We start from the raw sequence: 57,181 nt of genomic DNA, 5'->3' as shown, positions 1-57,181 counted from the left end.
GCCATGTCGGCTATGAAGAAGTTGAAACCAACGCCCAGGGCCGCGTCCTGCGGGTGCTCAAGCACACCGACCCGATCCCCGGCAAAAACATCGTGCTGAGCCTGGACGTCAAACTCCAGGAAGCCGCCGAAGAAGCCCTCGGCGACCGCCGTGGTTCGGTGGTTGCTCTCGACCCGGCAACCGGCGAAGTGCTGGCGATGGTCAGCAAGCCAAGTTTCGACCCGAACCTGTTTGTCACCGGCATCAGCTTCAAGGAATACGCCGCGCTGCACGACTCCCTCGACCGTCCGCTGTTCAACCGCGTGCTGCGCGGGCTCTACGCGCCGGGTTCGACGATCAAGCCGGAAGTCGCCATCGCTGGCCTCGACAGCGGCGTGGTTACCGCCCAGACCCGGGTGTTCGACCCGGGCTATTACCAACTCCCGGATTTCGACCACAAATACCGCAACTGGAACCACAGCGGCGATGGTTGGGTGGACATGGACGCAGCGATCATGCGCTCCAACGACACCTACTTCTACGACCTGGCCCACAAGCTGGGTATCGACCGCCTGCACGACTACCTGGCCGAGTTCGGCCTTGGCCAGAAAGTCTCCCTCGACATGTTCGAAGAGTCAGCCGGCCTGATGCCGTCCCAAGCCTGGAAGCGCGCTACCCGGCGCCAGCCGTGGTTCCCGGGTGAAACCGTGATCCTCGGCATCGGCCAGGGTTACATGCAGGTCACCCCGTTGCAGCTGGCCCAGGCCACTGCGCTGATCGCCAACAAGGGCGTGTGGAACCGACCGCACCTGGCCAAGACCATCAATGGCGTGCCGCCGGTGGATGAAAACCCGATGCCCAACGTGGTGCTCAAAGACCCGCGCGACTGGGAGCAGGTCAACCACGGCATGCAATTGGTAATGCACGATCCACGCGGTATCGCCCGGGCGGCTGCAGCCGGTGCGCAGTACCGGATTGCTGGCAAGTCTGGTACTGCGCAGGTAGTGGCGATCAAGCAGGGCGAGCGTTACAACCGTCTCAAGACCCTGGAGCGCAACCGCGACAACGCCTTGTTCGTCGGCTTTGCCCCGGCGGAGCACCCGCGGATCGTGATTTCGGTGATGATCGAAAACGGTGAGGCCGGTGGCCGAGTGGCGGGGCCGGTGGTGCGCCAGATTATGGACGCCTGGCTGCTCGATCAGGAAGGTCACTTGAAGCCGCAATACGCGACCCCTGCCAAGGCGCCGGGTGATCCCCACGTCTAAAGCCACAAATACACACAGGTGATTGCCCTTACTCCTACATTCGTCTAAATTGCGATTCGTTCTCATTAGCGCTAATCGCCATCATGCCCGAATCGATCCGCCACGCTCACCAGCCTGTTGCCACGCTTTACGGTGCCCATCACCGCTGGCTGGTGGGTTGGTTGCGTGCGCGGCTGGGGTGTTCGCATCAGGCGGCTGACCTGGCACAGGACACCTTCATTCGCCTGCTATTGGCCGACCGGGCCAAACCTCTGGCCGCCGACCTGAAGGAGCCGCGGCACTTCCTGGTGACCATCGCCAGGCGCGTGATGATTGACAGCTACCGTCGCAAGGCCCTTGAGCAGGCTTATCTCCAGGCTTTGGCCGAACAGCCCTTGGCCTACGCCCTGTCACCCGAAGAGCGCCTGCTGATCATCGAAACCCTGCAGCGCCTCGATGCGATGCTCGACGGTCTCGGGCGCAAGGTGAAACGCGCGTTCCTGCTCTCGCAGTTGCAGGGCATGCCTTACAAGGAAATCGCTGAGCAGCTACAGGTCTCGGTCAGCTCGGTGACCAAATACATCGCCAAGGCCACCGAGCATTGCCTGCTTGAAGCGCTGGACCAATGACCCTTGACCCGCAACGCCAGGCGCTGAGTGCCGCGGCCCAATGGGTTGCACGCCTGGCGGAGGTGCCCGGTGATCGCCAGCTTCAGCAGGACTGGAACACGTGGCGCGAAGAATCCCCGTTGAACCAGTGGGCCTGGCAGCGTGTGGAGATGCTCCAGGGCCAACTCCAGTGCCTGCCGGGATCCCTGGCCGTCAATGTGCTGGACAGGGCCGCCGATCATTCCCGGCACCTGGGGCGACGCGGCTTGCTCAAGGGCCTGGTGATCGGTGCCGGGGTGAGCGCCATGGGCTGGACCGGCTATCGCCAGGCGCCGATATGGATGGCCGATCAGCGCACCACCACCGGCGAACGTCACACTGTCACCCTCGAGGATGGCACCCGGCTGTCGCTCAATACGGCCAGCGCCGTAGATGTGCGCTACGGCCCGGACCAGCGGCTGCTGATCCTGCGCGCCGGTGAGATCCTGATCGAGACCGCCAAGGATGCACGCCCTTTCATGGTACGCAGCGCCCACGGCGAGATGCGCGCGCTGGGCACACGTTTCACCGTGCGCCAGTTCGACGGCTACACCGCCATGAGCGTCCTGCAACACGCCGTGGCCGTGCGCCCGGGCGATGAGCTGGCAGAGACGGTGATCACCACCGGCAACGCCGTGACCTTCGATACCAGCCGCCTGCTGACGCTGCGCGCCATTGAGCCCGGCGAGGGCGAATGGGCGGCGGGGCGCCTGGTGGTGGACAACTGGCGGCTGGATCGCCTGCTCGAAGAGTTGCAGCGCTATCGGCCAGGTTACCTGGGGTGTGCTGCCGAGGTCGGCCACCTGCGGGTCTCCGGCGCCTATTCCCTGGATGACCTGGACCTGACCCTCACCGCACTGACCCGTGCGCTACCGGTACGGCGCATCTCCCGCACCGATTACTGGACCCAAATTGTCACCCGCGGATAAAAACGCAAAATATTTATCCGCCGCCGTTGTCGATTTGCCGCGCCTCGCTCGACTCCTCCTGCAATACCTCTTCATTTCTTTCGGTCACCAGGAGTCAGTAATGCGCGCAGGGCAAACTTCAGTCGCCAATCCACCGCTTCGATCATTTCGCAAAAAGCCCCTGCAGGTGGCGTTGTTCGGCGTGTCGTTGATGGTGCAATACAGCCTTCTGGGCCCGTTGCTGTCCCCAGGCTCCAGCGCTGTGGCGGCCAGCCCGCAAAAGACCTTCAGCATCGCGCCCGGCCCGTTGGGGTCGGTACTGAGCCGCTTTGCCAGTGACGCCGGCGTCGTCTTGTCTTTTGACTCGGGCCTGACCGCGGGCAAGCAGAGCCAGGGCCTCACCGGCACCTACAGTGTCGAGCAGGGTTTCGCGCGTTTGTTGGCGGGCAGCGCCCTGAGCGTGGCGGCCAATGGTGATGGCAGCTACGGCCTGATCCCGCAATCCAGCGGCGCCTTGACCCTGGGCGCCACCAGCATCAATGCCGAAGGGCTGAGCCTGACCACCGAAAACACCGGCTCCTACACCACCGGCGCCACCAGTACCGCGACCAAGCTACCGTTGTCGCTGCGGGAAACGCCGCAATCGGTCAGCGTCGTCACCCGCCAGTTGATGGACGACCAACACCTGTCGACCCTCAACGAAGTGCTGGCCTTCACCCCCGGCATCAGCAGCAACCACCGCGACAGCGAGCGTTACTCGTTCTATTCCCGGGGCTTTGAAATCCAGAATTTCCAGTACGACGGTATTCCGTCGCAGGTGGCCAACGAGTCCCAGCAATACACCGGCGCGATCTCCGACATGGCGATCTACGACCGCGTCGAAGTGGTGCGCGGCGCCACCGGGCTGATGAGCGGCGCCGGCACTCCATCGGCCACCATCAACCTGGTGCGCAAGCGCCCGACCAAGGACTTCCAGGCCTACGTTTCCGGCGAAGCCGGGGCGTGGGACCGTTATCGTTCCGAAGTCGATGTGTCCGGCCCGTTGACCGAAACCGGCAACGTGCGCGGACGTTTCGTCGCGGCTTATCAAAAACAGAATTCGTTCATCGACTGGTATAAGCAGGACAAGCGCGTGATGTATGGCGCCCTGGACATCGACCTGAACGAAAACACCACGCTGCGCGCCAGCCTCGACTACCAGAACAACGACGCCAATGGCAGCACCTACGGCCATATCCCGCTGTTCTACAACAATGGCACCCAGACCCACTTCTCCCGCTCCTTCAACCCGGCCTCGCGCTCCAGCTACATGGACAACACCAGCTACACCTTCACGACGATGCTCGATCACAAGCTGGATGACGACTGGAGCCTCAAGACTGCCTACAGCCATCAGTATTCCTACCGCAAAGGACAGGGCGCGTCGGCCAGTGGCGGCTACCCGGACCCCGTGACAGGGCAGGGCGCGGGTGCCTTCATCTATCGCCTGGACAGCTATCAGACCCAGGACACCGTCGATGTGTATGCCACCGGCCCGTTCCAGCTGGGCGGGCGTGAGCATGAACTGGTGATGGGCGCCAGCAGTTCGCGCACGCACCTGAACTTCCCCGACTACAGCAGCGGTTCGGCCGATAACGACTACGGTCAGGTGGACAACATCTTCACCTGGGATGGCCGGCAGTACAGTCGCCGTTCGTACACCGAAGTCGGTGGCACCGTCACCACTTTGCAACAGACCGGCGTCTACGCCGCCCTGCGCTTGAAACCGATTGATCCGCTGACGATCATCCTGGGGACGCGGGTCAGTTGGTGGAACCAGGAGAACGCCGACCGGGACTACGCAGCAGGCACGAAAACCATCGATAAAACCAGGAAGACCGGCGTGGTCACGCCCTACGCCGGCGTCATCTATGACCTCAACGATACCTACTCGGTCTACGCCAGCTACACCAACATCTTCCTGCCGCAGACTTTCTACAAGACGTCTTCAAAGGGCTCCCTGGCGCCGCAGCAGGGCGACAACTACGAAATCGGTCTCAAGGGCGAATTCTTCAATGGCGCGCTGAACGCCAGCATTGCCCTGTTCGACATCGAGCAGAAGAATACTCCCGAGCAATCCGGCACCGACTCTTCAGGCGCAGCCGTCTACAAGGCCATCGCCGGCACCAGCACTCGTGGCGTCGAAACCGAAATCTCCGGTGAAGTGGGCGAAGGCTGGAACGTATTCGGCGGCTACACCTACCGCGAATCCCACGACAAGGACGGCGCACGCGTGCAGGCCAACCAGCCGATCAACCTGTTCAAACTCGGCACCTCATACCGCCTGCCCGGCAACCTCGACCGCCTGACCATCGGCGCCAACGTCACCTGGCAAAGCGAGATCTATGCGTCCTCCCAAATCAACTACGAAGGCCCGTACTACAAGGCCAAGCAGGACCCGTACGGTGTGGTCGGCCTGCTCGCCAGCTACCAGGTTGATGAACACCTGTCGGTGGGCCTGAACGTCAACAACCTGTTCGACCAGAAGTACTACGACGGCCTGGGCACGTTCAACTCCGGCTCCTACGGCGAACCGCGCAACGCGATGGTCAACGCCAAGTGGCAGTTCTGACTCGCTGAAACCGGGAATGCGCAACCCCAGGGTTGCGCATTGGTCGATGTCGCCTACTGTCAATACAGGAGGTGTCTCATGCACGAATCAAATGAAATCAAACGTAAAGTCCTGCTCAACGCTCCACGCCAACGAGTCTGGGAAGCACTGACCGACGCCGAGCAATTCGGCAGCTGGTTTGGCATCGCCCTCAAGGGCAAACAGTTTGCCCAGGGCCGGGCCATTGAAGCCCCGATCACCTATCCAGGTTACGAGCACGTGGTGTGGAAGGCAAGGATCGAGCGGCTTGAACCACAGACGCGGTTCTCTTTCAGCTGGCATCCCTACGCCGTAGACAAGGATGTGGATTACGACGCGGAAATCCCCACGCTGGTGGAGTTCACCCTTGAGGATCACGCCGAAGGCATCTTGTTGCGCGTGGTGGAGTCAGGTTTTGACGGGATCCCGGACGTTCGCCGCCAGAAGGCCTACAAGAAGAACTCCCGAGGCTGGGATGATCAGATGAACAACATCGAAGACTATCTGGCGAAATCCCATCAGCCGTGAGCTGATGGGGCGCCGCATTCATCAGCCTTCGTGGGCGGTGCTGATTTCCAGGGTATCGGTGTAGGTCACCAACACGCTTTGGCCGACCTTGAGGTCTTTGAGGCCGGCGCGAATTTCCGGTTTCTCCACGGTCAGCACTTTGCTCTGGCCCGCCGGGTTTTCCAGGGTTACCTGGTTTTTCGCCAGGTCAATGTGGGTGATCTTCAACTGCACCTGTACCTGGCGGAAGGCCGCACCGCCCGGGTTCGGGTTATCCGCGGTGGCGCGCAAGACGCCAGTCTTCTCGGTGGCGTCCGGTGCGCTCTTGTCGATGTCGGTGTCCAGCACGGCGGCGACCGAATGGGTCACCAGCACCTTGACCTGATCACCTGCCTTGAGATTGCCCAGGTCCTTGGCCTGGTCGCTGAGCTGCACATGCACCTTGCGGCCTTCGGCACCTTCGAGCACCACCTGATGGTTGGCGGCATCCACCTCCAGCACCTTGGTGGTCACCTCATCGGCTTCCAGCGACTTGGACAGCGGGATATCGGCAGCATGTGCCGTCAGGGCACCAGCAGACAGCAGGGTTGCCAGGGCAATTGCCTGGCGAAGAGGGCGCAATACATTCATTGAGTGGACTTCCATGTGAGAGGAGCCTTGAGTCTAGTGGCGCGTTCGCGATTCGCAAATTCGCCACTGAGACGGAACGGCTACTTGATCACCACCGGATTCACCGGTGCGCCACTGCCCCCGACAATCTTCAGCGGGGCGGCGGTGTAGAGGAATTTCCACTGGCCGTCGTCCGCACAATCGGCGGCCAGTTCCTCCAGCAACACGATTTCGGTGAAGGCGATCCCCAGGTTGCGCATCAGCGCGCAATGCAGCGGAATCTGCACCCCGGACACCGGGTCGGTGATCACTTCGTTGGCGATGGTGTCGGTCACCAGATTGGGGATTTCCATCTCGTGGAACCACTCCACAAGCTCCCGGCTGTAGGTCAGCCCCGGCTCCATCAGGTCCTTGAAGAACTCGGTCTTGCCCAGCTCATAAAACGCCCCCATGGACCCGGTGCGGATGATCAGGATGTCACGTTTTTCAATGGTCACGCCCTGGGCTTTGGCGGCGTCGAGCAGGTCCAGGTGGTTGAAGGTTTCGCCCCGGCCCAGGCACTTCTTGCCGCGATGGAGGGCCATGTCGATCAGCACCGCACGGCCCACCACGCCGCGTTCGGCAATCGCCAGCACGCTGGCCTTGGCCATGCCGCCAACGGTGGTCTCGGCGTCGTAGCCGTTCCACAGTTGATTGTCGTACCAGGCGTGGCCGAGGGCGTCGTATTGGGTCGAGCCTTGCAGCTGCATGAAGATCACGTCGTCGGAATACGCCGCACCACCGGTCATGTGCGGTTGTTTGCCGAAGTGGTAATGGCTGTGGTCGAGGGTATTGAAGCGCATCGACGGGTTGCGCGCCGGCCACATCGGGTCGCCGTCAGGGTGGCCGATCTGCACTTGCAGGGTAAAGGTCTTGCCCTGGCGCACCGAGGCCACGCCCCGCAGTACTTCGGCTTCAGTCAGGTAATTGAGGGCGCCGACTTCGTCGTCCGGGCCCCATTTACCCCAGTTCTTTGGCAGGCCTTCAAGCAATTCGCGGGTGTTCGGCTCGTTCTTATTATGAAGATCACACATAGCAATTCCGGTCCCTGTGAGAGTGAGTTACACGCAGCGCCCGCCATCGACTTCAAGGCAAGTGCCGGTGATGAACGCCGCTTCGTCCGACGCCAGGTACAGGCAGGCGTTGGCCACATCTTGCGGGGTGGAAAAGCGCCCCAGGGGAATGGTCGCCATGAATTTCTGGCGGTTTTCCGGGGTGTCCGGTACGCCCATGAATTCGCTGAGCAACGCCGTGGCACCCACTACCGGGTTCACGCAGTTGACGCGGATATTGTCCGGCCCCAGCTCCGCCGCCATGGTCTTGCTCATGACCACCACTGCGCCCTTGCTGCCGTTATACCAGACCAGTCCCGGACGCGGGCGGATCGCCGCCGTCGAGGCAATATTGACGAACACGCCGCCGCCCTGGCCGCGAAAATGCGGCACAAAATGCTTGGCGCTCAAGAAGATGCTTTTGACGTTGACCGCAAACACCCGGTCGAATTCGGCTTCGTCGACTTCCAGCATCGGCCGGTTGCGGTGGGTGGTACCGGCGTTGTTGATGACGATATCGAGGCCGCCGAACTGCTCCAAAGTGCCACGCAGCAGGGCGCCCATGCTTTCATCGTTGGCCACGTTGACCTCGATGAAATGCGCATGGCCGCCGCTTTCGGCGATTTCATTGACCACCCGCTGACCGCCGACGGCGTTCATGTCGGCGACGATGACCTTGGCGCCCTGGCGCGCGAAAGTCTTGGCGATGCCCTCGCCAAACCCCGAACCGGCGCCGGTGACGATCGCGACTTTATTGGCTAAACGCATGGTGTGTTCTCCGTTCTTGTTGTTGTGAGGAATCAACCGTGTTTGATCGCAATGGTCTTCAAGGTGGTAAAGCCCAGCAGCGCCTCGAAGCCTTTTTCCCGTCCATACCCGCTGGCCTTCACGCCGCCGAATGGCAATTCAACGCCGCCACCGGCGCCATAGTTATTGATGAACACCTGGCCACAACGCAGGGTGCGCGCCAGGCGCATTTGCCGTGCGCCATCGCGGGTCCACACGCCGGCCACCAGGCCGAACTCGGTGCCGTTGGCCAGGCGAATCGCTTCGGCTTCATCATCGAAGGGCATCACGGCCAGCACCGGGCCGAACACTTCCTGTTGCGCCAGGCGACTGTCAGGCGGCACATCGCGAAACAGCACCGCCTCCTGGAAATACCCGCCGCTGCCGGCCTCGGCAACCACCGTTCCGCGCGCGGCGACGGTGATCCCTTCCTGTTCGGCTTGACGAATAAACTCGCGCACCAGGCGCAGCTGCTTCTGATTGATCAGCGGGCCCATGTCCAGGTCCAGCGCCGAAGGCCCGGCGCGCAGTTCGCTGAAACGTTGGCTGAGGCGTGCGAGCAGGGTTTCGTAAATGCTGCGTTCCACCAGCAAACGGCTGCCGGCGGAGCAGGTTTGCCCGCAGTTCTGAATGATGGCGTTGACCAGCACCGGCAACGCTTCATCCAGGTCGGCATCGGCGAACACCAGTTGCGGCGACTTGCCGCCCAACTCCAGGGTGACCGGGCAGTGGCGTTCGGCAGCGGCTTTCGACACGGCAGTACCGGTGGCGGTGGAGCCGGTGAACGAAATGTGATCGATGCCCGGGTGTGCACACAACGCCGCGCCGGCTTCGTAGCCGTAACCGGTGACTACGTTGATCGCGCCGGCTGGAAAACCAACCTCGGCAGCGATTTCCGCCAGGCGCAGCAACGACAGGCTGGCATCTTCCGCCGGCTTGACCACGCACGCATTGCCCGCCGCCAACGAGGCGCCGACGCTGCGCCCGAAAATCTGCATCGGGTAATTCCACGGGATGATATGCCCGGTCACCCCGTGGGGTTCGCGCACCGTCAACACCGTGTAGCCGGCCTGGTACGGCAGGGTTTCGCCGTGCAGTTTGTCGGCGGCACCCGCGTAGTATTCGAAATAGCGGGCAAGGGCGGTGGCATCGGCGCGGGCGACTTTCAGCGCCTTGCCGGTGTCCCGCGCCTCGATCTGCGCCAGCTCTTCATGATGTTCCAGCACCGCCACGCCAAGCTTGGCCAGCAAACGGCTGCGCTCCACGGCAGACAACCGGCCCCACGGGCCGTCGAAGGTTTCGCCGAGTGCCAGGCGCGCCGCGCTGATCGCCGCCTCGATATCGGCGGCCGTGCCACGGGCGATGCTCGAATAGGTTTCGCCGGTGCTGGGGTCGATCACCGGAATGTCTTCCAGCGAGGTCGACGCCAGCCATTGGTTGGCGATGTAATGTGCGTTGGTCATGTTCAGCTCCTGTTCCCTGCGACGCATTCGGCGATGGCGCGACCCACTTCGACAGTGCTGGCGCTGCCGCCCATTTCCCGGGTGCGCGGGCCTTCGGCAAGCACCGTTTCGATGGCGGACACGATGGCTGCCGCCGCTTCCTGGTAAAGCGGGTCACCGTCGCCCAGGTGCTCGATCATCAGCGCGGCCGACCAGATCTGCCCGATGGGATTGGCGACACCGAGCCCGGCAATATCCGGCGCGGAACCGTGCACCGGCTCGAACAGCGACGGGTAGCGCCGCTCGGGATTGAGGTTGGCCGACGGCGCGATGCCGATGGTGCCGGTGCACGCCGGGCCGAGGTCGGAAAGGATGTCGCCGAACAGGTTGGAGGCCACCACCACATCGAACCAGTCGGGATGCTGCACGAAGTGCGCGCACAGAATGTCGATGTGGAACTTGGCGGTCTTCACGTCCGGGTAGCGCCGGGCAATTTCGTTGACCCGCTCGTCCCAGAACGGCATGGTGATCGAGATACCATTGGATTTGGTCGCCGCCACCAGGTTTTTCCGCGGCCGCTGTTGCGCCAGTTTGAAGGCGTAGTCCACCACGCGGTCCACGCCTTCGCGGGAGAAGATCGACTCCTGCACCGCGATTTCCCGCGCCGTGCCTTCCCACATGCGGCCGCCAACGCTGGAGTATTCGCCCTCGGTATTTTCCCGCACCACGATAAAGTCGATGTCCCCGGGCACGCGGCCGGCCAGCGGGCAGGGCACGCCGGGCATCAGGCGCACCGGGCGGATATTCACGTATTGATCGAACTGGCGGCGGATCTTCAGCAGCGACTCCCACACCGCAGTGTGGTCGGCAATGATGTCGGGCGCACCCACCGCGCCGAAGAAGATCGCGTCATGGCTGCCGATCTGTTCGGCCCAGTCGTCGGGCATCATCGTGCCGTGGGCCAGGTAGTGTTCGCTGCACCAGGCAAAGTGGTCGAAGTGAAAGTGAATACCGAAGCGCCGGCTGACAGCGTCCAGTACCCGCAGGCCTTCGGGCACCACTTCGCGGCCGATGCCGTCGCCGGGAATCACGGCGATGCGGTGGGTGGGGCGGGTGTGGGATTGGGACACGCCGTGTCTCCTGTCTTGTTTTTATAGGAAGGTCTGGCGGGGGCATTCTTGGCACAGCTGTGACAACAGGGGAATTGCTAATTGTGGAATCGGCCTTCGCAAAATTCGAAGGCCAAAGGTTTACGCAGGGTTGGCGCTCAGGTAGTCGAACAGTGCCAGGCTCGTCAGTGACGGCTGTTCCTTGCGCATGCACAGGTACATCTGCCGGTCGGCCCAGCTGTCGTCGATTTCGATAAAGCGCAAGGCCATCTCCTTGCGGAAGATCTGCACCGCGCCCTGTGGCAACACGCCCACACCCTGGCCGGCGGCGATCAAGCGGCACACTGCTTCGAAACTGCGCACCTGCACCCGCAGCCGCAACGGCATGCCGATCGCCGCGGCGGCTTCGGTAATCAACGGGGTGATGGCGGCGTTGTCTTCCAGGCCGACGAAGTCGTAGCCGAGCAAATCCTCGAAGCGCGCATGGCGCATTTTCAGTGGGTGGTCATTGGGCACGAGCAGGCACAGGCGGTCCTGGCAGTAGGGCTCGAACCGCAGCTCTTCGCTGGGGCGGGTGGTGACGATACCGACATCCGCCACGCCCTCGCGCACGGCCTGGAGGATCTCCCGGCTGCGCTCCTCGCGAATATCCAGGCGGATGCCCGGGTGCAAGGTGTTCCACTGGGTCAGTTGGCGCGGCAGTTCCTGGCTCATCGCCGAACTGTTGGCGTACAGGCAAACCCGGCCGGTGGCGCCCTTGGCGTAATCGGCGAGATCGGCGTGCATGCCGTCCACCGCCCGCAGGATCGATTGTGCATGCTGGGCCAATACTTCCCCGGCTGCCGTCGGTGAAACGCCGGTGGAGGTGCGGGTCAGCAGGGCGACCTTGAAGTGCTGCTCCAGCAGCGACAGGCGTCGGCTGGCGGCAGAGAGGGAGAGATGGGATTGCTCGGCCGCCCGGGACAGGTTGCCCAGCTTGACCGCCTTGAGGAACAGCTCGATGGAAGTGAGGTCGGGGGACATGCCGGGGTCCTTGTGCGCAGTGGTTGGGAAACTACGCAGTTGGCGTTCGGCTGTCCAATGTCCGGCAAACAACCCGGGTGAAAGCAGATCTGCTTTCTGTAGGAGCTGGCTTGCCTGCGATAGCATCACCGGGATGCATCTGATACACCCCGGTGCTTCCATCGCAAGCAAGCCAGCTCCCCGATTGACTGGGTTAGAAGTCGATACTGGCCGACAGCTTGGCCACGCGCGGGTCACCTTGGGTCAGGTAGCCGCCGAGTGCCGATTCCCAGTACTTGGTATTGGCGACGTTCTCCACAGTGGCGCCGAGGGTGACGTCTCGCTGTTCCACCTTGAAGGTGTAGCGGGCGCCCACGTCGAAGCGGTTCCAGGCGGGCAGGCTGAGGTTGTTGGCCGCGTCGGCATATTGGCCGCCGGTGCGCAGCATTCGTCCGTTGACTGTCACGCCTTGCAGGCCTGGTACATCCCAGTCCACGCCGGCATTCAGTTGGAAGGTCGGTACGCCGATGGCGCGGTTGCCGTCGTTGGCGCCGTTCTGGGTGCCGTGGACTTCGGTGTGGATGATGGTTGCGCCGCCCAGCAGGCGCAGGCCGGCGATCGGTTCACCGAACACGTTGAGCTCAACGCCTTTGTTGACTTGCTCGCCCTGGCGAACATAGGTGGCGCTCAAGCCGTCGGCGCTGAGTTGTGAGTAACCGTCGGTTGGTTGCTCGATGCGATACACACCCAGGGTTGCGCCATAGGTACCCATGTCAAGCTTGACCCCGGCTTCGGTCTGTTTCGAGCGCGCCGGGGCATAGGCCTGGCCGGCGTTGGTAATGGGTGCGGTGCCGGCGTTCTGAGGTGCGGTCGGGCCCTGGGCCAAGCCTTCGATATGGTTGGCATAGAACGACACGTGGTCCCACGGCTTGAACACCAGGCCGTACACCGGTGTGGTGATCGACTTGTCGTAATTGGCGTTACGTGGGCCCGACCCGTAGGCATACCCTTGGACCACCAGTTCCTGGCGGCGCAACCCGGCGGTCACCAGCAAGCGATCATCCATAAAGCCCAGGGTGTCCGAGACCGCTGCACTGCGGGCGAAGGTCTTGGCGGTGATGCCCGGATCGTTCAGGTCGCCGCCGACGAAACTGCCCTTGACCGGTTCGGCAACGTCCACCGGGTTATAGATATTGCTGGCGTGGCCGTTGAGGTCGAAGTCATAGGCGTTGCGCGTCTGGGCCCAGATCCCGGTCAACCCGAAGTTCAGTTTGTGGCTGACAGCGCCGGTCTGGAACTTGCCATTCAAGCCCGCCATCAGGCTGGTGTTGTCTTCCTGGTGGGCGATGCGCGAGCCGCTGACGGTGGCATTGCCCAGGGTGTCATTCAACGTGACCGAGGAGTAACGGCCAATCTCGTTGGTGTGCTTGGCGCCGCCTGCGATGTAGGCGGTCCAGTTGTCATTCAGATCGTACTCGGCGCGCAACATGCCGAAAGTGTCTTCCAGGCTGCTGGTGCCCCAGCTCGGCGCGTAGTTGGTGTCGGCCGAAGGCGCGTTGGGGATATGGGTCAGGTTCTGGCCGAGCAACACGGTGTTGCGCCCGCCATTGATCTGCTGTTTCGAGTAGACAAAGTCTCCCGACAAACGCAGCGCATCACCGCGATAGTCCAGGCCAACCGCAAACAGCTTCGAACGCTGGCTCTCGTCATCGATCCCGGTGTCGCCTTCGCGCTGGGAAATATTCACCCGTGCGCCAAAACGATTGTCCTCGCCAAAACGTTGCCCGATATCCAGGTGCTCGCCGACCCGGCCATCGCTGCTGATGTCGGTGCTGAAACGCCGCAACGGCACATCATCGGCGCGCTTGGGTTGCAGGTTCACGCCGCCGCCAATCCCGGAACCGCCGGGCGTCACGCCATTGATAAAGGCGTTGGGGCCCTTGAACACTTCAACCCGCTCCAGGGCGTCGGTGGACATGATCTGGCGCGGCAGGATGCCGTACAGACCGTTGAACGAAATGTCATCGCCGTTCAGCGGCAGGCCACGGATCACAAAGGCCTGGGCCTGGTTCGCGTACCCCGACGCCTGGCGCACGGACGAATCGTTGAGCAGCACATCGCCGACGTTCTCGGCCTGCTGGTCACGGATCAATTTTTCGGTGTAGGAAGACATGCTGAAGGGCACGTCCATGATGTCCTGGTTGCCCAGCACCCCCAGTTGCCCGCCGCGGGCGACCTGGCCGCCGGCGTACACCGGGGGCAGGGCGTTGGGCGTGGCCGCGTCGGCGCTGATGGTGGTAGCGCCCAGTTCCAGAGCCTTGCCGTCCTGACTGTTGTTCGCATCCTGCGGGGTTTCTGGAGTGGCGGCGTGAGCGGCGAGGCTCAGGGAGCAGCAAAGGGCGAGCAGGGTAGGGCGAAACGGCACAGCCAAACGGGTGGAAGTGGGCATGGTCGATCCTGACGGCGAACCGTCAATGTGAGGAAAAGGGCAACAACGTTGCGCGTCCTCGCTGCGCGGATACGACTCCGGTGCGAATGATAGTAATTGTCATTAATGTTCTGCAACAAGTTTGTGAGATTACTCTCTCCGTATACGTAGGCCATTTCGGTTAAATCGCCGCGCCGTGGCACAGGCCGAGTAGAATCACGCCCTGAAAGTGATTCTTGAGGTGTGGCAAGGTGGATTTACAGCAGGGGTTTGTCCTGACCCGGCATTGGCGCGACACCCCGGCGGGCACGGAGGTCAGCTTTTGGCTGGCTACCGATCAAGGCCCCAGGTTCGTGCGCTTGCCGGTGCAGACCTCCGTGATGTTCATCCCGCAAGCCCATCGCAAGCCGGCCGAGCTGCAGCTCAAGGGCGAGCGCGGTATCGAGTTGCGTGACCTGGCGCTCTGCGACTTCCACCATCGCCCGGTGCTGGGCCTCTACACCAAACAGCATCGCCAATTGATGGACCTGGAAAAGCGCCTGCGTCGAGCCGGCATCGACGTCTACGAAGGCGATGTGCGCCCGCCCGATCGCTACATGATGGAGCGCTTCATCACCGCGCCGGTGTTGTTCGGCGGCAAAGCGGGCGAGGGCGGCATGCTGGTGGAGGCGCAGATGAAACCCGCGCCGGATTATCGCCCGCCCCTCAAGCTGGTGTCGCTGGACATCGAGACCACCGCCCAGGGCGACCTGTATTCCATCGCCCTGGAAGGTTGCGGCGAGCGCCAGGTGTACATGCTCGGCCCGCCCAACAACACCGATGCGGTGGACTTCAAGCTCGACTATTGCGACACCCGCGCCGAACTCCTCGAACGCCTGAATGTGTGGCTCGCCACCCATGACCCCGACGCGATCATCGGCTGGAACCTGGTGCAGTTCGACCTGCGCGTGCTGCACGAACATGCGCAACGCCTGAACGTGCCGCTGCTGCTGGGCCGTGGCGGCGATGCCATGGGCTGGCGCGAGCACGGCAGCCGCAATCACTACTTCGCGGCAGCGGCCGGGCGGTTGATCATCGATGGCATCGAAGCCTTGCGCTCGGCCACCTGGAGTTTCGAATCCTTCAGCCTGGAAAACGTCGCCCAGACCTTGCTCGGTGAAGGTAAATCGATCTCCACGCCGTACCAGCGCATGGACGAAATCAACCGCATGTTCGCCGAGGACAAGCCCGCGCTGGCACGCTACAACCTCAAGGACTGCGAGCTGGTCACGCGGATTTTCGAGAAGACCGAGCTGCTGAAATTCCTCCTCGAACGAGCCAGCGTCACCGGCTTGCCGGCAGACCGCAACGGCGGTTCGGTGGCAGCGTTCACGCACCTGTACATGCCGCTGATGCACCGCCAGGGTTTCGTCGCGCCGAACCTGGGAGACAAACCACCCCAGGCCAGCCCCGGCGGGTTTGTCATGGATTCGCGCCCGGGCCTCTACGAGTCGGTGCTGGTGCTTGACTACAAAAGCCTCTACCCGTCGATCATCCGCAGCTTTCTGATCGACCCGGTGGGCCTGATCGAAGGCCTGCGCCACCCCGAAGACAGCGAGTCGGTGGAAGGCTTTCGCGGTGCGCGGTTTTCCCGCACCCGGCATTGCCTGCCGTCGATTGTCGCGCGGGTTTCCGAGGGCCGCGAAGTGGCCAAGCGCGAACACAACGCGCCGCTGTCACAGGCGCTGAAGATCATCATGAACGCCTTCTATGGCGTACTCGGTTCCAGTGGTTGCCGCTTTTTCGACACGCGACTGGCATCGTCCATCACCCTGCGCGGCCACCAGATCATGCGCCAGACCCGCGAGCTGGTCGAAGCCCGGGGTTATGAGGTGATCTACGGCGATACCGACTCGACTTTTGTCTGGCTCGGCAGCCCCCATTCCCAGGAAGACGCGACGCGCATCGGCCTGGACCTGGTGCAGCACGTCAACACCTGGTGGCGCGAGCGGCTGCAGAATGAGTTCGGCCTGCAAAGCGCCCTGGAACTGCAATACGAAACCCACTTCAGCCGCTTCCTGATGCCGACCATTCGTGGTGCGGAAGAGGGCAGCAAAAAGCGCTACGCCGGGCTGGTCACCCGTGCCGACGGCAGCGAAGAAATGGTCTACAAGGGCCTGGAAACCGTACGCAGCGACTGGTCGCCCCTGGCCCGGCAATTCCAGCAGGAACTCTACCAGCGCATCTTCCACCGCCAGCCCCACCAGGATTATGTGCGCGACTACGTACGTCGCACCTTGAGCGGCGAGCTCGACGACCTGCTGATCTACCGCAAGCGCCTGCGCCGGCAACTGGGTGACTACGAGCGCAACGTACCGCCCCACGTGCGCGCCGCGCGGCTGGCCGACGAATACAACGACCGCCAGGGCCGCCCGCGCCAGTACCAGAACGGTGGCTGGATCAGCTACGTGATCAGCGTCAACGGCCCCGAGCCGCTGGAAGTGCGCCAGGCACCGATCGACTACGACCACTACGTCACCCGGCAACTGCAACCGGTGGCGGACGCGATCCTGCCGTTTGTAAACGATGACTTCGGCACCCTGGTGGGCGGCCAGATGGGCTTGTTCTGAAACGGCTTGCCTTGAGGTGGCGAGAGCCTGCAATCTTGGCCACTGACGACCACCATACAGCGCAGCCCTCCCATGACTGAAATCACCCTGACCGGCACCACGGTCGAACTCCGGCCCCTGCAACGCGAACACGCCACCGCCCTGGTACAGGCTGCTGCCGACGGGCAGTTGTGGAACCTCAAGGTGACCAACGTGCCGGGGCCCGACACCGTCGAAAAGTACGTGGACATTGCCCTGGCCGGGCGTGAGGCGGGCACCGTGATGCCGTTTGTCATCGTGCGCCGCGACACCGGTGAAGTAGTGGGCAGCACCCGGTTCTGGAAGGTCGACCGGGTCAACCGCAAGCTGGAGATCGGCCACACGTTTATCAGCCAGTCGGTGCAGAAGTCCGGGGTCAACACCGAGGCCAAGCTGTTGCTGCTGACCCACGCGTTTGAAGTGATGGAGTGTGTGCGGGTGCAGTTCACCACCGATGAACTCAACGAAAAATCCCGGGCCGCGATCCTGCGCCTCGGCGCGGTACAGGAAGGGATCGTGCGCCACGAGCGCATCATGCCCGATGGCCGCAAGCGCAACTCGGTGCGCTTCAGCATCATTGATCCGGAATGGCCACAGGTGAAGGCGGCGTTGCAAGCCAGGCTGGCTCGCTAGGGCTTATGGCTCAGCTCTTCCACCAACTCATCCATCCGGTCGGCAATTTTCGGCGTGGTCGACAGCACAAAGCCTTTTTGCGTGCCCACATAGGTCTCGACGATGTACAGCGTGTCGCCCACATCCAGCCCCAGTTCCTGCAAGGCTTCGTCTGGCAGGCGAATGGCGCCGTCGCCGTCCCAGTCTTCGATCGTGACGCGTTTGCTGTGCATGATGGCTTCCCGTTGAACGAATGAACGGCCTAGCCTAACACCTCAATCCACTGCCAGGAGGCTTGGCACTGTGTACACCCTTTACGGAACCCCCGGCACCGGCTCGTGCATCATCGAAATTGCCCTGCAGCGTTGCGGTGTCGAGTGGTGCCAGGTCGACGCCTGCTCCTGGGAAGACCGCGTGGGCAACGAGGCGTTGGCGCGGATCAACCCGCTCAAGCAAATCCCTACCCTGCAACTGCCCAATGGCAGCGTGTTGACGGAAAGCGCGGCGATCCTGATTCACCTGGGCCTGCAGTTTCCCGCCTCAGGGCTGCTGCCCGAGGAGCCCGCCCAAGTCATTCGCGGCCTGGTGTACATCGCCGCCAACTGTTACTCGGCGATTGGCATCATCGACTATCCGGAACGCTGGACCGACAGCCCCGATGCGCAGCAGCATGAACAGCTGATCAGCGGCACCCGTCGCCGCCTGCATGGGGCCTGGGAAGTGTTTGCCGATCAATTTGCCGAGCAACTGTTCACCCCGGCGCAGGTTCCGAATGCACTGGCGATCATGGCTGCGGCGGTGTCGCGTTGGGCAGGCGGGCGGGACGCGCTGCACCAGTCGCGGCCTGAGTTTGCCCGGGTGCTGGCGCAGGTGGATGCCCACCCAAACGTAGCGCCGGTATTTGCCCGGCATTGGCCGTCGTGAGCATCCGCAATCAAAAGAAACAATGAGGCGTAAGGTGGCTAAACGCCTTGCGTCGCGGGCGTCCTGACCTACGCTTTCTGAAGTTGTTGTAGGAATCATCCTTGAATTTGACTGTCGCAGACATGAAACTCAAGAACCCTGCATGGAATTCAAAGGAGGTGTGCATGCTCATCCGGTCGCTGACCCTGGCTACCCTGATGGCTTTTACGGGGCCGCTGTTGGCCGCGGATGATCTCAATCCGCTCAAGCAGGACCTGGGCAAGTCCCGTCCGTTGGTGGTGGTGGAGCTCGACTCCGGCAACCCGACGTTGGCCACCCTCAAGAAACAGCTGGACGAGCCTGCCAACAAGCAGTCCTTTGAAGAGCGCAACATGGTGCTGTACACCGTGTCCTTTGGCAGCATCGGCGCTGAAGGCGAGAAGTTCGCCAAGGACGCGAAGGACAACAAGAAGCTCGCACCGCCGGAAACCAACGCGCTGATCCGCGCACTCAAGCTGGGCGCCGGCAGTGGTACCAAGGTGATTCTGGTGGGCAAGGACGGCGAGAAAAAACTCGAGAAGACCGTGCCACCCGACACCCTCAACCTGGCGGATTTCTTCAGCGCAATTGATCAGATGCCCCAGGCTGAAAAGGACCTTGCCGCGCCGACCGAACCTGAGCCCGCTGCCCCTGCAGCAGGCAAGCCTGGAGCCAAGGCGGGCAAAAACACCAAGCATCCAGCGCCACAACCGGCACTGGATGATTGAGCGTTTTTCTGTAGGAGCTGGCTTGCCTGCGATAGCATCACCTCGGTAATTCAGGCACACCGCGGTGATGCCATCGCAGCCTCGCTAAAGCTCGACAGCTCCCACACACGCCTCAAGCTCCAGGCTTTTCACCGGCCACCGCTGGTGCCTTGCGCACCGGGAACGGGAAGTAGAAAAACCGCAGGAAGGCCACCCGCTTGATCACCTCGCCGATCATCAACGGCACCACCACCGCCACCACCAGCCCGATAAACGCCGCCGCCACATCCGGCAGGCCCAGGTGCTGCAGCAGGGCGATGGTCTTGTGCTGGATCTCGCCATGGAAAATCAACAGGATCAGTGTCGACTGGCCGATGTAGGTCATGGCGCGGGTCAGCACCGCAGACGTCATCATCAACCCGGCCAGCGCCCAGCAGATGTACACACCGATCACCGCCAGTGCACTGGTCCACAGCCAATGGTCATAGCGCCGTTGAGCCAGGTCCATGGTGTCCCAGGTCGGGATGAAAATCGCGAAGTACACCACCAGTGCTACCACCATGCTCAGCAGTGAGCTCTGGTGTTTGCGCAGCACGTCCCGCAGCAGATAACCGAGGATGAAATAGGTACTGCTGATCAACGTGACATCCAGGCTGAAGGGCAGCCCCGGCATCGTCCAGGTCTGGCCGCCGACGGTGATCGGTACCTGCCAGAACCAGTCCAGGGTCCAGACCCCCAGCAGCAACTGCACGCCCACCACCACACAACTCCACACCAGGGACAGGCCCAGGCGTTGCATCAGCCGCAGCATCACCCAGGCAAACAGTATCGCCGCCCAGAAGTGTGGCAAGAACCACAAGGCCTGCCAGGGCAGGGTATCCACCGAGGCGTACAGCACGCCGCCAATGTCGGGCAGCAGCGGTTGGCCGCGCAGGATGTCGCGCACCAGTACGTACACCAGCATCGTGGTGAAGAACGGCTTGAGCAGGGCATCGGCCTTGCGCACCGCCATTTCAACGAACGGCTGCTCGGGCTTGAAGAACACCCCGGAGAGGAAAAAGAACAGCGGCAGGATGAAGACCGCGAGTATCGGGTACAGCAGGTTCGGGGAATGCTCCACGAACCAGCCATGCCCGAACACGATGATCAGGATGCCAATGCCCTTGGCAATATCCATTTGAATCCAGCGTTTTTTCACCTGACTGCTCCCACTCTATAAATCTGCCTTGCGCCACGGCTTGAGCCACAGGCCCATGCCCAGCAACACCACGGCCCCCGCCAGGGTGCTCAACCCCAGCTGAAGCCAAATACCTTGAACCCGAAACAACACCAACGCCGCCAAGCCCATCACCAGCCCACTCAGCAACCAGTGCCCCTTCCAGGGCAGGGCGCCGAGCAAGGCCTGGCGTTGCATCAGCAGCAACGCCGTGCACAGCACGCCGGCGAGGGCGGCCAGCGGGATACCCGCCAGGCCAAACACAAACGGCAGCACACCCAGCAGCAACACGTTCACCAGGCTGCCCAGCAACTCGCAACGCAGCGGCTGGCGGGTGTCGCCGGCGGCATAGGCATAACGCGCCAGCAGGGCGTTCCAGGCGCCGAACACCAGCGGCACGGCAAACCAGGCCAGCAGCAGCGGCAACGGCGAATCCACCGACTGCTTCGGCAGCAGCAACGCCACCAGGCTCGGCGCCGCCGCCACCAGGCCGACGCCTGCGGGCAGGGTCAGCAGGCTGGCGGTTTCCAGGCCGCGCTTGAGCAGGGCCTGGCGCTCGTCGCCCTGGCGCCGGCTCATCATGCCCAGCAGCACCTGGTTGAGGCTCATCAGGGCAATCAACGGCAAGTTCATCAGCTTGCGGGCCAGGTTGACCCAGGTCACCGCACCTTCACCCAGCAAGGACGCCACCAGCCGTTCAATCAGCGCCAAACCCTGGCTGGCACCGTTGCTTAAAAGCAGCGGGCCTATGCGAGCGCCCAGCTCGCGCAATTCCAATGTCGAAGCCCGCAGCCGCCACGGCCGCCAGCCCAGGCGCAGCATCGACGGCAACAGCGCCAGGGGCATCAGCAGGCTGCCGGTGAGGCAGGCCAACGCCAGCGAGTGCGGTTGCGTGGCGGTGCCGGCGAGGGCGAGGTAGGTCACCGGCGGCAGGTTGAACAGCAACGAACCGAGCCCCGCGACCACAAAGCGCTCGCTGGCCTGCAGCGGAATACTGAACAGCGCATGCAGCATCAGCCCCGGCACACTCCAGGCGAGAATCTGCAAGTTGCTGCTGGCGAGGCTGGTGGCCGTCGCCGCCAGCCCCGGGCCGAGCAGCTGCACCAGCCATGGCGCCAGCAACGTCAGCAGCAGGCTGGTCACCAGGGCGATCAGCAACAGCGCCGGGAACAACACCGCCAGCCAGTCCAGGCGCTCGCCGTCCTTGCGTTGCAGGTACAGCGGCAGGGCGGCGGCACTCAGCACACCCCCGGCCAGGGACATGCGCAACGCTTCGGGCAAGAACAGCGCGATCAGGAACGCATCGCTGCGCTCGCCCGCACCCCACGCCGCCACCAGCAACCACTCACGGGCAAACCCGAGGCACAGCCCCAGCAAGGTTGCCAGGGTCAACCAGAACGCCGATCCGAGCATGCCTAGGGCCCGACGCTATCGAGCACAGGCTTGCGATGCGCCACGGTCTTGACCTTTGGCAGACGCGCCGGAAACAGCCGCCGCGCCTCCAGCACGTTGATCCCCACCATCAGCCAGAACAGCGCAATCATCACCAGGGCGAAGCTGAAGTAGTGGTCAAAAAAGCCGCTGACCAGCGCCGACAGAATCCCCGCCGTGCTGCCCAGCCAGATCGCATTGTCCTTGGTCAGGCGGATCGGGCCGATTTCCGGACGGGACTCGCGCCACCAGCGCCAGGTCACCGCGATAAACAGCAGCATGCTGATCACCCCGGTCTTGTAGACGAAATTCAGCCACAGGTTGGAAATCCCCAGCAGGTGCGTACCCGGCACCGGAGGGTCAACCTTGAAGCCAATGCCCAGCGGGTAACTGGCCACGGCCTGGGGGAACATGCGGTATTCGTCAAAGCGCACTTCCGTACTCGCGTTCTGCGCCGAAAAGATCGTCGCCAGGCGTTCCTGCAGCGGTGGATACGACACTACCAGCGCCGCCGCCAACGCCACGCCGATCATCAGCAAACGCCCGGTGTACGGCACCCGCCGCGACGCCATCCAGATCAGCACCAGCGCCAGGCTGACCATCGCCCCCCGGCTGCTGGCCAACAGCAGGGCCGCCGCACCCAGGCAGGCAACGCCCAGGCCGAGACCGCGTTTCCAGCCGGTGTTGGTGATGCCGTAGCAGAACGCCAATGGCAGCAGCAGCGCCATGATCCCGCCGGTGGCATTCGGGTGCATCCATGGCGAACCCATCCGCGAGGCCATGGCACCCAGGCCCAGGGACAGGGTGTCGAGGCTGCCGTAGTTCATCAGGGTCAGGATCGGCAACATGCCCGAGGCCGAGCGCGAGCGGATAAATACACCGATGGACATCACCAGCATCGCCAGTGTGCCAAGCAACAAGGCGATCACCAGGGCTTCGCGGTTCTTCTGTTCAACCAGCAGCTTGGCGGCGAGGAACAGCACCGACAGGTTCAGCAGCCAACGCAACCAGTTCGCCACGCCGCTGGCCTCGGCGGTGATGCTGACCTGGCCGACGATAAACGGCACCACTGTGAAGATCATCAGCCACATCAACATGCGGTCGGTAGGGCGCCGCGACAGCGGTGGGGCGGCCGGCAGGCGCGAGAGGAAACCGTGCCAGATCACCGCCGCCCAGGTCAGGGCGATCAGCGCCTCACTGACCGTACTGCGAATCCCCAGGTTGAGGGTGGAGTAGGGCATGAACGTCGCCACCAGGGCGAACAGCAGCAGTCCCCAGAACGGGAACCGCAGAATCGTCACGGCAGCGGCCAGGCCGATCACTGCCAGCACGGCCTTGACCGGGGAAAGAAACAGGATCAACCCACCAAACAGCAGGCCGAAGACGATGGCGACGAGGCTACCCAGTGAGATTCTCAATTCAATTCCTCGATCAGTTCGGCCAGGCGCCGACGGTAGGCCTGGTGGTTGAAGCGTTCGGCCCAGCTGCGTAACTGTTCAGGTGGTTGTTCGACGGGTTGGTCGGCCAGGTGCAGCATCAATTGCACCAGCGCCGCGCCGTCCGTGGGTGAAAACCGCGGTGCCAGCGGCGGGGTGATTTCGTCCAGCGAGGTACCGCTGGCCACCGCCACCGGAGTGCCGACGCTCAGGGCTTCGATCACCGGCAAGCCAAAGCCTTCCGCGTAGGAAGGCTGCCACAGGCGCAAGGCCTTGCGGTAGAGCCCGTGCAATTCAGCGTCGGATACGCCGCTCAAGGCGCGTATCCCCGGGTAGTTGCGTTGTGCTTCGGGCAAATGCTCCAGGCTGCCCACCAGCACCAGTTCCGGCACGCTCGGCGACTGGCTGCGCGCTTGCTGCCAGGCGTCCACCAGGAACGGCACGTTCTTGCGCAATTCCCGGGTACCCACCAGCAGCCAGTAGCGCTCGGGCAGTTGCCGGGCCGAGAGGTCCGCCGGCAGTCCGACAAAACCGACCACCTGGTTGGGCAACACGCGAATCTTTCCTGCCGCCTTGGGAAACAGCCGCGCGGTTTCGTCGGCACTGTACTGCGAAGGCGTCCACACCCGGTCTGCCGTGTGCACCGCATAGGTGATCGACAGCCGATCACTGGCCTTGTAGATCAGCGCCTTCAGGCGGTTGGCGTGATAGTTGTCCAGGGTGATCTGAAACAGGTCATGCAGCAGCACCGCGGTGCGCAGGCCCTGGGGTTTGGGCGGCAGCGGCAGGCCCATATTGAAGGTGCTGATGTACACATCGATATGCTCATTGCGCAGCGCCTTGGGCAGGTAGCCCGCCTCGAAACGCAGGCGCTGGTGCGGCTGGTGCATGGCGGTCTTGGCGCAGCCCCAGTCCGGGCAATGCACGTTCAGGCGCAGCTCATCCCCCAGCGGCGCGACGCTGAAGCGTTCGAGCTCGATGCCGGGCAGGGTGCGCAGGGCATCTTCCAGGGCGTACACCTGGCGACTGATGCCTGATTGCGGCGAGGTGCCGACGGTGCGGTAATCGAGGCCTATGCGCATGCCGGCTCCTTTTGGCTCTGGGGCGACAGTTGCGCGTACACCTGCTCCAGCTGGCTGGCGGCGACGCTCCAGTCATGGGCACGGCGCACATAAGCGCGACCGGCTTCGCCCATGGGAGCAGCGACTTCAGGCTGTTGCAACAGGCGCACCACGGCGTCGGCCAGGCTTTCAGCGGTCTGGCCGCCGAGGTAATCCAGGCCTTCCACCAGGTCCAGGCCGGACACGCCCTGGTCGGTACTCGCCAGCGGCAGGCCGGCGGCCAGGGCTTCAAGCACCTTGAGCTTGGAGCCGCCGCCATGGCGCAACGGTGCCAGAAACACCGAGCAACTCGATTGCAGGGCCAGCAGGTTGGGGACAAAGCCCTGCCATTCGATGCGTCCGTCCTGCCAGCGTTCGCGCCAGCTTTCCGGCATGCCGAAACCGCAGACGCTCATGCGTGCGTCGGGGCAGCGGGCCCACACTTTCGGCAGGATCTCATCCAGTGCCCACTCGATGGCATCGACGTTGGGCGCGTATTCGTAGTTGCCCAGAAACAGCACGCGGCGGGTCGTCGGGTCGGGTCGGGCAGCAGCGAAGTGCGCGCAATCCACCCCGTTGACCACCACCGGTACCGGCTTGCCGGCAATCTGCGCCAGGGTCTGGGCGTCGGCGTCGGTCACGGCGACCACTTGCGCGGCCTGGCGCATCACCCGGTGTTCCCAGCGGCCGTAGCGCCATTGATCGTAGCGTATGAACGGCAACGCCCAGCCGGGCAGGCGGTCGTAAGTCGCGGCGCCGAGGGACGATTCGACATTGTGTTCGGTCAGCACAAACGGCTGGGAGCGACGGGCCAATGCATCTTCGTAAGGCTGGAAGGTGTAGGTATGTTCGATCTGCACCACGTCCCAATGCTCGGTCAGCAAGCGCTCGAAGGTGTCCTGCAGTTCACCCGACAGGCCATTCACACTGGCCAGCAACGGGTACGGCGCAAACAGCCCGGCCAGCAGGGTCTTCAGGCTGCGCAGCGGGCGGCGGGGGAGGATGATCACCTGTTCCAGAAAGGCTTCCAGCACCTGGCGATCCGTCAGCGATACCGCATGTTTGTCATGCAGCAGCAAGGTGATCCGGTGCCCGCGCGCAGCCAGGCTGCGCAGCAAATGAAACTGGCGCGTCTTGCCGCCGCTGGTAGCGGGCCAAGGCGAGTAGGGCAGGATCCAGAGGATGCGCATGGGTGGCTTCAATCCCATAACAGAATTTGCAGGTTCGGCTTGACCGGTACGTCCAGTCCATTGGTGCCACTCAACGGTGTTTCGGTGCCGCGCAACGGGTCATACAAGGTGGCGGTGGTCATGCCCGGCAAGTGCGCGCTGCCGCCACGGGCCGACCAGAAAAACCACACCTTGCGCCCGTCGGCACGGGACCAGCCGATGCTGAACAGGCCATCGGGCAACTGATCGGCGGTGGGTGGGTCGCCGGGGGTCAATTTGGGCCCGCTCACCTGCAGGAAATTCTGCAGCGCGGTGTACGACGGCTTGGGGTTGGCGTCGATGTCGAGCAAGCCATAACTCTGGTCGCGCACGCTGGCGCGCTGGTCCAGGTCGCTCAGGGTGAACAGGAAGATCTTGTCGAAATCCAGCGCGCTCATCAGCGCGACGCGGCGCACGATGTAGTCGGCCTGGCCCTGGGTGGTGATGAAGTCCTGCACCTCTTTCGGGCCTTTGTAGGTCGACCAGCCCCACTCGGTGCTCCACAGGGTATTCACCCCGGCCGCCCGCAGTTTCTGGTTGAGGGCGCTGGTTTTTTCGACAAAGTCGAGGTTCGACGGCGTGTTGCCTTCGGGCAATTGGGTGTAGGGGTGATAGGACATGACGGTATTCAGGCTCGGCACGCCCAGTTGCAGCAGCCCGTCGAGCATGTTCTGGCCGTTGGGCATTTCGCTGAAGAATGCCATGCCGGCGGCCACCACCGGTTTGTTCGGGTTCACCACCCGCAACGCGGCGGCGGTGACTTGCAACAGGTTCGCATAGCCGGCCGGGTCGGCGGCGGGGCGCCAGAACCCCAGCAGGTTCGGTTCGTTCCACACCTGCCACGCATCTACGCTGGGGTAACGCTGTTCCAGCAATGCCATGCGGTTGGCGAAGATATTCGGGTCCTTGGGCGGGAACTGGTCCTGGTACGGCGAGGAGGCGGGCGCGGTGGTGGCGAACTTCGCCGAGCCCACCAGGTAGAACACCGACTTGATCTGGTTCTGCTGCAGCTTGTTCACCAGTTCGTCGAGGGTCGCGACGTTGTACTGGTTCTCGGCGGTTTCCAGCTGGTCCCAGTGCAGGTCCAGGCGCACCCACTCCAGGCCCAGGGCCTTGAGGCGGTCGATCTGCTTCTGATAACGCTCGGGGCTGAACCACAGGAACTGCGCGTTCACCCCCAGGAAGTCCTTCCACACGACCTCTTTGCTGCCCTTGAGCACATGGCTCTCGGCATCGGCCGGGCGGCCCCAAAGAAAGGCGGTCAAACCCAGCGCAGCGACGACTGCGAGGGTAGCGAGGTAAGTCCGTTTACGCGCCATGGTTGCCTCCTGCAACGGTTTGCTCAAACAGGCTCGCGAACTTCTGCGCGGTCACTGGCCACAACCGTTCGCGGCCTATGGCGGCGGCGCGTGCGGCCCAGTCCGTGGCCATGTGCGGGTTGCGTGCGAGCCGCAGCAGTTGTTCGCTCAAGGCGGCTACATCGCCTTGTGGATAGATGGCGCCATTGCCGCTGGCGACTTCCTCGGCAAACGCCCTGGCATCGGAGGTGATCGCGCCGCGCCCGCAGGCGGCAGCCCAGGACAATGCGCCGCTGGTGCCGCGCTGGCGGCCCAGCAGGCCGAGCTTTTTCGATTCGCGATACGGCAGCACCATCACATGGTGCGCCTGGATCGTCTGCGGGATCTCGCTGGCCGGCAAATTCAGCCGCCAGTCGATGGAGCCTGCCAGGCCGAGTTCGGCAATCTGGCTGTTCAACTGCTCCAGGTAATTGCCGCCTGTGCCAAACGCCATTTCGGCGGCAGTGCCACCGGCCAGGGTCAGGCGCACACGGTCACGCAATTCGGGGGCTTTTTCGAAGGCGGCGGCCAGGGCCTGCAACAGGTCTTCGATGCCTTTGCCACGGTAGATAAAACCGAAATACAACAGGTGCAGCGTATCCAGCGGCGGCAAGGCCACCGGCGGGATATCCAGGTTGGCGTGGTTGATCACCGCCACCTTGCCGGCGGGCAATTGCATGCGCGCCGTCAGGCAGTCGGCGCCCAGGCGGGTGAGGGTCACCAGCTGGGTCAGGCCCTGGGCGACGTGACGTTCTTCGCGCAGGGTCAAGGGATCGGCCAGCACCACTGCCGCCTGGGGCAATGGGCTGGGCAAGGATTCCAGCAGGTTCAGCGGAAAGGGCAATTGCTCGCGCCGCCAGACCATGCGTTCCGGGTCATGCACCGTGGCGGTCAACGGCAGGGCGGGGTAGGCCTTGCGCAATTCGCGCAGGGCCAGGAACTCCCCCAGCCGCCCACCGCCCAGCTCGGCGTGGACCAGGTCAACACCCTGCCAGTCGAAACCGGCAATGGCTTGCTTGATCGCCGCCGTGCTGCCGACCACGCCCGTCAAGGGCGTAGCCACCTCGACGCCCAGTTGCTCCAGTGCCGTCTTGAAGTGGTTCGCGTAGTCGGCGATCCCGTTCTTTTCCGGCGGCAGGGGAGCGAGCAGGGCGATGCGCATCAGAACGAACCCCGGTATTTGGCGATGGTTTTCAGCACCTTGACCGGTACCTCGAACTTGCGGCGGTTGATGATAATGCCATCGACCTTGCCGAACGCCGTGGTGAGGATCGACAGTGCGTGTTCCACCACCGGTACCGTGCTTTTTTGCGCTTCCACTACCAGCGCAATCAGGTCGGCACGGCGCAGGTTGATGAACGCATCACGATTGTCCAGCAGCGCCGAAGCATCCAGCAGTACCACCTGGCCCGGAATCGCCGGCTCAACCCCGCCGATCCGCACCCGCACGCCGTTCTCTTCCAGCAACTGGCGCAACTGCTCGACGATAAAGCTCACGCCTTCACCGTGCCGTGCCGAGGTCAGCCCCAGGGTCAGGCCCTGTTCGGCAATACGCTCCAGCGGCAGCAACCCATACAGGCGATAGATGCTCGCGTTGAAGGCGTTGGTGCTTTGCGCGGTGCTGGTGTCCAACTCCGGCAGCGTGGTCCACAGTGGCAGGCCGAATTTGCCTTCCACCAGGCCGCCGTCGTGGATCCGTTGATCCAGCAGGTAGCACAGGTAGATCACCAGCAGGCCGACCACGATGGAGAACGGGATCGCCAGCAACAGCATCAGCAGGGTTTTCGGGAAGACGCGCCCAGGGTTCAGGGTGGCTTCTTCGATCACCGCGATGTTACTGATCTGGCTCTTGTCCAGTTCGCGGTCGATCCGCGATTTTTCCAGGCTGTCGACATACAGCGCGTAGTTTTTCTCGGTGCCGTTCAACTCACGGGCCAGGCGCGCCAGTTCCGGCTCGATGGCCAGGGCGTCCTTGCGCTGGGCTTCCAGTTCAGTCAGTTGCTTCTGCTGTTGCACCAACTGTGTACGCAGCGACTGGTTGCGGCTGGTCTCATCCAGCAGTACCCGTTGCAGGTGGATTTCCAGGGTGTTCGGCGCGCGGTTCTCGGAGCTTTGCACCGTGTCGCTTTCACCGGCGACCTGGGCCTGCATGGCACGGATCGAAGCGTCCAGGGCTTTGACCGGCGGCGCGTTATCCGTATAGGTACGCATCATGTCGGCTTTTTCCAGGAGCTTCTGGTTCAGCAGGCGACGCAAGTCTTGTTGCTGCGGGTTCAACGCGATCTGGCGAACCGTGGTCACCTCTTTGGGCTGGCCCTTGAGTTGGTCACGGGTGCTCTGCAACGCCACGTCGGAGGAAGCGATCAGCCGAGTGGAGTTGAACACCTCGCCACGCAGCACGTTGATCCGCTCGGACAAGTCTTCCAGGCGATCGGTGATGCTCGAGGCGCCGATGTCGTTCAAGTGCGCGAGGATCTGCTCCTTGTAGCTCTTGATCTGCGCAGCGCTGGAAGACACCTGGCCTTCATAGAACGCATACAGGCTCTTGCGGCCCAACGCCTGGGTGCGCTCGTCGATGTAGGTCTCGACCCAATCCTTGACCACCGCCTGGGCGATTTGCGGGTCATCCCAGCGGAAGCTGATGTCCATCACCGTAGAGCCGATGGCGTGGGTCACTTCGAAGTTTTTCTCCAGGCTTTTCGCCAGGCGTTCCACCGGGGTGGTTTCTTCGACGATGCCAACGGTTTCCAGCACCACTCGCACACCGTCAAATACGGCACTGATGCCTTTCTTGACGTACCACTTGGTGCGCTTCCACACGCCTTCCGGCGGCTGCATCTTGTCCATCACGTCGAGGTAATGCTCGGCCACTGCACGCACGATAGGGCGGCCGGTCAGCAGGCGCTCTTCGTCGACAATCGGGTCGCGCTGGGTGCTCGGCATGACGATTGGCTGACGGTTGTCGACCTCGATCGGCATCGTCGAGTCACGCCCTGGTTTTACCAGCAATCGCGCGGTGGATTCATACTTGGCCGGCAGCAGGAACGCCCCCAGCAAAATGATCACCAGCGCGGCAATCGCCGCCAGTTTGAACTCGTGCTTGAAGATGAAGAACAGACGCAGAAGATCACGAAAAGAACGGATCTCGATCATGGGATGTCGCTCCTTTAGTGGTTCGTGGTGTAGCTGTAGCCCACACCAATGGATTTGGTGAAGGGAATCAGCTGGTTCAGGTAAGTGTCCACGCCTTGGATCCGTTCGCCGACGTTGGACTTGGGTACAAACACCACGTCACCGCGTTGCAGCGCCACGGGCTTGCGGCCCAGTGCGCCGTTCTTCAGGTACTGGCTGAAATCGAGGAAGTAGGCGTGATAGACGCCTTGGCCATCTTCACGCAGCAGGGCGACCATGCTCGCGTTGCCCACCGAGCTCACGCCGCCGGCACCGAGAATCGCCTGCTCCATGGTCGGGGCCGTGGCGATGGAGACAGCCGACGGGTTTAATACCGCGCCGCCGACGATCACCGTGTTGCCCGGCGCCTGGTTGATGTTCACCGTCACCCGAGGCTCGCGATACACCGGCGCGAGTTTCTGGCTCAGCTCGGCGGCGACTTCCGCCGGCGTGGGCCGCGCCACCTGGATCGGCCCCAGGAAGGGATAGTTGATCTTGCCGTCGTTCTGCACGGTGTACAGCGTCAGCTCGTAAATCGTGCTGACGTTGAACGCCGACAGGGTTGGCATTTCCCCGGCATCGCGGACAATCCGCAACTGGTCGCCGATGCGGATCCGCTCCACCGCCGGTGGCAGTTGGGCCATGCGATCGAGGGCCTGCTTGCCCTCGTCCACCGTCTTGCCATCGGGCGCGACGATCCGCGCGGGCGTATTGCAGGCGGCCAATGCCATCATGGCCAGGACGAGCAAGGTTCGTTTCATCAAAGGGGTCTTCCTGTAGGTCATGATGCTCACCTCCAATAACCGGGGAACATGCTGATGCGCCGCTTGAGGGCGAGGGGGAGCTGGCGCTCCAGATGGCCCAGCCGGTAGCCGAGCAATTTGAACGCGCTGCGCACCAGTACTTCGGGTACGCGGTGCAATGCACCGGCTTCGCGTAACGCTCGAAGCTCGGCCAGTACATAGCGTTTACCTTCACCGCCGGCATCGCCAAAAGCCTGGCGGATCCACGGCTCGCGGCCGTAGAAAACGCCAATGTCGAAGTAGCGGTGAAACTCATCCATGAGACGGTAATCGTGGGAGTGATAGACCAGGGCGGTGGCGGCGTAGCGCACCTTGTAGCCTTCCAGCAGCATGCGGGCGGCGACGTAGGCGTCCTCGCTGCCGATCACATCCGCGGGGAAGCCACCGACGGCTTGCAGGGCGCTGCGCCGGTACACCGAAAACGAATCCGAGCTGAAGCAGGTCTTGATCCCCAGCTCCGGCGCATCAGCCAGGCTTTTGCTGCGGCTTTGCGGCGGGTAATTGAAGTGGCGTGACTGGGCGCCCAGCACGCCGGCATCCGGGTGCGGCAACTGGCGGCCGTAAGCGACGCCGTTGAGCGGGTCCAGTTCCAGTTCGCCCACCAGGTTGGCGAACGTCTCGGGTTCGGCGGGGATCGCGTCCTGGGTCATCACGATCAGCGCGTCGCCGTCGACTTGCTCGCTGGCCCAGCGGCGGGTGCCGCCATGGTTGAAGTCCTTGGCATCGATCACTTCGACCCGTACGCCGAACTCGCGAAAACGCGCCACGGTGTCATCGCTGGAAGCGCTGTCGACCACCAGGGTTTCGTCCGGTTGCAGGGTTTGCATGCGCAGCGCCGGCAGCAGCCGGTCGAGGTGGCTGGAAGCGTTGCGGGTCGGGATGATCAGGGCGGTACGCATCACTTCTTCACTTCGGCCGGAGCCCGGCCGTAGATGTCGTCAAAACGCACAATGTCGTCTTCGCCCAGGTACTCGCCGCTCTGCACCTCGATCATCACCAGGTCGATGATGCCGGGGTTGGTCAGGCGGTGCTTGTGCCCGGCCGGAATGTAGGTGGACTCGTTGGCGTTGATCAGGAATTCACGGTCGCCGTTGGTAATCATCGCCGCGCCGCTGACCACCACCCAGTGCTCGCTGCGGTGATGGTGCATTTGCAGGGACAGCGAGGCCTGGGGCTTGACCACGATGCGCTTGATCTTGAAGCGGCTGCTTTCTTCCAGCACGGTGTAGGTGCCCCACGGCCGGGTGACGGTGCGGTGCAGGCTGAATGCCGGATGGTCCTGGCGCTTGAGCTCGGCGACGATGTAGCGCACGTCCTGGCTGCGTTTGGCGTCGGCAATCAGGATCGCATCCGGGGTGTCGACGACGATCAGGTCGCGCACGCCCACTGCGCCCAACACGCGCTTGGGCGAGTCGATGTAGCAGTTGTGCACGTCATGCAGGATCGCCTGGCCATTGACCTGGTTGCCGTTGGCGTCGCTGGGGGTGAGTTGGCGCACCGCGTCCCAGGAACCGATATCACTCCAGCCGATGTCGCAGGGCACCACCGCCACTTGCGCGGATTTTTCCATCAGCGCCACGTCGATCGAGATGTCGGGCGCCGCGCCGAAACCTTCAGCGTTCAGCTCGCGCTGACGGCAACTGTTGTTGTTCAGGCTGTGGCCGTGCTCGAGGGCGGCCTTGGCGGCGTCCAGCACGGCGGGGGCGTGCAGCGCCAGTTCCTCCAGCAATGTACCGGCCTTGAAGCAGAACATCCCGGCATTCCACAGGTGCTTGCCGCCGTCCAGATAGCCCTGGGCGGTGGCCAGGTCGGGCTTCTCGACGAAGCGCTTGACCCGGAACCCCTGGCCCAGCGCCTCGCCTTGTTCGATATAGCCGAAGCCGGTTTCCGGGTGGTCGGGCTGGATGCCGAACGTCACCAGGTAGCCGGCCTCCGCCAGTTCGCGGGCCTGGGTGACGGCATCGGCGAAGGCGCTTTCATCAAGAATCAGATGGTCGGCGGGCAGGATCAGCAACTGCGCCTCGCTGCCGAAGTTTTCCTGTACATGCAGGGCGGCCACGGCGATGGCGGCGGCGGTGTTGCGCCCGAACGGCTCCAGCAACAGGTCAAGGGCCAGATGGGCCTTGTTGACCACGCGGTAGTCATCGAGGGTGCGAAACAGCAGGTCGCGGTTGGTCACCGTCAGCACGCTTTCCACACCCGGCAGGTGACTGGCCCGCAGGAACGTCTTCTGCAGCAGGCTCTGGTCATCACGCATGCGCATGAAAGGCTTGGGCATGTTTTGCCGCGACACCGGCCACAGCCGGGTGCCCGAACCACCGGAAATGATGCAGGGAATCAAGCCGTTGAGGGTGTTCATCAATAGACTTCCTTGGTCGAAAGGACGGCCGGGACCGTCATGAAAACGATGTACAAGTCGAACCACACCGACCACTTCGAGATGTACTCCAGGTCGTACTCAACGCGTTTCTGGATCTTGAACAGGGTGTCGGTTTCACCACGATAGCCGTTGATTTGCGCCCAGCCAGTGATGCCCGGTTTTACCCGGTGGCGCGAGCTGTACTCGCTCACGGCAACTTCGTAGGGCACGCCGGCGGCCTTGGTCGCGGTGGCATGGGGCCGCGGGCCGACCATCGACATGTTGCCCAGCAGCACGTTGAACAGCTGCGGCAGCTCATCGATGCTGGTCTTGCGAATGATCCGGCCCACGCGGGTGATGCGCGGGTCGCCGCGGGTGGTCTGGCGGTCGGCGTTGAAGTCGCTCATCTCGGCGTACATCGAGCGGAACTTGAACACCCGGATCACGTTGTCGTTGTAGCCAAACCGGTTCTGGCGAAACAGCACCGGGCCCTTGGAGTCGAGCTTGATGGCAATCGCCGTGATCAGCATGATCGGCGACAGTGCCACCAGGCCCAAGGTTGCCAGGATCAGGTCTTCACAGCGCTTGATAAACGGCGACCAGCCCCGCAGCGGCACATGGGAGGTGTTGAACATCAGGATGCCGCCCACATCGGTGATGCGGCTGTGGCCATAACGCAGGGCGGCCATGTCAGGCACCAGCATGACGTTGACCGACATCTGCCGCAGGCGCTTCACCAGCCCGTTGATCCGCTGTTCGGCGGCCCAGGGCAGGGTGATCATCACCTGGTTGACCTGCTCGGAGCGGATCAGCTTTTCCAGGTCGCGCGTGTTGCCCAGCAGCGGCAGGTTGCTCAGTTCCTTGGGGATGCGCTCGGTGCGGTCGTCGATAAAACCGATCAGTCCGGAACGGATATCGCCGTTGCGTTGCAGATGGTCGGCCACGTGCACGGCGGTGTCGGTGAAGCCGAGGATCACCGTGCGTTGCAGGTATTTGCCGCTGGCCATCAGGTTGCGGAACAGGCGCAGCATCACGATCCGCTCCAGCCCGAACAACGCAAGGCTAGTGATAAACCAGAACGCCAGGTTGCGCGGGCTCAACTGCGGGAACATCAACAGAATCTGGTACATGAACAGCAGGATGCAAAAGGCCGCGGACCAGGCCACCAGCATGGTGCGAAACCGCAGGCGATTGCTGAACAGCTCCTCGGAGTAAACCCCCATGGCCTGGAACAGAATGATCGTCAGGATCGCGAAAAACAGCAGCAAGCCGAGAAAGTGCGCGCGCAGTTCGGGGGCCATCGGGTCTGGATAAAACAGCAGGATCAGTGCTGGAAAAACGGCGGTGAGGCCGTGCATCAATTTTACGAAAACAACAAAGAACTCAATGAAACCGGCCCGGGTCAAAAACAGGCTGTCGACTGACGACTTCTCGCGCATAAAAACATCCCTCATTGCACACCAGGGCTTCCTTGTTCGGCTGCTCATCCATAAAGGCAGGGCTTGCTTTATAAGTGGCGCCAGACGAACGGTTACTTCGCTGGGTAATACGCAATTACCTATCTATCTGCAGGGAATTTGCGGGGTAATGGCTAAATGATGGTTCCCTTTTCGTCGCTCGTCAAGGTTTTGACTTTTTTATAAGACCTTCGGTCTAGACACGTCAGGTGCTCTTCCGTGTGACAGTTTGTTGACTGTCTTGGTCGGATTTCCGGGTTTTCCCGGAACAAAATGCTGGCGTTTTGGAGTGTAGGAACAAATTTGGGAAATTTCCTGCGGCTGAGGAAAACCTTTTTTTGACGGAGGTCGGATGCGGGGTTTTTCGGGGACAAGCGATGAGTGGTGAGGACGTGAGTCCGTCACCACATTGAGGCGGTACTAACCTTAAAAATTGCCTTTCAAACTGACGGTAAAGTTGCGCGGTTCGCCGTAGAAATTACCCCAGTCGGCCGTTCCCACCGTCTGATAGTAATTTTTGTCGAAGAGATTGTTACCGTTCAGCGCCACCGTCCATGTGTCATCAACCCGGTACGCCAACCGCGCATTCCATACCGCATAACCGGCTTGTTCCAGTTTGATGCCTTGAATTCGGTAGTTGCTGCTCTGGGCGTTGACGCCGGTGCCGACGCTCCATTTCGACAGTGTGCCGTCCAACTGATAATCGCCCCACAAGCGCAGCATGTGTCGCGGCACGTAGCTGTTTGCGACCGCGCCAATGGCGGCGCTGTTGATGTTGTTGAGATTCTTGGTCTGGGTGTAGGTGTAGCCGCCCGCCACTTGCAAGCGTTCCAGCAACTCGCCACTCAACTCGGCTTCGACACCTTGTGCGCGAACCTTGCCAGTGTCGGTGTAGCAATAGCCGTCTGCCGAGGTACCGCATTGGGTGGTGTAGTCGGTTTCGGCGGCGTTTTTCTCGATAGCGCGGAACAATGCCAGCGAGCTGTTGAGGCGCCCCTCAAACCATTCGCCCTTGATGCCCAGCTCGTAGTTTTCGCCGATTTTGGGCTTGAGGGCAGCCCCGGTCACCGTGGCGTTGGAGCTTTGTGGCTGGAAGATATCGGCGTAGCTGGCGTACACCGAAAGGTTGTCGTCGAGGTCATAGATCACCGCGGCGAACGGCGTGACTTCACCGGTTTCCTTGGTGCGTGCATCCTGCAGGGCCCATTCGCCCCAGGCGAGGTTATTCGACTGGCGGCGGTTTTCGAACCAACTGACGCGACTGCCGAGCACCACCATCAATGGCTCGGCCAGCCTCAGGCGCAAAGTGGCGTAGGTACCGTACTGGGTGGCGGTTTCCTTGACGGTGCCGCCCCGGTACATGTTGGGCCAGAAGGTATCGTTGGCGGGCTGCGGGAAGTGGTGGTTGGGCAGGAAGATACTTTGCCGGTCGGGCAGGCTCCGGATCGCGTAGACATCGTCCTGGGTGCCACGGCTGCCATTGGCGCCGATGATGAGTTCATGCTGCAAACCGAACGCTTCGAACTTACCGTCCAGGTAGGCATCCAGTCCGAAATCCCGGTGGTCGTAGTCAAACAGCGCGGCGTACATCTCGGCGGTTGGCGCCGGATCACCGTACTTCACGGTGCCTTGGCTGGCGGCGTATTTGATGTCTTGCAGGTTGCGGCTGTTCACCGCCGTGACCTTGAGTTGCCAGTCGTCGTTGAAGTGGTGGGTGAGGTCGGCAAACAGCGTAGTGCGTTGGCTCTGCCAGTCGTTCCAGGCCTGGCCCAGGCAGGTGGATCGGCTCAGGCCGATGCTCTTGCCGTCGCTGTAGCGCGGCACACCGCCCCAGCAGGGCGTTGCATCGACATCTTCGTAGCTGGCACCGATGCCCAGGGTGGTGTCGGGCGAGAGGTCAACATCCAGTGCGAGGTAAACAGCTTGGTCCTGGCGCTTGGAGACGTCCATGTACGAGCCACGATTCTGTTGGCTGACCACGGCGCGCCCGCGTACGGTGCCGCTGTCATTGAGCGGGCCGCCGGTATCGACGTCGGCGCGGTAGTTGTCCCAGGTGCCGGCAGACAGCGACAGGCTGGTGGTGGGTTTGTCTTGTGGCCGCTTGCGCACGAAGTTCACCGCACCACTGGCGGTGCCGGCGCCCTTGAGCATGCCGGCCGCGCCCTTGAGCACTTCCACCCGGTCATAGATCGCCATGTTGGCGGTGAAGCTGTCGGCCTGTACGTAGTCTTTGCCGATGTCCAACGGCACACCGTCGAACTGGTATTGGCCGAGCATCTTGAAACCACGGGAATAGAAATACTTGCCACCCATAGGTGAGTCGTAGGTGGTGATACCCGGGGTGTGTTCCAGTAATTGATCGATGGTGGTGATGTTCTGGTCGTCGATCAGCTTGCGGGTCATGACGCTGACCGATTGCGGTGTTTCCCGCAGGCTGTGGGCGCCCTTGCCGATGGTCACCGCGCCGGTGGTGTAGGAACCGCTGCCGTCAGTGGTGACGCCGAGGTGTTCGCCGGTCACGGTGGTGGCGCCCAGGTTCAGCGCGCCGGTGTCCGCGACTTGCGGCAACAGCAGCCAGGTGTTGTTGCTCTGGCGTTGGGCTTGCAAACCCTGGCCCTGGATTAATTGGCTCAAGGCCTGTTGGCTGTCCAGTGCGCCGTTGAGGCCGGGGCTGGTCTTGCCGGCGACGCTGGTGGCGTCATAGGACAGGCTGATACTCGCCTGGCGCGCAAACTGGTCGAGCACCGTGGCCAATGGGCCGGGTGCAATGTTCCAGTCACGGGCCTGGGTGTCGCTGACAGGCGTTTGCGCCATGACCGCCAGGGGCAGGGCGCTGCCGTTCAGGCAGGCACCGAGCAGGGCGGCGTGCACCGCATGCTTGAGGGGAGAACGCTTGGAGGGGAACGCTTGCATGACCGCGGAATGCTCCTGAAGGAAGTGGACAGAATCGGCCTGTTGATCGGCCTTTCCTTACAGGTCGAGCGAAGATGAGAATTCACCTCATTTATTTTCGGAAGGTCATGCACGAGCTGCGACGGTCACCCAATAACGGCTGCGATAGGTGATGTTCACCGACAGTGCCTGTGCCACCAGGGTCAGGACCTGATCGGTATCGTCCAACTGGTAAGTCCCGGACACACGCAGGCCGGCGACCGCTTCGCTGCAGCGCACCAGCCCAGTGCGGTAACGGCTCAGCTCCGCGAGGAAATCGTCCAGACGCATGTTGTGAGCGCTGATCACACCGTCGCTCCAGGCCCAGGGATCCAGGCCCGTGGTGGCGGGTGGACGCAAGCCGTTTCGATCAAACAGCATCTGCTCGCCGGGCTGTATCACCCCACGTGCGCTGGCCTGATGGCTGTCGGCGAATACCGCGACGGTGCCTTTTTGCACGGCGAGCAAGGTGCCGTGGGGCTCCTCGCGCACCATGAACCGGGTGCCCAAGGCGCGCAGATAACCGTCGCGGGTTTGCACCCAGAAGGGCCGTGGCGCGCTACCGTCGGCGCCCATGTCGATCAGGATTTCACCCTGGCGCAACTGCACCAGACGCCTTTCGGTGTTGAAGACTGTGTCGATGGCGCTGGCACTGTTGAGCTGGATACGGCTGCCATCGTCGAGGGCGACCCAACGCCGCTCTCCGGTGGCGGTGCGGTAATCAGCCAGCAGGCCGGGCAATGGCGTGTAGTCGCGGCCGAACCATGTCAGCCCTGCGGCACCGGCGAACAGCCCGAGTAACTTCAACCCTTCACGGCGGCTGATGCGTTGGCGGGCACCTTGCAAGGCATGGCGGCCGACCTGTGCCGGCAACTGCGCAAACTCGTCACTCATCGACGAGACCCGTTGCCAGGCCTGCTGGTGGTCGCTACTGGTTTCAAGCCAGCGTTCGAAGGCTGCGGTGGTGGCGTCATCGGCAATATTGAACCGCAGCTTGATCATCCACTGGATCGCCTGGTCCACCAATGGCGGATTAGCCTTCGGCATAACGCAACCGATAACAGGCATGCAGTGCCTTGGCCAGGTCGCGCTCCACGGTGGCCTTGGACACCCCCAGGCGCTGGGCGATCTGTTGGCAGGTCAAGCCGTCCAGTTGCGCCAGCAAAAACGCTTCGCGCACCCGTGGCTTGAGTTGGTCCAGCAGGCGGTCGATGCGCTCCAGGCTGTCGAGGATCAGCAGGCGGGTTTCTTCCGACGGCACCTCGACTTGCGGGAAATGCGCGAGACTCTCCAGATAGGCACGCTCCAGTTCGCGGCGGCGATACTGGTCGATCATCAGGCTGCGGGCGATGCTGCTCAGGTAGGCCCGGGGTTGCAGCAAGGCTTGCTGCTTGCGCGCATTGAGCAGGCGCACGAAGGTTTCCTGCGCCAGGTCGGCGGCGTGCTCACGGCAGCCCGTACGCCGGCTCAACCAGCCGCGCAGCCAGGAATGATGGGCATGGTAGAGCTGGCCGATGGCGGCATGATCCAGTGGGTGGTCGCTCGACATGGGCATCCTGGCGCGGGCGTCTTAATTGATAACGGTTCGCATTCTATGCGTTGGCCAGAGGATTGGGCAATCGTTGCCGTGTGGATTTGGCCGGATGCACAAACCCACACAGGCTTGACGGGGTTGCGGCTAAGCCTTGCGCAGGTGCAAACACTCAATCGAGCGGTCGACGGTGGTCTTGGCAATTTCCAGCAAATGCCACACCGCCAGCAACTTTGCCCGCTCGGGGCTTTGCAGCAGTTCGCCGCAGTCGAGAGCGGTGGCCGAGGCGCTGCTGAGCAGGCTGGCGGTGTAGAGCAGGGAGTCTTCGAAGCTCAGGTCTTCGTTGACGGTATGGAAGCCCTGGGAAGGCAGGTAGTGTTCGAGGGCGCGATTGAAGGCCGCGCGGTTTTTGAGCAGGTCGATGGGTGGGTCGGGGACGGGTTTATTCATGGTGTAACTCCATATGTTTTAGGAGCTGACACCCGTCGCGACTAAACGAGGGTGGCGGCTATGCGCAGGTTAGTCGACCGGCCACATGGAAAACCGGCGCACCCGAAGGCGCCCTACGCATAGCCACCATAAAACTTCATGAGAACCATGCGCCATGTAAGACCCGGGCGACTAAACCCGATCACTGATGAGCAGTGACGGGGCGAAGACTAGCCACAGGTTCCAATGGGCACAAGGCCGAAAGATTGTCTCGGAAATGTCCCGCAAATCAAAGGGATTTACCCTGCTGGCCCTTTATTCATATCCGAATTGCCTCGCGAATTTTCCCCAAGGCTATTCTCAACGTCGCCAAATCAATCGACCCCAGCGCCACCCGCAACGCATGCGGCACATGGGCCGTACAGGCAAACGGCTCGGCACTGGTGACCCGCACACCCTGGCCCTCAAGCGCAGCCACCACTGCATCCGCCCGCAGACCTTCCGGCAACACCAGCCACAGGTAATACGACGCCGGATGCGCAATCACCTCACACCCTCGCAAGACCTCCCGGGCCAGCGCCTGGCGTTGGCGTGCATCCTGGCGCTTGTGCTCTTCCAGTGCATCCACTGCACCGGATTCTATCCAGCGGCACGCCAGGTTCACCGTGAGCGTCGGCGTGCTCCAGGTCGAGACACGGATCGCTTGCTCCAGCGCCGGCACCCACGCCTTGGGCGCGACGATAAACCCCACCCGCAACCCCGACGCCACACTCTTCGAAAGGCCAGACACATACACCGTGCGCAGCGGCGCATAAGTAAACAACGGCTTCGGTGCGGGCTCGGCGAGAAAGGCGTAGGCGCCGTCTTCGATCAATAGAAAATCGTAGCGTTCAGCCAACGCTGCAAGGCGCTCGCGGTCGGCTTCACCCATCACTGTGCCCAGCGGATTGTGCAACGTGGGCATGCAATAAAAAGCCCGCACCGGGCGCCGTTTGCACAAAGCCTCCAGCGCATCCAGATCCGTATGCCCAGCCGGTTGCGGCAGCGGCTCCAGGTCGATGCGCTGGGACTGGGCCAGGGTTTTCAACCCGGGATACGTCAGCGCATCCACCGCCAATACATCCCCCGGTTGCAGCAGCGCCATCAGGCTGACGGCGAGGCCTTGTTGCGCACCGTTGACGATCAGCACTTGCTCGCCACTCACGCGAATCTGCCGATTGCGCAGGTGCCGCGCGGCGGTCTGTCGTTCATGGGCGCGGCCACCCTGCGGGGCGGAATGCAGCAGCGCATCGAGGTCGCCCGAGGCGGCAATGGCACGCAAACCGTCGCGCAGCATCTCGGCCTGGCCCGGCAACGAGGGGTAGTTGAGGCTCAGGTCCACGGTGCCCGGTTGGAGCGGTTGTTGCACCAGGCCCATGCCCCGCAGCAACGTGGTGTCGCGCACAAACGTCCCGCGTCCCGGTTCACCCACCACCAGGCCGCTGGCCTCCAGTTCGCTGTACACCCGCAAGGCAGTGGCGAGGGCGATGCGATGGCTGTTCATCAGGCTACGCAGGGTCGGCAACTGGGTGCCCGGCGGCAACTGGCCGGCGCGAATCCGCGTGGCCAGTTCATCGACGATCAGTTTGTAGCGGACCTGAGCCATGGTGCGTCCCTGTGCAAAGTGTATCTAGATCAATTTTTTGTTTGTATCAGGTGGGCTGATTAATCTACAGGCTTTCCCGGCGGATGGCTTGAGCATGATCGACCTCGCAACCCTGGCTGTGTTCTCTGGCGCAGTCCTGCTGCTGTTGTTATCCCCGGGTCCGAACATGGCCTTCGTCATCAGCCACGGTGTGACCTATGGCTGGCGTGGCGGGGTGGCATCCGGGTTGGGCATCAGCGTGGCGGACCTGCTGCTCACGGCACTGACCGCGACCGGCGTGACCGCTCTGGTCGCCAGCTGGCCGCCGGCCTTCGACCTGATTCGCTACGCCGGGGTGTTGTACCTGCTGTGGCTGGTGTTCAAGACCCTGCAGAAAACGCCCGCCCTGGACACGGCCCACGTCAGCCGCGTGCCGCTGGGCCGAGTGTTTGTGCGGGCCATGCTCAACAGTTTGCTCAACCCCAAGGCGCTGCTGTTTTTCATGGTGTTCCTGCCGCAATTCGTCAGCCCCGAGGCGGGCCCCATCGCGCTGCAACTGGTGCAACTGGGGATCATCCTGACGCTGATCAGCGGTGTGTTTCATGCCGTGCTGGGGATTTTTGGCGGGGCGGTGAGCCGGTTTTTTGCCGGCAAACCGGGGAGCGCAGGCTTACAGAAATGGGGCCTGGCAACCGTGCTGATGGTGCTGGCCGTGCGCTTGGCATTGATGTCTCGCCCGACGTGAAACATCACTCATAAAAGGACGTTACCCATGTACATCGCAGCCTTTATCTACAAGCCCGGCGAACGGGATGACGAGTTCCAGCGCCTCACGAATCTGATCGACGCACTGGCAGCAAGGCTGCCGGGATACGTGGGGGCCGAGTCGTGGCGTTCGGCGGATGGCGGGTTGATCAACGCCAGTTATTACTGGCGTGACGAGGCCTCCATTCGCGCCTTTGCCAGCCACCCGACCCACCTGGAAGCCAAGCGTCTATACCGCCGCTGGTACGGCGGTTATCACGTGGTGATTTCCAAAGTGGAGCGGGCGTATGGGGACGGCACCATCGGGCATTTGGTGCCCGCCGACCGCCACGGGCGGGCGAACGCTTAACCCAACCTGGCCGCCGCCCGTGCCGCGATTTCACCCCGGGTCTTGCGCGACTCGGCGGTGCGCTTGCGGGCTTCTTCCAGTACATGTGGCGGTGCGGTTTCCGGCCGGCCAGCATTGAACGGCGGCGCCGGGGCGTACTCAATCTGCAACTGCACCAGTTGCGCCGCCGCCTCGCTGTACAGCTCGGCGGCCAGGGTCAGGGCAAAGTCGATCCCGGCGGTAATCCCGCCACCGGTCAACAGGTTGCCGTCACGCACCACGCGCTCCTGCACCGGGATCGCACCGAGCGGTGCGAGCAGGTCGTGGTAGGCCCAGTGAGTGGTCGCGCGACGCCCGCGCAGCAAGCCCGCGGCACCCAGCACCAGGGAGCCGGTGCACACCGATGTCACGTAGCGCGCGGTCTGGGCCTGTGTCTTGAGAAACGCCAGGGTCTGCTCATCCTCCATCAATGCCCCGACGCCAGAACCGCCGGGCACGCAAATCACATCCAGCGTCGGGCACTCGTCATAAGTGGTGCTGGGGGTAAACACCAAGCCGGTGCTGGAGGTGACCGGCGCGAGGTCCTTCCACACCAGATGCAGCTTCACATCCGGCAGCGATCCCAACACGTCGTAGGGCCCGGTGAGGTCCAGTTGCTGGATGCCGGGGAACAACAAAAAGCCGATCTGCAAGGTCATTGGGACTGCTCCTGATAAAGGGATGGACGGCTTCACTCTAGTCACCTAGGCTTTGGCGCATACGCCATTGAGCCCACGAATTACGCCAACATGCCCAGAATCATCAACGTACTCGCCTTTCCCAATGTGCAGGTGCTCGACGTCACCGGGCCCTTGCAAGTATTTGCCTCGGCCAATGACCTGGCGCGCCAGCAGGGCTTGCCGTTGCCCTATGCGGTCAGTGTGATTGCCGCGCAGGCCGAGCCGGTGATGACCTCGGCGGGCCTGGCCCTGGTGGCCGAGCCACTGCCGCCTGCCGATGCTCCGTGCGACACACTGGTGATTGCCGGCGGCTGGGGGGTGTACGGCGCCGCCGAAGACCCGGCGCTGGTGGACTGGGTTCGGCAAAAAGCTACCCAGGCCCGGCGCATGACTTCGGTGTGTACCGGCGCCTTTTTGCTGGCCGCCAGCGGTTTGCTCGACGGCCGCCGCGTGGTGACCCACTGGACGCGCTGCGAAGAACTCGCGCGCAAGTACCCACAGCTGACGGTGGAGGCCAATCCGATTTTCATCCAGCAGGGCAACCTGTGGACCTCCGCCGGCGTGACCGCCGGTATCGACTTGTGCCTGGCGCTGGTGGAGGAGGACCTGGGTCGCGCCGTGGCCCTGGAAGTGGCGCGGCACCTGGTGGTGTTTCTCAAGCGCCCCGGTGGGCAATCGCAGTTCAGCGTGACGTTGTCCCTGCAAAAGGGCGGTAGCCGTTTTGCGGAGTTGCACGCCTGGATCGCCGAACACCTGACCCTCGATTTGAACGTTGCCACACTGGCCGCCCAGGCGGGCATGAGCGAGCGCAGCTTCGTGCGCCACTACCGCGCCGAAACCGGCCAGACGCCGGCGAGGGCCGTCGAATTGATCCGTGTGGAAACCGCCCGCCGGCAATTGGCGGACAGCAGCGCGTCGATCAAGCGCATCGCCGTGCACTGCGGCTTTGGCTGCGAAGAAACCATGCGCCGCAGCTTCCTGCGAGCGGTATCGATCACGCCCCAGGCCTATCGTGAACGGTTTTCCTCACCCGGTTGAAGCGAAGCCTGTTTGAACGAATAGGTACGTTTTTGTATCAAGGTGCTATGTTACTCACAGTCCATTGCGCAGTGTCTTGATCCCAGGCCTCTACGTCGCGGTTTTGAACCTTCCCGGCGTGCGCACAGCTCATGAATTCACTACCTCCTGTCCTTGTCGAACTACGTGCGGCGACCGCTGCGCTGCACCGACGCCTCGATACCCGTCTGCCGTTTTCCCGCATGGACCTGGCGTTGTACCGCGAGTTGATGAGCGCCTACTACGGCTTCTATCAGCCGCTGGAGCGCGCCCTGGCGCCGTGGGGCGAGATCATCCCGGACCTGGAGTGGGGGCGGCGCAGCAAAACTCCGTACTTGCAGGCGGATTTGCGGGCGCTGGGCCTGGAAAACCTGCAGATCGATGCCTTGCCGATATGCCCCGAACTGCCCGCCATCACCAACGTGGCCCAGGCCTTGGGCGCCCTCTATGTGGTGGAAGGCGCCACCCTCGGCGGCCAGGTGTTGCGCGACCTGATCGAGATCAAGATTGGCGTGGGCTCCACCAATGGCGGCGCGTTCATGAATGTGTACGGGGCCGAGACCAGCGCCCTGTGGCAGCGCTTTATGGCGTGCCTTTACCCGCTGCGAACCGCGTACGAGCGCGTGGAGGCGGTGAAGGTCGCCGAGTCGACCTTCCTGTGTTTCGAGCAGTGGCTGGACCGCTGCGGAGTGCTGCGATGACCACGGTCGATACGCTGATCGACGATTGCGCCAGCGAACCCATCCATATCCCCGGCTCGATCCAGCCTCACGGGTTGTTGTTGACGCTGAGCGAACCGGCGCTTGAGGTGCTGCAAGCCAGCAGCAACCTGAGCGTCGCGCTGGGCCTGGACGCGCAACGCCTGTCGGGCCAGGCGCTGGCCAGTGTGCTGGGCAGCGAAGCGGCAGTACAGGTGAGTCGTGCCCTGGCAGACCTGGACGCCTTTGAGGAGGACGTGCATCAACTGACGCTGGATGGCTACGCCTACGACATCCTGCTGCATCGTCATCAAGGCCTGCTGTTTCTCGAACTGGAGCGGAGCCTCACGCTTGAGCACAGCGCTGTGAAGCAGCTGTCCCGAACGCTGCGCCGCTTGCAGTCGGCGAAGACGCTCGACAGCTTGTACCAGATCAGCGTGACCGAGATTCGTAGCCTCACCGGTTATGACCGGGTCACCTTGTACCGCTTCGAGCAGGAAGGCCACGGCAAAGTGATTGGCGAGGCCCTCAGCGACGGCATGCAGCCGTACCTGGGATTATGTTTTCCCGCGTCGGACATCCCGCCCCAGGCCCGCGAGCTGTACCGGCTGAACTGGATCCGCGCGATTCCCGACGCCGAGTACCAGCCGGTGCCGATCCTGCCGGCCCTGCGCCCCGACAACGGCCAGCCCCTGGACCTCAGCTTCGCCGTGTTGCGCAGCGTGTCCCCGGTGCACTGCCATTATTTGAAGAACATGGGCGTGCGTTCCTCCATGAGCATTTCGCTGCTCAAGGACGACCAGCTCTGGGGCCTGATCACCTGTGGTCACCGTGAGCCGTTGCGCGTGCCCCATGAACTGCGCACGGCGTGCACCAGCATCGGCCAGTTGTTGTCGATGCAGATCACGTTGCTCCAGGAGCAGCAGGAGCGCCGCCAACAACGTGACAAGGCCGCCATGGTCGAAGAGTTGGTCGCCGCCATGACCGCGGACCAGTGCGATGTGATGGAAAGCCTGTTGCCCTATGCGCAAACGCTGCTGAACCTGACCGCCGCCGGTGGCCTGGCGATACGGGTGGAAGAGCGCCTGCATGTGTTCGGCGTCTGCCCCAAACGGGCTGAAATCCACGCCTTGTACCAGTGGGTGCGTGGGCAGGGCAAAGGCGTGGTGCACAGCCATCAATTGTCGGTGGACTTTCCCCCGGCGGCGGCCTACCAGGCCCATGCCAGCGGCCTGTTGGCGTTCTGCCTGCCCAAGCCGGTGGACAACGCGGTGATGTGGTTTCGCCCGGAGGTCCAGTCCTCGGTGGAGTGGAGCGGCCAGCCGGTCAAACATCAGGAACCGGGCAGCACGACCTTGAGCCCGCGCCTGTCGTTTGAGTTGTGGAAGCAGCAGGTCGATGGCAAGGCGCTGTATTGGTCGCTGTCGGAGCTACAGGCGGCGGAGAGCCTGCGGCGCAATGCCCTGGAGCATGACCTGGCGCGCCAGGTGCAACGCGAACATGCTGCGGTGCGGGCGCGTGACGAGTTGGTGGCAGTGGTCTCCCATGACCTGCGCAGCCCGCTGACCATCCTGCTGATGCAATGCGGCATGATGCGCAGCATGGTGCCCGCCGAGGACAACAAGGCGAACCGGCGCCTCTCCACCGCGATTGAAACCATGCAAAACGCCACCGCCCGCATGAACACGCTGCTGGAAGACCTGATCGATATTTCGCGCATGGAGGCCGGGCGCTACAGCGTTTCGCTGCAACGACTCGATGTGGCGGCAACCCTGGACCAGATCTGTTCGATGTGGCAACCGCTGGCGGCGGCCAAGGGTTTGGACCTGACTTGGCGCTCAGTGGACGGGCTGAGTGCCCAGGCCGACCCTGAGCGACTGTTCCAGGTGTTTTCCAACCTGCTGGGCAACGCCCTGAAATTCACCCCGGTGGGCGGTGTGATCGAGGTGATTGCCGAGGCCGCGGGCGATGAGGTGCTGTTCCGGGTGTGCGACAACGGTGTCGGCATCGACCCGGCGCAGTTGCCGTATATCTTCGAACGCTACTGGACCTCCCGCGTGGGCAACCCCACCGGCAGCGGGCTGGGGTTGTACATTTCCCACGGCATCATCGAGGCCCACGGCGGCACCCTGTGGGCTGAAAGCGTGGTGGGGCAGGGCAGCGTGTTCAGCTTCAGGATTTCGGCTGGGGGCTGAGGCTCAGCAGCTCGAATATCGCCTCAAGGGTCGCTTGGGGCGCTTCCTGGGGAATGTTGTGGCCCACGCCGGCCAACACTTCGCGCCGATAAAACCCGCTGAAATTTTCCAGGTCGTCATCTTCAACCGGAGCCGGACCTACGCCGTCATCAGCGCCGCACAACGAGATGCTCGGTACTGAAATCGGCGGTGGCTGTACCAGCGCCTGCTCGATGCTTTCCAGCGCCGGATCACCCGGCGCGTACATGAAGCGGTGCCGGTAGGAATGGACCACCACCTCGACAAAATCCGGGTTATCAAACGAGGGCGCTGTCTTGCCATACAGGCTCGGCCCTTCGGCCCAGGACGGCGACCAGAGCGCCCACAGCAACTGGCAGAACTCACGCCGGTTGGCGGTCAGTCCGTCGACACCCCGTTGGGTATGAAGGTAAAACTGATACCACAGCCGATGCTCTGTTTCCGGCGCCCGAGGCTTGGTCGACGCAGCGATATCCTGAATGTTGTAGCCATCGCCCGTCACCAGGCCGCGCACCCGTTCAGGCCAAAGCGCCGCAACGATACACGCCGCGCGTCCGCCCCAGTCATAGCCCACCAGCGTGGCTTTTTCGATGGACAGGGCATCCATGAAATCCAGCAAATCCTTGGCCAGCGCTGCTTGTTGGCCGGAGCGCATCACCTGATCGTTGATAAAGCGCGTCGGGCCATAGCCGCGCAGGTATGGCACCAATACCCGGTAGCCACGTGCGGCGACCACCGGGGCGATCTCGTCATAGCCACGAGGGTCGTAGGGGAAGCCATGCAGCAGGATCACCACCTCACCGCCTTCCGGGCCATGGGTTTCGTAAGCGATATCGAGCATGGGCGTGCGGATGTGAAGGGTAGGCATGGAGGCTCCGAGGGTGGAGGGAAAGTGTTGGAACTGTAGACCAAGCGGGTTACCGAGTGTGGTTCGAAAGGCTGCAATTGCTTGACTTGTCTAGACCGGCCTGGCGCAAGCCGATGCAATTACCCCAAGGGTCGCGCACCTGGCACATCCACTCGCCGCCCTCGACTTCCATTGGCCCGCGATACAACGTGGCGCCTAACGTGACTGATGTTTCCGTCGGCGACCAGGCTGGCAGTGACGCCGAGTAATGCGTCGGCAGAGCGCCGATCAATACGAGCCTTGTGTCAACGATGGTGTTTGCCAAACAACCTGTGGCGAGGGAGCTTGCTCCCGTTGGGCTGCGCAGCAGCCCCAGGTTTTGTTGAATGTGTTCTTTGAGTTAGATGGCGTTGAGCTTCTTGGGGCCGCTTCGCGACCCAGCGGGAGCAAGCTCCCTCGCCACAGTGAGGGGCTGACTTAAATCTCTGCGTGGGTGATGACGTGTTTGAAGTGGTGTCGCCACAAATCCGCGCCCAGTTTCCCCGAGCGATCCAGCGACGAACCCACGGTCAAATCGCTGATCAGCGTGGGCTGTAATCCGGCATCAAACAACGCAAACCCGGCCGCCAGCACACAGGTATCAGTCTGGATGCCACACACCAGCACTCGGTCCGGCGCGAGGCTTTTCAGGTGGCTGATGGTCTCGGGCGTGGGCGCGTAGCCGTGTTTGATGAAGATATGGTCGGCGGCGATCAGGCTATCGTCGTCGGGCGCCGGCTGCCAGCCGAGTTGGCGGGCGAACGGGGTGATGCTTTCGTCGTGGCGCTCTACGGTGGCCACTGACGGCATGCGACCCAGCAAGGCGTTGATACCGATTACCAGCCAGTCGGGCGGGGCGAAGGAGGGTTGTACATCGATGATCAGTAGGACTTGGCGCATTGGCATCCTGGTATAGATCGAAGGACCACGCATTGTGCACCGGGTACACCTCGTCTCCAAGTCTGGCGCGGTCATGTGGGAGCAGGCAAGCCAGCTCCCACAAGGTTACTCAATTGCCTTCAGATTGTGCTCGGGCTCAAGGCTGCCAAACCGTCTTCACCCCACTCAACTTCCGGTCCAGGAACGTTGCCGCGCTGATCAGCGCCAAATGGCTCAACGCCTGCGGTGTATTGCCCAAATGCCGTGCCTGGTTATCAAATTCTTCGGCATACAACCCCAGCGGGTTGGCATAGCGCAGCAACTGTTCAAACTCCAGATGCGCCTTCTCCACTTGCCCGGCCCGGGCCAGGCATTCCACGTACCAGAACGAGCACGCTGCAAACGCGCCCTCGGTGCCTTGTAGCCCATCAATCTGGCTGTCGTCGTTGCGATAGCGATAAACCATCCCATCGCGCACCAGGCTTTTCTGGATCGCCTCCAGTGTCGACAACCAGCGCGGGTCTGTCGCCGCAACGAAGCGCACCAGAGGCATCAACAGCATCGAGCCATCCAGCGCGGTGCTGCCGATATGCTGCACGAAGTGGCCGCGTTCTTCGTTCCAGAAGTTGCTCCAGATATCGGCATAAATCGCCTGGCGAGTCTGGTCCCAACGGGCAAACGGCGCCGGTAGCGAGCGCTTGGACGCCAGTCGAATCGCCCGGTCCAGGGCCACCCAGCACATCAGCCTTGAGTGCAGGAAGTGATGCTGCTCACCGCGCATTTCCCAGATGCCGACGTCTTTGTGGTTCCAGGTTTCGCAGACCTGGTCGGCTACTTCCACCGTGTGTTTCCAGCCCTCGTGGGAGATGGCCTCACCGTATTTGTTGACCAGGTATACCGCGTCCATCAACTCGCCGTAGATATCCAGTTGCACCTGGTCGTACGCCTCGTTGCCGATGCGCACCGGTTGCGCGCCGCCGTGGCCGCTGAGGTGGCTCAGCTCGGTTTCCGGCAGTTCCTGGCGGCCGTCGATGCCGTACAGGATGTTGATTTTCATCGGCTGATCGCAGCAGTCACCCACCCGGCCTTTCAACCAGCGCATGTAGCCGTTGGCTTCCTCGATAAACCCCAGGCGCATGAACGCGTAGACGGTGAACGAGGCGTCGCGGATCCAGGTGTAGCGGTAGTCCCAGTTGCGCTCGCCGCCGGGTGTTTCCGGCAGGCCGAAGGTGGCGGCAGCGAGGATTGCACCGTGTTTGCGCGAGGTCAAAAGCTTCAAGGCCAGGGCCGAACGATTGACCATCTCGCGCCAGCGCCCACGGTAGTTGGATTGGGAAATCCAGCCGCGCCAGAACTTCAGGGTGCGCTCCAGGCACAGGTCGGTGCAGTCGTTTTTGACTCGGGCATCGTCCAGCCCGCCGAGGACAAACTCGGCGCCTTCTTCCTGGCCGAGTTCAAAGGATGCTACGGCAGCGTCGCCATCCAACTGCAGGGTGTGGCTGCTGGTCAGGCGCAGGCCGGGTTGGTCTGCGGCCTCAAACAATACGTCGCCGTCATCTTGAGAGGCCCGGGTCTGGGCGCGGGCGTAGTCATGACGCACTGCGCAGCGCATATGGATGCTCGCTTTGCCGCTGACCACCCGCACCCGGCGAATCAGGATCGGCAGGTCGTCAACTTCTTCACTGACGGTCAAGAAATCGGTAATTTCCACCACCGCGTCATTACTCAACCAGCGGGTTTGCAGCACGTTGGTGTCGGGCAGGTAGATCTGCTCGCGGCGGGCGTCGGGCAGGTCCGGCGTGAGCTGGAAGATGCCGGCGGCGGGGGAGTCCAGCAATGAGCAAAAGATGGAGGGGCTGTCGAACTCCGGCCAGCAGAAAAAATCGATGCTGCCTTTGTCGTTCACCAGCGCTGCACTGCGCATGTCGCCGATGATGCCGTGGGCATCAATGGCACTTTGTGGTTCGTTTTTCAGATCAACCATTGCCACGAAACTCCGGATAAAGGCTCATGCCGCCATCAATGAACAGGGTGCTGCCCACCACGTAGTCGGAGGCATCACTGGCCAGCCACACCACCGCGTTGGCCACGTCTTCGACGTCACCCACGCGGCCATAGGGAATCAACTTGAGCAGTTCCACTTCGGCCGCGCCTTCGGTGGCGGCGCGGTTGATGGCCGTGCGGATCGCTCCCGGCGCAACGCCGTTGATGCGGATGCGCTGCTGGCTGACTTCCTGGGCCAGGGTGCGCATCAGCATTTCCACGCCGCCCTTGGACGCGGCGTAGTTCACGTGCCCGGCCCAGGGAATCACCTGGTGCACCGAACTCATATGGATAATCTTCCCGGCGGCCCGGGAAACACCTTCGCGGATGCCCTGGCGGTTGAAGATGCGCAACGCGGCGCGGGCGCAGAGGAACTGGCCGGTGAGGTTGACGCCGATCACGGTGTTCCAGTCGTCGAGGGTCATGTCGACGGCAGCGGCGTCTTTCTGCATGCCCGAGTTGGCCACCAGGATGTCCAGGTGCCCGAAGGCATCAAGGGTCTGGGCAAACAGGCGCTCCACATCGGCCTCTTTCGACACGTCGGCGCCAATCGCAATGGCCCGGCCGCCGTTGGCGTTGATCTGCGCCGCCAGTGCTTCAGCCGGCGCCGCCTGGGCGTTGTAGTTCAGTACCACGGCGGCTCCGGCCTCGGCCAGGGCCTTGGCGGCCCCCGCGCCGATTCCGGAACTGGCGCCAGTCACCAGCGCCACTTGTTGCTCCAACGAAATGCGCATTGCCCACCCAACCTTTTTCAGAGTGCCCAACTAGCTGACTGACGGGGCGGCCCACAAGTTCACCGGCTGTCTGGAATGCGACGATGGCTGTCTATATCTATCGTTTTTGCCACAGGACTTTTCGCTAGAATCGACGCTTGATTGATGCGAGACCTCAGCCGATGAACTGCCCACCCCGCCCGTGGCTTGAAGCCTACGCCGACAACTACCGCAACGATGACGTGGTGCATCCCCATTGCCACGCCCAGGCGCAATTGATCCACGGTGTGTCCGGGGTGATGGTGGTCAGCACCGCCCAGGGCAGTTGGCTGGTGCCGTCCGGGCATGCGCTGTGGGTGCCGGCCGGAACCCCGCACGAGATCCGTATGGCCGGCGAAGTGCATATGCGCACGCTGTTCCTCATGCCCGAGGCCGAGCCGGGGCTGGGGCGCACCTGCCAGGTGATTGAAGTGTCGGCATTGCTGCGGGAGCTGATCGTCGCCGCCACGCAGATTGCCGGGCACCACAGCCCGCGTCTGCAGGCCATGATCGAGTTGATCCGCATGGAACTGCTCGCCGCGCCGGTTGTGGCGATGCACGTGCCGGTGCCCGGCGAAGCACGGCTGGCCAGGCTGTGCACGCATTTCATCCGCAACCCTTCTGACGACAGCAGCCTGGAATCCTGGGCCGACAGCCTGAACATGAGCGCCCGCACCCTGAGCCGGGTATTCCAGCGGGAGTTGGGCATGAGTTTCGGTGAATGGCGCAAGCGTGCGCGGTTGGCCCTGAGCTTGAAGTTGCTGGCCCAGGGCGTGTCGATCCTGGAGGTGGCGCTGGAGCATGGTTACCAGAGCCCGAGTGCGTTCAGCGCGATGTTTCGCAAGTCGCTGGGTTATCCGCCAAGTCATTTTCGGCCCGGAGTTTAGTGTTGCGTCAGGTAACGCTATTGTCCGTTTAGCGACGATACATGGCCCTGACGCGGGCGAATCGGACAGGCCATCTGCCTAATCTGCAAGGCTCCTTCTTGAGCGAGCCTTGTGATGCACAGCCCTTCTTTTCACCCATGGATGCCCATCGCCCTGTTGAGTGTGCTGGCCGGGTGCACTGGTGTGCCCGGTCAACCGTCGACCGTCACGGCGCAGCCTGCACCGCGGCTCTCCGCCGAGTCGGCCGAGGCGTTGCCCGCCCGTTGGTGGCAGCTGTACCGCGACCCGCAACTGGACGCCCTGGTGGCGCGGGCCCTGCACCAGAACAAAGACCTCGAAGCCGCCGCCGCCCATGTCGATGCGTTGCTGGCGCAGCTGGAACAGGCAGACGGCGAGCGCCTGCCGTCGACTTCCCTGGACTATGGCCTGGCCTACGGTCGCAGCCGCGATGACCAGACGCTGGCCCAGGCGACTAACCGTCATGCCGGTGCCGAATGGAGCCACACCCCTGAGTTTTCCCTGAGCTACACCCTCGATTTGTGGGGCGAGGTGCGTTATCGCATCGCTGCGGCACGGGCGGATGCCCAGGTGGCGCGGGCGCTGGAGGATGAGCTGCGGGTGACGGTGGCCGCGCAGACGGCCCGCGCCTATGCCCAGGCCTGCGTCTATGGTGTGCGCGAACAGGTGCAGGCGCACTCGGTGCAGCTGCTGGAGCAGAGCGTCGCGGTCACGCAGAAGCTGCAAAAGGCCGGCGCGGCCACGCAACTCGACCTGGCGCGCCTGCAAGGGTTGCTCGAAGAAACCCGGGCACCGTTGCCGATGTTCACGGCCCGGCGCAGCAGCGCGCTGTATGAGTTGGCCGTGCTCAGCGGGTTGCCGCCGGAGCAGGTCACGCCACGCAGCTGTACCCAGGCCCCGCAGTTGCAGGCGCCTTTGCCGGTGGGCGAGGGTTGGGCACTGCTGCAACGGCGGCCGGACATCCGCCGCGCCGAAGGGCAATTGCGCGCAGCCACCTTGACGGTGGGCCTGTCCCGCGCCGAGCTTTACCCGCGGATCACCTTCGGCGCGATGCTCGGTTCGTCCGCCAGCAGCCTGGGCAAACTCGGGGACCGCTACGCCACGGTGTATTCCGTCGGGCCGCTGGTGTCCTGGCGCTTTCCCAACCGGCAGGTCGCCCAGGCGCGGGTCAGGCAGAGCCAGGCCGAAGCGCGCCAGGCCCTGGCACGGTTTGACGGTACGGTGCTCAACGCACTGAAGCAGGTGGAGCAGGCCATGGCCCTGTACCAGGGCGAACAGCAGCGTGGGCAGGCCCTGGCCGCCGCCCTGGACAACAACCGCCGCGCCTTCGACCTGGCCTCCCGCGGCTACCATTCCGGCGCGCTGGATGCCCTGCAACTGCTGGACAGCGAACGCAGCCTGGTGGGCCTTGAAGCCCGCGTGGCCGAGTCCGACCTGCGCTTGATCAACCGCCAGATCGACCTGTTCCAGGCCCTCGGTGGCGGCTGGCAGCGTGACGATCCAACCGCCCCCTTATCTGTCGCTGTCAATGGAGCCAAACCATGAACCAGGCTGTTGAACCCATTCGCCTGACCGTTATGCAACGTCATCGTCGCGCCCTGGTGACCACGGCTTCCCTCGCGACGCTGGTGGGGCTGGCAACCTTTGCCGGGTACTGGTGGCAATGGGGGCGTTTTCTTGAAGAAACCGACGATGCCTATGTGCGCGCTGATTGGGTCGCCATCAGCCCGCGAATTGCCGGGTATGTAGCCCAGGTGCTGGTGGAAGATAACCAGCCGGTCAAGGCCGGGGATGTGCTGGTGCGTATCGATGAGCGGGATTTCACCGAGCGTCTGAACAGCGCCCAGGCGCAACTGCAACAGGCGCAAGCAGCAGCGAGCGCACAGCAGGCATCGGTGCAAACCCTCGACGCGCAAATGGGCGAGCAACAGCAACGCATCGCCCAGGCCCGGGCGGAACTGAGCAGTGGCGAGGCCGAAGCCCGGCGCGCGCGGCTCGATTACCAGCGTTATCGTGAATTGGTCGCGCAACAGGTGGCCAGCGCCCAGCACCTGGAAACCGTCAGCGCCAGCCAGGCCAAGGCCCAGGCGGCCCTGGCCCAGGCGAGCGCCCAGGTCGCGCGGCAGCAGGCGCAGTTGCAGGTCTTGCAGGCACGCCGGCAACAGGCGCAGGCGCAAATCGTCGAGCATCAGGCACGCATCGGCGAGGCCCAGGCCAACCTCGCGCTGGCCCGCAATGCGTTGAAGGACACCGAGATCCGCGCGCCTTTTGACGGCGTGGTGGGCCAGCGCAAGGTCCGGCGCCAGCAATACGTGATGCCCGGCCTGCCGCTGTTGGCTGTGGTGCCGGTGGAGCAGGCCTATGTGATTGCCAACTACAAGGAAACCCAGTTGCAGCACATGGCGCCGGGGCAGTCGGTGGAAATCGCGGTGGACAGTTTTGCCGGCGCACATTGGCACGGCAAAGTGGAAAGCATCGCCCCCGGCTCCGGTGCCGTGTTCGCGCTGTTGCCGCCGGACAACGCCACCGGCAACTTCACCAAGATCGTCCAGCGGTTTCCGGTAAAGATTCGCCTGGAACCCGGTGAGTCGCGGGTGCTGCCGGGCATGTCGGTGATTGCCACGGTTGACACCCGCCCTGCCGCCAGCCAGGAGCACGTCCATGGAGGCTGAAGGGCGTGTGCCGTTTCGCGCCTGGGTCGCGGTGATCGGCGGGCTGTTCGGCTGCTTCATGGCCGGGATGAACGTGCACGTCACCAGCGCCGCACTGCCGGAAATCGAAGGTGCACTGGGCGCGACGTTTGAGGAGGGCTCGTGGATTTCCACCGCTTACCTGGTGGCGGAGATCATCATGATTCCCCTCACCGCGTGGCTGGTGCAGGTGTTTTCCCTGCGCCGGGTGATGCTGTGGGGCTCGGGGATATTCCTGGTGGCCTCGGTGGCGTGTTCGCTGTCGCCCAACCTGCAAGTGATGATCCTGATCCGGGTGGTGCAGGGCGCGGCCGGGGCGGTGCTGATTCCCTTGTCATTCCAACTGATCATCACCGAGCTGCCGCCCAGCAAGATCCCGCTGGGCATGGCCTTGTTCAGCCTGGCCAACAGTGTGGCCCAGGCCGCCGGGCCGTCGATTGGCGGCTGGCTGACCGATGCGTATTCCTGGCGCTGGATCTTCTACCTGCAACTGTTCCCGGGGATCGCGTTGCTGGCGGCGGTGGCCTGGTCCATTGACCGCCAGCCGATGCAGTTGGGCCTGCTGCGCCAGGGCGACTGGCTGGGTATCGGCTGCATGGTGCTGGGCCTGGGTGCGTTGCAGATCGTGCTGGAGGAGGGCGGGCGCAAGGACTGGTTCGGCTCGCCCTTTATCGTGTGGATGACACTGCTGGCGGTGGTGGGCCTGATCGGCTTCGTTGCCCGGCAATTATGGGGCGCGCACGCCTTTATCAACCTGCGACTGTTGGGCCACTACAACTTTGGGGTGGCCAGCGTGGCGATGTTTATCTTCGGCGCCAGTACCTATGGCCTGGTGTTCCTGGTGCCCAACTACCTGTCGCAATTGCAGCACTACAACGCCAGCGAAATTGGCGTGAGCCTGATCGCGTATGGTCTGGTGCAACTGATCATGGCGCCGTTTTTGCCGCGCCTGATGAAGTGGGTCAGCGCCAAAATGCTGGTGGCTTCGGGGTTCGCGATCATGGCTTTGGGCTGCTGGATGGGTGCGCACTTGTCGGCGGACAGCGCCAGCAATGTGATCGTGCCCTCGATTGTGGTGCGCGGGATTGGTCAGCCGTTGATCATGGTGGCGTTGTCGGTGCTCGCTGTGCATGGGCTGGCCAAGGTGCAGGCGGGGTCGGCGTCGGCGGTGTTCTCGATGCTGCGCAATCTGGGGGGCGCCGTTGGAACAGCGTTACTGGCGCAGTTGGTGGTGGTGCGTGAGCGGGTGCATTCGGCGCGGATCGGGGAGGCGGTGACGCTGTTTGACCCGGTGCTGCAACAGCGCTTGCCTGGCGGGGTGCTGCAGGAGCAGTTGCCGGAGCATCAGGTGGTGTTGGACCTGCTGGATCGGAGTGTGCGCCATCAGGCGTTTTTGATGGCCTACAGTGATGCGTTCTTTCTGGCGTGTGTGGCGTTGGCAGCGTGTGCGGTGGCGGCGTTGATGTTGCGGCGGATCTAGGGGCAGTGCTGTGGGGGACTCAAGTGAGCGCAATGGTTCAGGTGTGTTTTTTATGGTTTTGGGGGCTGGGTACATATCCGTTATTTGGGTGATGGCCGCTTATGGTTCCGCTCTTACAGCGGCTCACTTTTGAACAGCGCAAAAGTAAGCAAAACGCTCTTGCCCCACCACTCGGCTCCTCGCCTAGGCTCGGTGTGCCCTCACTCCGGCTTTGGACCGTGGGCCGCCGTCATGGGCCATCCTTGGCCCAGGACGGCTAACCCGGCGTCCTGCCGGGTTACCCACGCTCCAAAGCCTGCGTTCGGCCAGCGTGGTTTAACGGGGCGCCCAAGATCAAGATCAAAAGCAGATCAAGAGCACAGCGGCCTCCCGGCCGGCTTGAGTGTTGAAGAGCAAAAGCCAAATCAAAATCTAAAGCGGGCACGGTCAAAAATGTGGGAGCGGGCTTGCTCGCGAAGGTCGTTA

Annotated in this window: 49 protein-coding genes (1 of these 49 cut by a window edge); 19 read left to right on the top strand and 30 right to left on the bottom strand. The window is 62.9% G+C overall.

The features are described from left to right. The 5 genes from mrdA to AC3WKX_RS23230 form a co-directional block, all read left to right on the top strand. On the top strand, positions 1-1,244 hold the 3' portion of the coding sequence (mrdA, locus tag AC3WKX_RS23250; RefSeq protein WP_003208249.1) for a penicillin-binding protein 2. It extends 649 nt beyond the left edge of the window; 1,244 of the gene's 1,893 nt are visible here — the last part of the coding sequence; its start codon lies beyond the left edge, outside the window; it ends in the stop codon at positions 1,242-1,244. 83 nt (positions 1,245-1,327) lie between these two features. After that, positions 1,328-1,852, top strand: coding sequence for a sigma-70 family RNA polymerase sigma factor (locus AC3WKX_RS23245; protein WP_008434587.1), 525 nt, complete (start codon positions 1,328-1,330; stop codon positions 1,850-1,852). Then, positions 1,849-2,799 carry a FecR domain-containing protein gene (locus AC3WKX_RS23240; RefSeq protein ID WP_102605356.1) on the top strand — a complete coding sequence of 317 codons (951 nt, stop codon included), beginning with the start codon at positions 1,849-1,851 and terminating at the stop codon, positions 2,797-2,799. Before AC3WKX_RS23245 ends, AC3WKX_RS23240 begins: the two co-directional genes overlap by 4 nt. 100 nt (positions 2,800-2,899) lie before the next feature. Beyond that, complete coding sequence (locus AC3WKX_RS23235; protein ID WP_102605357.1) at positions 2,900-5,389, top strand: TonB-dependent siderophore receptor; 2,490 nt, start codon at positions 2,900-2,902, stop codon at positions 5,387-5,389. Between the two features lie 78 nt (positions 5,390-5,467). Next, positions 5,468-5,935 carry an SRPBCC family protein gene (locus tag AC3WKX_RS23230; RefSeq protein WP_102605358.1) on the top strand — a complete coding sequence of 156 codons (468 nt, stop codon included), beginning with the start codon at positions 5,468-5,470 and terminating at the stop codon, positions 5,933-5,935. 21 nt (positions 5,936-5,956) lie between these two features. Here AC3WKX_RS23230 and AC3WKX_RS23225 read toward each other — a convergent pair whose 3' ends face one another. From AC3WKX_RS23225 to AC3WKX_RS23195, 7 genes are all read right to left on the bottom strand, one after another. Continuing rightward, positions 5,957-6,544 carry a hypothetical protein gene (locus tag AC3WKX_RS23225; protein WP_102369595.1) on the bottom strand — a complete coding sequence of 196 codons (588 nt, stop codon included), beginning with the start codon at positions 6,542-6,544 and terminating at the stop codon, positions 5,957-5,959. A gap of 80 nt (positions 6,545-6,624) precedes the next feature. Beyond that, positions 6,625-7,596, bottom strand: coding sequence for a cyclase family protein (locus tag AC3WKX_RS23220; RefSeq protein WP_102605359.1), 972 nt, complete (start codon positions 7,594-7,596; stop codon positions 6,625-6,627). Positions 7,597-7,623: 27 nt separating this feature from the next. Then, entirely contained in the window at positions 7,624-8,382 is a 759-nt protein-coding gene (locus AC3WKX_RS23215; RefSeq protein ID WP_008434578.1) for an SDR family oxidoreductase, read from the bottom strand. Positions 8,383-8,414: 32 nt separating this feature from the next. Further along, positions 8,415-9,863: an aldehyde dehydrogenase family protein gene (locus AC3WKX_RS23210; RefSeq protein WP_102605360.1), complete on the bottom strand. Its 1,449-nt coding sequence runs from the start codon at positions 9,861-9,863 to the stop codon at positions 8,415-8,417. 2 nt (positions 9,864-9,865) lie between these two features. Then, positions 9,866-10,972 carry a tartrate dehydrogenase gene (locus AC3WKX_RS23205; protein ID WP_003208239.1) on the bottom strand — a complete coding sequence of 369 codons (1,107 nt, stop codon included), beginning with the start codon at positions 10,970-10,972 and terminating at the stop codon, positions 9,866-9,868. A gap of 120 nt (positions 10,973-11,092) precedes the next feature. Continuing rightward, the gene (locus AC3WKX_RS23200; RefSeq protein ID WP_003208237.1) at positions 11,093-11,974 is read right to left on the bottom strand and encodes a LysR family transcriptional regulator; all 882 of its coding nucleotides are present in this window, start codon (positions 11,972-11,974) and stop codon (positions 11,093-11,095) included. Positions 11,975-12,167: 193 nt separating this feature from the next. Next, the gene (locus AC3WKX_RS23195) at positions 12,168-14,402 is read right to left on the bottom strand and encodes a TonB-dependent receptor (protein ID WP_087695328.1); all 2,235 of its coding nucleotides are present in this window, start codon (positions 14,400-14,402) and stop codon (positions 12,168-12,170) included. Between the two features lie 230 nt (positions 14,403-14,632). Between AC3WKX_RS23195 and AC3WKX_RS23190 the strand changes: the two genes are divergently transcribed. Beyond that, entirely contained in the window at positions 14,633-16,990 is a 2,358-nt protein-coding gene (locus AC3WKX_RS23190; protein ID WP_102605361.1) for a DNA polymerase II, read from the top strand. Between the two features lie 72 nt (positions 16,991-17,062). Further along, on the top strand, positions 17,063-17,641 hold the full coding sequence (locus AC3WKX_RS23185; RefSeq protein ID WP_102605362.1) for a GNAT family N-acetyltransferase: 579 nt from the start codon (positions 17,063-17,065) through the stop codon (positions 17,639-17,641). Here the strand turns inward: AC3WKX_RS23185 and AC3WKX_RS23180 are convergent. After that, positions 17,638-17,853, bottom strand: coding sequence for an AbrB/MazE/SpoVT family DNA-binding domain-containing protein (locus tag AC3WKX_RS23180; RefSeq protein ID WP_003208231.1), 216 nt, complete (start codon positions 17,851-17,853; stop codon positions 17,638-17,640). The genes AC3WKX_RS23185 and AC3WKX_RS23180 overlap by 4 nt on opposite strands. Positions 17,854-17,923: 70 nt before the next feature. Between AC3WKX_RS23180 and AC3WKX_RS23175 the strand changes: the two genes are divergently transcribed. Together AC3WKX_RS23175 and AC3WKX_RS23170 are read left to right on the top strand one after the other, a co-directional pair. Further along, the gene (locus tag AC3WKX_RS23175) at positions 17,924-18,544 is read left to right on the top strand and encodes a glutathione S-transferase N-terminal domain-containing protein (RefSeq protein WP_102605363.1); all 621 of its coding nucleotides are present in this window, start codon (positions 17,924-17,926) and stop codon (positions 18,542-18,544) included. A gap of 164 nt (positions 18,545-18,708) precedes the next feature. Next, on the top strand, positions 18,709-19,290 hold the full coding sequence (locus tag AC3WKX_RS23170; RefSeq protein ID WP_102605364.1) for a DUF4174 domain-containing protein: 582 nt from the start codon (positions 18,709-18,711) through the stop codon (positions 19,288-19,290). Between the two features lie 112 nt (positions 19,291-19,402). Here AC3WKX_RS23170 and AC3WKX_RS23165 read toward each other — a convergent pair whose 3' ends face one another. The 17 genes from AC3WKX_RS23165 to AC3WKX_RS23085 form a co-directional block, all read right to left on the bottom strand. Continuing rightward, positions 19,403-20,446 (bottom strand): acyltransferase family protein, encoded by a 1,044-nt coding sequence (locus AC3WKX_RS23165; RefSeq protein ID WP_102605365.1) that lies wholly within the window; start codon positions 20,444-20,446, stop codon positions 19,403-19,405. 36 nt (positions 20,447-20,482) lie between these two features. Then, entirely contained in the window at positions 20,483-21,898 is a 1,416-nt protein-coding gene (murJ, locus tag AC3WKX_RS23160; protein WP_102605366.1) for a murein biosynthesis integral membrane protein MurJ, read from the bottom strand. 2 nt (positions 21,899-21,900) lie between these two features. After that, the gene (locus tag AC3WKX_RS23155; RefSeq protein WP_102605378.1) at positions 21,901-23,328 is read right to left on the bottom strand and encodes an O-antigen ligase family protein; all 1,428 of its coding nucleotides are present in this window, start codon (positions 23,326-23,328) and stop codon (positions 21,901-21,903) included. A gap of 2 nt (positions 23,329-23,330) precedes the next feature. Continuing rightward, the gene (locus tag AC3WKX_RS23150) at positions 23,331-24,434 is read right to left on the bottom strand and encodes a glycosyltransferase family 4 protein (RefSeq protein WP_102605367.1); all 1,104 of its coding nucleotides are present in this window, start codon (positions 24,432-24,434) and stop codon (positions 23,331-23,333) included. After that, entirely contained in the window at positions 24,425-25,642 is a 1,218-nt protein-coding gene (locus tag AC3WKX_RS23145; protein WP_102605368.1) for a glycosyltransferase family 4 protein, read from the bottom strand. Before AC3WKX_RS23145 ends, AC3WKX_RS23150 begins: the two co-directional genes overlap by 10 nt. Before the next feature lie 8 nt (positions 25,643-25,650). After that, positions 25,651-26,979 carry a GH39 family glycosyl hydrolase gene (locus AC3WKX_RS23140; RefSeq protein WP_003208216.1) on the bottom strand — a complete coding sequence of 443 codons (1,329 nt, stop codon included), beginning with the start codon at positions 26,977-26,979 and terminating at the stop codon, positions 25,651-25,653. Next, complete coding sequence (locus tag AC3WKX_RS23135) at positions 26,969-28,159, bottom strand: glycosyltransferase (protein ID WP_087695335.1); 1,191 nt, start codon at positions 28,157-28,159, stop codon at positions 26,969-26,971. Before AC3WKX_RS23135 ends, AC3WKX_RS23140 begins: the two co-directional genes overlap by 11 nt. Further along, a complete protein-coding gene (locus AC3WKX_RS23130; RefSeq protein ID WP_003208213.1) occupies positions 28,159-30,150 on the bottom strand; it encodes a GumC family protein in 1,992 nt (663 codons plus the stop codon). Before AC3WKX_RS23130 ends, AC3WKX_RS23135 begins: the two co-directional genes overlap by 1 nt. Before the next feature lie 14 nt (positions 30,151-30,164). Next, positions 30,165-30,929, bottom strand: a complete 765-nt coding sequence (locus AC3WKX_RS23125; protein WP_102605369.1) for a polysaccharide biosynthesis/export family protein — start codon at positions 30,927-30,929, stop codon at positions 30,165-30,167. A gap of 29 nt (positions 30,930-30,958) precedes the next feature. Next, positions 30,959-31,870: a glycosyltransferase family 2 protein gene (locus tag AC3WKX_RS23120; RefSeq protein ID WP_003208209.1), complete on the bottom strand. Its 912-nt coding sequence runs from the start codon at positions 31,868-31,870 to the stop codon at positions 30,959-30,961. Then, complete coding sequence (locus AC3WKX_RS23115; protein ID WP_003208208.1) at positions 31,870-33,330, bottom strand: mannose-1-phosphate guanylyltransferase/mannose-6-phosphate isomerase; 1,461 nt, start codon at positions 33,328-33,330, stop codon at positions 31,870-31,872. Before AC3WKX_RS23115 ends, AC3WKX_RS23120 begins: the two co-directional genes overlap by 1 nt. Further along, a complete protein-coding gene (locus AC3WKX_RS23110; RefSeq protein WP_003208206.1) occupies positions 33,330-34,769 on the bottom strand; it encodes an undecaprenyl-phosphate glucose phosphotransferase in 1,440 nt (479 codons plus the stop codon). Before AC3WKX_RS23110 ends, AC3WKX_RS23115 begins: the two co-directional genes overlap by 1 nt. 444 nt (positions 34,770-35,213) lie before the next feature. Further along, entirely contained in the window at positions 35,214-37,700 is a 2,487-nt protein-coding gene (locus AC3WKX_RS23105; RefSeq protein WP_008434551.1) for a TonB-dependent siderophore receptor, read from the bottom strand. A gap of 105 nt (positions 37,701-37,805) precedes the next feature. Continuing rightward, on the bottom strand, positions 37,806-38,765 hold the full coding sequence (locus AC3WKX_RS23100; RefSeq protein WP_102605370.1) for a FecR domain-containing protein: 960 nt from the start codon (positions 38,763-38,765) through the stop codon (positions 37,806-37,808). Further along, positions 38,752-39,267 carry a sigma-70 family RNA polymerase sigma factor gene (locus tag AC3WKX_RS23095; protein WP_003208199.1) on the bottom strand — a complete coding sequence of 172 codons (516 nt, stop codon included), beginning with the start codon at positions 39,265-39,267 and terminating at the stop codon, positions 38,752-38,754. The genes AC3WKX_RS23100 and AC3WKX_RS23095 overlap by 14 nt, the downstream gene beginning before the upstream one ends. A gap of 129 nt (positions 39,268-39,396) precedes the next feature. Beyond that, positions 39,397-39,699 carry a DUF6124 family protein gene (locus tag AC3WKX_RS23090; protein WP_003208197.1) on the bottom strand — a complete coding sequence of 101 codons (303 nt, stop codon included), beginning with the start codon at positions 39,697-39,699 and terminating at the stop codon, positions 39,397-39,399. Between the two features lie 298 nt (positions 39,700-39,997). Then, on the bottom strand, positions 39,998-41,323 hold the full coding sequence (locus tag AC3WKX_RS23085) for an aminotransferase-like domain-containing protein (RefSeq protein WP_008434545.1): 1,326 nt from the start codon (positions 41,321-41,323) through the stop codon (positions 39,998-40,000). 94 nt (positions 41,324-41,417) lie between these two features. Here AC3WKX_RS23085 and AC3WKX_RS23080 point away from each other — a divergent pair, with 94 nt between their 5' ends. Beyond that, positions 41,418-42,047, top strand: a complete 630-nt coding sequence (locus tag AC3WKX_RS23080) for a LysE family translocator (RefSeq protein WP_087695340.1) — start codon at positions 41,418-41,420, stop codon at positions 42,045-42,047. A gap of 27 nt (positions 42,048-42,074) precedes the next feature. Further along, the gene (locus AC3WKX_RS23075) at positions 42,075-42,416 is read left to right on the top strand and encodes an antibiotic biosynthesis monooxygenase family protein (RefSeq protein ID WP_003208192.1); all 342 of its coding nucleotides are present in this window, start codon (positions 42,075-42,077) and stop codon (positions 42,414-42,416) included. Here the strand turns inward: AC3WKX_RS23075 and inhA are convergent. Next, on the bottom strand, positions 42,413-43,093 hold the full coding sequence (inhA, locus tag AC3WKX_RS23070) for an isonitrile hydratase (RefSeq protein ID WP_003208190.1): 681 nt from the start codon (positions 43,091-43,093) through the stop codon (positions 42,413-42,415). The genes AC3WKX_RS23075 and inhA overlap by 4 nt on opposite strands. A gap of 90 nt (positions 43,094-43,183) precedes the next feature. Here inhA and AC3WKX_RS23065 point away from each other — a divergent pair, with 90 nt between their 5' ends. The 3 genes from AC3WKX_RS23065 to AC3WKX_RS23055 all read left to right on the top strand — a co-directional run bounded on the left by AC3WKX_RS23065 (position 43,184) and on the right by AC3WKX_RS23055 (position 47,063). Next, positions 43,184-44,152 (top strand): GlxA family transcriptional regulator, encoded by a 969-nt coding sequence (locus AC3WKX_RS23065; RefSeq protein ID WP_102605371.1) that lies wholly within the window; start codon positions 43,184-43,186, stop codon positions 44,150-44,152. A gap of 131 nt (positions 44,153-44,283) precedes the next feature. Then, a complete protein-coding gene (locus AC3WKX_RS23060) occupies positions 44,284-44,871 on the top strand; it encodes a biliverdin-producing heme oxygenase (RefSeq protein ID WP_102605372.1) in 588 nt (195 codons plus the stop codon). Then, complete coding sequence (locus tag AC3WKX_RS23055; RefSeq protein WP_102605373.1) at positions 44,868-47,063, top strand: ATP-binding protein; 2,196 nt, start codon at positions 44,868-44,870, stop codon at positions 47,061-47,063. The genes AC3WKX_RS23060 and AC3WKX_RS23055 overlap by 4 nt, the downstream gene beginning before the upstream one ends. On the opposite strand, the gene AC3WKX_RS23050 is transcribed toward AC3WKX_RS23055, so the two are convergent. After that, complete coding sequence (locus AC3WKX_RS23050) at positions 47,041-47,949, bottom strand: alpha/beta fold hydrolase (RefSeq protein WP_032899294.1); 909 nt, start codon at positions 47,947-47,949, stop codon at positions 47,041-47,043. The two genes, AC3WKX_RS23055 and AC3WKX_RS23050, sit on opposite strands and share 23 nt — an antisense overlap. 113 nt (positions 47,950-48,062) lie before the next feature. Between AC3WKX_RS23050 and AC3WKX_RS23045 the strand changes: the two genes are divergently transcribed. Beyond that, positions 48,063-48,197, top strand: coding sequence for a hypothetical protein (locus AC3WKX_RS23045; RefSeq protein ID WP_256344300.1), 135 nt, complete (start codon positions 48,063-48,065; stop codon positions 48,195-48,197). Positions 48,198-48,405: 208 nt separating this feature from the next. Here the strand turns inward: AC3WKX_RS23045 and AC3WKX_RS23040 are convergent, their stop codons facing one another. From AC3WKX_RS23040 to AC3WKX_RS23030, 3 genes are all read right to left on the bottom strand, one after another. Continuing rightward, a complete protein-coding gene (locus AC3WKX_RS23040) occupies positions 48,406-48,867 on the bottom strand; it encodes a cysteine hydrolase family protein (protein ID WP_102605374.1) in 462 nt (153 codons plus the stop codon). Positions 48,868-49,003: 136 nt separating this feature from the next. After that, complete coding sequence (locus AC3WKX_RS23035) at positions 49,004-50,830, bottom strand: glycoside hydrolase family 15 protein (RefSeq protein WP_102605375.1); 1,827 nt, start codon at positions 50,828-50,830, stop codon at positions 49,004-49,006. After that, positions 50,823-51,623: a glucose 1-dehydrogenase gene (locus tag AC3WKX_RS23030; RefSeq protein WP_003208175.1), complete on the bottom strand. Its 801-nt coding sequence runs from the start codon at positions 51,621-51,623 to the stop codon at positions 50,823-50,825. The genes AC3WKX_RS23035 and AC3WKX_RS23030 overlap by 8 nt, the downstream gene beginning before the upstream one ends. 161 nt (positions 51,624-51,784) lie before the next feature. Between AC3WKX_RS23030 and AC3WKX_RS23025 the strand changes: the two genes are divergently transcribed. From AC3WKX_RS23025 to AC3WKX_RS23010, 4 genes are all read left to right on the top strand, one after another. After that, on the top strand, positions 51,785-52,528 hold the full coding sequence (locus AC3WKX_RS23025; RefSeq protein ID WP_102605376.1) for an AraC family transcriptional regulator: 744 nt from the start codon (positions 51,785-51,787) through the stop codon (positions 52,526-52,528). Between the two features lie 114 nt (positions 52,529-52,642). Beyond that, complete coding sequence (locus AC3WKX_RS23020) at positions 52,643-54,091, top strand: efflux transporter outer membrane subunit (protein ID WP_003208173.1); 1,449 nt, start codon at positions 52,643-52,645, stop codon at positions 54,089-54,091. Continuing rightward, the gene (locus AC3WKX_RS23015) at positions 54,088-55,218 is read left to right on the top strand and encodes an HlyD family secretion protein (RefSeq protein WP_003208172.1); all 1,131 of its coding nucleotides are present in this window, start codon (positions 54,088-54,090) and stop codon (positions 55,216-55,218) included. Before AC3WKX_RS23020 ends, AC3WKX_RS23015 begins: the two co-directional genes overlap by 4 nt. After that, the gene (locus AC3WKX_RS23010; protein WP_102605377.1) at positions 55,208-56,716 is read left to right on the top strand and encodes an MDR family MFS transporter; all 1,509 of its coding nucleotides are present in this window, start codon (positions 55,208-55,210) and stop codon (positions 56,714-56,716) included. Before AC3WKX_RS23015 ends, AC3WKX_RS23010 begins: the two co-directional genes overlap by 11 nt. The last annotated feature ends 465 nt before the right edge of the window (positions 56,717-57,181 follow it).

The organism is Pseudomonas sp. GP01-A4 (assembly GCF_058780865.1).
Note: the sequence above shows the minus strand (reverse complement) of the source record. Positions and strands in the feature narration are given on the sequence as shown.

What these genes read in the sequence shown, in the direction of transcription:
- AC3WKX_RS23245 (WP_008434587.1), top strand. Translation starts at nt 1,328, where the DNA reads ATGCCCGAATCGATCCGCCACGCTCACCAGCCTGTTGCCACGCTTTAC.
- AC3WKX_RS23240 (WP_102605356.1), top strand. Translation starts at nt 1,849, where the DNA reads ATGACCCTTGACCCGCAACGCCAGGCGCTGAGTGCCGCGGCCCAATGG.
- AC3WKX_RS23235 (WP_102605357.1), top strand. Translation starts at nt 2,900, where the DNA reads ATGCGCGCAGGGCAAACTTCAGTCGCCAATCCACCGCTTCGATCATTT.
- AC3WKX_RS23230 (WP_102605358.1), top strand. Translation starts at nt 5,468, where the DNA reads ATGCACGAATCAAATGAAATCAAACGTAAAGTCCTGCTCAACGCTCCA.
- AC3WKX_RS23225 (WP_102369595.1), bottom strand. Translation starts at nt 6,544, where the DNA reads ATGAATGTATTGCGCCCTCTTCGCCAGGCAATTGCCCTGGCAACCCTG.
- AC3WKX_RS23220 (WP_102605359.1), bottom strand. Translation starts at nt 7,596, where the DNA reads ATGTGTGATCTTCATAATAAGAACGAGCCGAACACCCGCGAATTGCTT.
- AC3WKX_RS23215 (WP_008434578.1), bottom strand. Translation starts at nt 8,382, where the DNA reads ATGCGTTTAGCCAATAAAGTCGCGATCGTCACCGGCGCCGGTTCGGGG.
- AC3WKX_RS23210 (WP_102605360.1), bottom strand. Translation starts at nt 9,863, where the DNA reads ATGACCAACGCACATTACATCGCCAACCAATGGCTGGCGTCGACCTCG.
- AC3WKX_RS23200 (WP_003208237.1), bottom strand. Translation starts at nt 11,974, where the DNA reads ATGTCCCCCGACCTCACTTCCATCGAGCTGTTCCTCAAGGCGGTCAAG.
- AC3WKX_RS23195 (WP_087695328.1), bottom strand. Translation starts at nt 14,402, where the DNA reads ATGCCCACTTCCACCCGTTTGGCTGTGCCGTTTCGCCCTACCCTGCTC.
- AC3WKX_RS23185 (WP_102605362.1), top strand. Translation starts at nt 17,063, where the DNA reads ATGACTGAAATCACCCTGACCGGCACCACGGTCGAACTCCGGCCCCTG.
- AC3WKX_RS23180 (WP_003208231.1), bottom strand. Translation starts at nt 17,853, where the DNA reads ATGCACAGCAAACGCGTCACGATCGAAGACTGGGACGGCGACGGCGCC.
- AC3WKX_RS23170 (WP_102605364.1), top strand. Translation starts at nt 18,709, where the DNA reads ATGCTCATCCGGTCGCTGACCCTGGCTACCCTGATGGCTTTTACGGGG.
- AC3WKX_RS23165 (WP_102605365.1), bottom strand. Translation starts at nt 20,446, where the DNA reads ATGGATATTGCCAAGGGCATTGGCATCCTGATCATCGTGTTCGGGCAT.
- murJ (WP_102605366.1), bottom strand. Translation starts at nt 21,898, where the DNA reads ATGCTCGGATCGGCGTTCTGGTTGACCCTGGCAACCTTGCTGGGGCTG.
- AC3WKX_RS23150 (WP_102605367.1), bottom strand. Translation starts at nt 24,434, where the DNA reads ATGCGCATAGGCCTCGATTACCGCACCGTCGGCACCTCGCCGCAATCA.
- AC3WKX_RS23145 (WP_102605368.1), bottom strand. Translation starts at nt 25,642, where the DNA reads ATGCGCATCCTCTGGATCCTGCCCTACTCGCCTTGGCCCGCTACCAGC.
- AC3WKX_RS23140 (WP_003208216.1), bottom strand. Translation starts at nt 26,979, where the DNA reads ATGGCGCGTAAACGGACTTACCTCGCTACCCTCGCAGTCGTCGCTGCG.
- AC3WKX_RS23135 (WP_087695335.1), bottom strand. Translation starts at nt 28,159, where the DNA reads ATGCGCATCGCCCTGCTCGCTCCCCTGCCGCCGGAAAAGAACGGGATC.
- AC3WKX_RS23130 (WP_003208213.1), bottom strand. Translation starts at nt 30,150, where the DNA reads ATGATCGAGATCCGTTCTTTTCGTGATCTTCTGCGTCTGTTCTTCATC.
- AC3WKX_RS23125 (WP_102605369.1), bottom strand. Translation starts at nt 30,929, where the DNA reads ATGAAACGAACCTTGCTCGTCCTGGCCATGATGGCATTGGCCGCCTGC.
- AC3WKX_RS23120 (WP_003208209.1), bottom strand. Translation starts at nt 31,870, where the DNA reads ATGCGTACCGCCCTGATCATCCCGACCCGCAACGCTTCCAGCCACCTC.
- AC3WKX_RS23115 (WP_003208208.1), bottom strand. Translation starts at nt 33,330, where the DNA reads ATGAACACCCTCAACGGCTTGATTCCCTGCATCATTTCCGGTGGTTCG.
- AC3WKX_RS23110 (WP_003208206.1), bottom strand. Translation starts at nt 34,769, where the DNA reads ATGCGCGAGAAGTCGTCAGTCGACAGCCTGTTTTTGACCCGGGCCGGT.
- AC3WKX_RS23105 (WP_008434551.1), bottom strand. Translation starts at nt 37,700, where the DNA reads ATGCAAGCGTTCCCCTCCAAGCGTTCTCCCCTCAAGCATGCGGTGCAC.
- AC3WKX_RS23100 (WP_102605370.1), bottom strand. Translation starts at nt 38,765, where the DNA reads ATGCCGAAGGCTAATCCGCCATTGGTGGACCAGGCGATCCAGTGGATG.
- AC3WKX_RS23095 (WP_003208199.1), bottom strand. Translation starts at nt 39,267, where the DNA reads ATGTCGAGCGACCACCCACTGGATCATGCCGCCATCGGCCAGCTCTAC.
- AC3WKX_RS23090 (WP_003208197.1), bottom strand. Translation starts at nt 39,699, where the DNA reads ATGAATAAACCCGTCCCCGACCCACCCATCGACCTGCTCAAAAACCGC.
- AC3WKX_RS23085 (WP_008434545.1), bottom strand. Translation starts at nt 41,323, where the DNA reads ATGGCTCAGGTCCGCTACAAACTGATCGTCGATGAACTGGCCACGCGG.
- AC3WKX_RS23080 (WP_087695340.1), top strand. Translation starts at nt 41,418, where the DNA reads ATGATCGACCTCGCAACCCTGGCTGTGTTCTCTGGCGCAGTCCTGCTG.
- AC3WKX_RS23075 (WP_003208192.1), top strand. Translation starts at nt 42,075, where the DNA reads ATGTACATCGCAGCCTTTATCTACAAGCCCGGCGAACGGGATGACGAG.
- inhA (WP_003208190.1), bottom strand. Translation starts at nt 43,093, where the DNA reads ATGACCTTGCAGATCGGCTTTTTGTTGTTCCCCGGCATCCAGCAACTG.
- AC3WKX_RS23065 (WP_102605371.1), top strand. Translation starts at nt 43,184, where the DNA reads ATGCCCAGAATCATCAACGTACTCGCCTTTCCCAATGTGCAGGTGCTC.
- AC3WKX_RS23060 (WP_102605372.1), top strand. Translation starts at nt 44,284, where the DNA reads ATGAATTCACTACCTCCTGTCCTTGTCGAACTACGTGCGGCGACCGCT.
- AC3WKX_RS23055 (WP_102605373.1), top strand. Translation starts at nt 44,868, where the DNA reads ATGACCACGGTCGATACGCTGATCGACGATTGCGCCAGCGAACCCATC.
- AC3WKX_RS23050 (WP_032899294.1), bottom strand. Translation starts at nt 47,949, where the DNA reads ATGCCTACCCTTCACATCCGCACGCCCATGCTCGATATCGCTTACGAA.
- AC3WKX_RS23045 (WP_256344300.1), top strand. Translation starts at nt 48,063, where the DNA reads ATGCAATTACCCCAAGGGTCGCGCACCTGGCACATCCACTCGCCGCCC.
- AC3WKX_RS23040 (WP_102605374.1), bottom strand. Translation starts at nt 48,867, where the DNA reads ATGCGCCAAGTCCTACTGATCATCGATGTACAACCCTCCTTCGCCCCG.
- AC3WKX_RS23035 (WP_102605375.1), bottom strand. Translation starts at nt 50,830, where the DNA reads ATGGTTGATCTGAAAAACGAACCACAAAGTGCCATTGATGCCCACGGC.
- AC3WKX_RS23030 (WP_003208175.1), bottom strand. Translation starts at nt 51,623, where the DNA reads ATGCGCATTTCGTTGGAGCAACAAGTGGCGCTGGTGACTGGCGCCAGT.
- AC3WKX_RS23025 (WP_102605376.1), top strand. Translation starts at nt 51,785, where the DNA reads ATGAACTGCCCACCCCGCCCGTGGCTTGAAGCCTACGCCGACAACTAC.
- AC3WKX_RS23020 (WP_003208173.1), top strand. Translation starts at nt 52,643, where the DNA reads ATGCACAGCCCTTCTTTTCACCCATGGATGCCCATCGCCCTGTTGAGT.
- AC3WKX_RS23015 (WP_003208172.1), top strand. Translation starts at nt 54,088, where the DNA reads ATGAACCAGGCTGTTGAACCCATTCGCCTGACCGTTATGCAACGTCAT.
- AC3WKX_RS23010 (WP_102605377.1), top strand. Translation starts at nt 55,208, where the DNA reads ATGGAGGCTGAAGGGCGTGTGCCGTTTCGCGCCTGGGTCGCGGTGATC.